The organism is Actinocorallia populi, from assembly GCF_002995495.1.
GTDB classification, from domain to species: Bacteria; Actinomycetota; Actinomycetes; order Streptosporangiales; family Streptosporangiaceae; genus Actinocorallia; species Actinocorallia populi.
Genome location: NZ_PVZV01000015.1, coordinates 1 through 53,949, shown reverse-complemented (window position 1 = coordinate 53,949; position 53,949 = coordinate 1). Strand labels below are relative to the sequence as shown.

Annotated in this window: 56 protein-coding genes (1 of these 56 only partly in view); 18 read left to right on the top strand and 38 right to left on the bottom strand. The window is 71.9% G+C overall.

Features of this window, described 5'->3' with window-relative positions; all coding sequences use genetic code 11:
* The 15 genes from C2865_RS38285 to hsaA all read right to left on the bottom strand — a co-directional run.
* Window positions 1-727 carry the 5' portion of a nickel-dependent hydrogenase large subunit gene (locus C2865_RS38285; RefSeq protein ID WP_106403685.1) on the bottom strand. Its footprint begins 1,070 nt before the window's first position, so only the first 727 of its 1,797 coding nucleotides appear in the window; the start codon lies at window positions 725-727; its stop codon lies beyond the left edge, outside the window.
* 19 nt (window positions 728-746) lie between these two features.
* On the bottom strand, window positions 747-1,814 hold the full coding sequence (locus C2865_RS38280; RefSeq protein ID WP_106403684.1) for an NADH-quinone oxidoreductase subunit B family protein: 1,068 nt from the start codon (window positions 1,812-1,814) through the stop codon (window positions 747-749).
* 14 nt (window positions 1,815-1,828) lie between these two features.
* A complete protein-coding gene (locus tag C2865_RS38275; RefSeq protein WP_106403720.1) occupies window positions 1,829-2,185 on the bottom strand; it encodes a hydrogenase/urease maturation nickel metallochaperone HypA in 357 nt (118 codons plus the stop codon).
* Window positions 2,178-2,711 carry a hydrogenase maturation protease gene (locus tag C2865_RS38270; protein ID WP_106403683.1) on the bottom strand — a complete coding sequence of 178 codons (534 nt, stop codon included), beginning with the start codon at window positions 2,709-2,711 and terminating at the stop codon, window positions 2,178-2,180. The genes C2865_RS38275 and C2865_RS38270 overlap by 8 nt, the downstream gene beginning before the upstream one ends.
* On the bottom strand, window positions 2,708-4,090 hold the full coding sequence (locus C2865_RS38265) for a hypothetical protein (RefSeq protein WP_106403682.1): 1,383 nt from the start codon (window positions 4,088-4,090) through the stop codon (window positions 2,708-2,710). The genes C2865_RS38270 and C2865_RS38265 overlap by 4 nt, the downstream gene beginning before the upstream one ends.
* 179 nt (window positions 4,091-4,269) lie before the next feature.
* On the bottom strand, window positions 4,270-4,665 hold the full coding sequence (locus C2865_RS38260; RefSeq protein ID WP_106403681.1) for a hypothetical protein: 396 nt from the start codon (window positions 4,663-4,665) through the stop codon (window positions 4,270-4,272).
* An 86-nt stretch (window positions 4,666-4,751) separates the two neighbouring features.
* On the bottom strand, window positions 4,752-5,315 hold the full coding sequence (locus C2865_RS38255; RefSeq protein ID WP_106403680.1) for an RICIN domain-containing protein: 564 nt from the start codon (window positions 5,313-5,315) through the stop codon (window positions 4,752-4,754).
* 190 nt (window positions 5,316-5,505) lie between these two features.
* Entirely contained in the window at window positions 5,506-6,261 is a 756-nt protein-coding gene (locus C2865_RS38250; RefSeq protein WP_106403679.1) for an SDR family NAD(P)-dependent oxidoreductase, read from the bottom strand.
* A 9-nt stretch (window positions 6,262-6,270) separates the two neighbouring features.
* Window positions 6,271-7,248 carry a ferredoxin--NADP reductase gene (locus C2865_RS38245; protein WP_106403678.1) on the bottom strand — a complete coding sequence of 326 codons (978 nt, stop codon included), beginning with the start codon at window positions 7,246-7,248 and terminating at the stop codon, window positions 6,271-6,273.
* The gene (locus C2865_RS38240; RefSeq protein ID WP_198653890.1) at window positions 7,241-7,429 is read right to left on the bottom strand and encodes a hypothetical protein; all 189 of its coding nucleotides are present in this window, start codon (window positions 7,427-7,429) and stop codon (window positions 7,241-7,243) included. Before C2865_RS38240 ends, C2865_RS38245 begins: the two co-directional genes overlap by 8 nt.
* A 44-nt stretch (window positions 7,430-7,473) precedes the next feature.
* Window positions 7,474-8,637, bottom strand: coding sequence for a 3-ketosteroid-9-alpha-monooxygenase, oxygenase component (locus C2865_RS38235; protein WP_106403676.1), 1,164 nt, complete (start codon window positions 8,635-8,637; stop codon window positions 7,474-7,476).
* The gene (locus C2865_RS38230; RefSeq protein WP_106403675.1) at window positions 8,634-10,295 is read right to left on the bottom strand and encodes an FAD-dependent oxidoreductase; all 1,662 of its coding nucleotides are present in this window, start codon (window positions 10,293-10,295) and stop codon (window positions 8,634-8,636) included. Before C2865_RS38230 ends, C2865_RS38235 begins: the two co-directional genes overlap by 4 nt.
* Before the next feature lie 30 nt (window positions 10,296-10,325).
* The gene (locus C2865_RS38225) at window positions 10,326-11,201 is read right to left on the bottom strand and encodes a VOC family protein (protein WP_106403674.1); all 876 of its coding nucleotides are present in this window, start codon (window positions 11,199-11,201) and stop codon (window positions 10,326-10,328) included.
* On the bottom strand, window positions 11,201-12,022 hold the full coding sequence (gene hsaD, locus C2865_RS38220; RefSeq protein WP_198653889.1) for a 4,5:9,10-diseco-3-hydroxy-5,9,17-trioxoandrosta-1(10),2-diene-4-oate hydrolase: 822 nt from the start codon (window positions 12,020-12,022) through the stop codon (window positions 11,201-11,203). The genes C2865_RS38225 and hsaD overlap by 1 nt, the downstream gene beginning before the upstream one ends.
* Window positions 12,019-13,185: a 3-hydroxy-9,10-secoandrosta-1,3,5(10)-triene-9,17-dione monooxygenase oxygenase subunit gene (hsaA, locus tag C2865_RS38215; protein WP_232836047.1), complete on the bottom strand. Its 1,167-nt coding sequence runs from the start codon at window positions 13,183-13,185 to the stop codon at window positions 12,019-12,021. Before hsaA ends, hsaD begins: the two co-directional genes overlap by 4 nt.
* Before the next feature lie 145 nt (window positions 13,186-13,330).
* Between hsaA and C2865_RS38210 the strand changes: the two genes are divergently transcribed.
* Complete coding sequence (locus C2865_RS38210) at window positions 13,331-14,104, top strand: IclR family transcriptional regulator (RefSeq protein ID WP_106403673.1); 774 nt, start codon at window positions 13,331-13,333, stop codon at window positions 14,102-14,104.
* Between the two features lie 55 nt (window positions 14,105-14,159).
* On the opposite strand, the gene C2865_RS38205 is transcribed toward C2865_RS38210, so the two are convergent.
* The gene (locus C2865_RS38205) at window positions 14,160-15,290 is read right to left on the bottom strand and encodes an LLM class flavin-dependent oxidoreductase (protein WP_106403672.1); all 1,131 of its coding nucleotides are present in this window, start codon (window positions 15,288-15,290) and stop codon (window positions 14,160-14,162) included.
* Window positions 15,291-15,376: 86 nt separating this feature from the next.
* Between C2865_RS38205 and C2865_RS38200 the strand changes: the two genes are divergently transcribed.
* Entirely contained in the window at window positions 15,377-15,985 is a 609-nt protein-coding gene (locus tag C2865_RS38200; protein ID WP_198653888.1) for a PadR family transcriptional regulator, read from the top strand.
* Between the two features lie 9 nt (window positions 15,986-15,994).
* Here the strand turns inward: C2865_RS38200 and C2865_RS38195 are convergent, their stop codons facing one another.
* A complete protein-coding gene (locus C2865_RS38195; protein ID WP_106403670.1) occupies window positions 15,995-16,483 on the bottom strand; it encodes a flavin reductase family protein in 489 nt (162 codons plus the stop codon).
* A 95-nt stretch (window positions 16,484-16,578) separates the two neighbouring features.
* Here C2865_RS38195 and C2865_RS38190 point away from each other — a divergent pair, with 95 nt between their 5' ends.
* Entirely contained in the window at window positions 16,579-18,033 is a 1,455-nt protein-coding gene (locus C2865_RS38190) for a FadD3 family acyl-CoA ligase (protein ID WP_198653887.1), read from the top strand.
* Here the strand turns inward: C2865_RS38190 and C2865_RS38185 are convergent.
* A complete protein-coding gene (locus tag C2865_RS38185; protein WP_106403668.1) occupies window positions 18,025-18,612 on the bottom strand; it encodes a PadR family transcriptional regulator in 588 nt (195 codons plus the stop codon). The genes C2865_RS38190 and C2865_RS38185 overlap by 9 nt on opposite strands.
* A gap of 56 nt (window positions 18,613-18,668) precedes the next feature.
* Here C2865_RS38185 and C2865_RS38180 point away from each other — a divergent pair, with 56 nt between their 5' ends.
* Both C2865_RS38180 and C2865_RS38175 read left to right on the top strand, forming a co-directional pair.
* Window positions 18,669-19,436 (top strand): glucose 1-dehydrogenase, encoded by a 768-nt coding sequence (locus tag C2865_RS38180; RefSeq protein ID WP_106403667.1) that lies wholly within the window; start codon window positions 18,669-18,671, stop codon window positions 19,434-19,436.
* Window positions 19,436-20,356: an alpha/beta hydrolase gene (locus C2865_RS38175; protein ID WP_106403666.1), complete on the top strand. Its 921-nt coding sequence runs from the start codon at window positions 19,436-19,438 to the stop codon at window positions 20,354-20,356. Before C2865_RS38180 ends, C2865_RS38175 begins: the two co-directional genes overlap by 1 nt.
* Window positions 20,357-20,377: 21 nt before the next feature.
* Here C2865_RS38175 and C2865_RS38170 read toward each other — a convergent pair whose 3' ends face one another.
* The gene (locus C2865_RS38170; RefSeq protein WP_198653886.1) at window positions 20,378-21,898 is read right to left on the bottom strand and encodes a long-chain-fatty-acid--CoA ligase; all 1,521 of its coding nucleotides are present in this window, start codon (window positions 21,896-21,898) and stop codon (window positions 20,378-20,380) included.
* Between the two features lie 52 nt (window positions 21,899-21,950).
* Window positions 21,951-22,385, bottom strand: coding sequence for a nitroreductase/quinone reductase family protein (locus C2865_RS38165; protein WP_106403665.1), 435 nt, complete (start codon window positions 22,383-22,385; stop codon window positions 21,951-21,953).
* A 114-nt stretch (window positions 22,386-22,499) separates the two neighbouring features.
* Between C2865_RS38165 and C2865_RS38160 the strand changes: the two genes are divergently transcribed.
* On the top strand, window positions 22,500-23,180 hold the full coding sequence (locus C2865_RS38160; RefSeq protein WP_106403664.1) for a TetR/AcrR family transcriptional regulator: 681 nt from the start codon (window positions 22,500-22,502) through the stop codon (window positions 23,178-23,180).
* Between the two features lie 10 nt (window positions 23,181-23,190).
* On the opposite strand, the gene C2865_RS38155 is transcribed toward C2865_RS38160, so the two are convergent.
* On the bottom strand, window positions 23,191-23,985 hold the full coding sequence (locus C2865_RS38155) for an ABC transporter ATP-binding protein (protein ID WP_106403663.1): 795 nt from the start codon (window positions 23,983-23,985) through the stop codon (window positions 23,191-23,193).
* A gap of 95 nt (window positions 23,986-24,080) precedes the next feature.
* Here C2865_RS38155 and C2865_RS38150 point away from each other — a divergent pair, with 95 nt between their 5' ends.
* Both C2865_RS38150 and C2865_RS38145 read left to right on the top strand, forming a co-directional pair.
* A complete protein-coding gene (locus C2865_RS38150) occupies window positions 24,081-24,764 on the top strand; it encodes a (2Fe-2S)-binding protein (protein WP_106403662.1) in 684 nt (227 codons plus the stop codon).
* Window positions 24,765-24,879: 115 nt separating this feature from the next.
* Window positions 24,880-26,436, top strand: coding sequence for a coiled-coil domain-containing protein (locus C2865_RS38145; protein WP_106403661.1), 1,557 nt, complete (start codon window positions 24,880-24,882; stop codon window positions 26,434-26,436).
* On the opposite strand, the gene C2865_RS38140 is transcribed toward C2865_RS38145, so the two are convergent.
* From C2865_RS38140 to C2865_RS38110, 7 genes are all read right to left on the bottom strand, one after another.
* Window positions 26,424-26,882 (bottom strand): peroxiredoxin, encoded by a 459-nt coding sequence (locus tag C2865_RS38140; RefSeq protein WP_106403660.1) that lies wholly within the window; start codon window positions 26,880-26,882, stop codon window positions 26,424-26,426. The genes C2865_RS38145 and C2865_RS38140 overlap by 13 nt on opposite strands.
* Before the next feature lie 53 nt (window positions 26,883-26,935).
* On the bottom strand, window positions 26,936-28,417 hold the full coding sequence (locus C2865_RS38135; protein ID WP_106403659.1) for a MutS-related protein: 1,482 nt from the start codon (window positions 28,415-28,417) through the stop codon (window positions 26,936-26,938).
* Window positions 28,414-29,949 (bottom strand): MutS-related protein, encoded by a 1,536-nt coding sequence (locus C2865_RS38130; protein WP_106403658.1) that lies wholly within the window; start codon window positions 29,947-29,949, stop codon window positions 28,414-28,416. Before C2865_RS38130 ends, C2865_RS38135 begins: the two co-directional genes overlap by 4 nt.
* A gap of 54 nt (window positions 29,950-30,003) precedes the next feature.
* Window positions 30,004-30,624: a TetR/AcrR family transcriptional regulator gene (locus C2865_RS38125; RefSeq protein WP_106403657.1), complete on the bottom strand. Its 621-nt coding sequence runs from the start codon at window positions 30,622-30,624 to the stop codon at window positions 30,004-30,006.
* 71 nt (window positions 30,625-30,695) lie between these two features.
* Window positions 30,696-31,466, bottom strand: coding sequence for an SDR family NAD(P)-dependent oxidoreductase (locus C2865_RS38120; RefSeq protein ID WP_106403656.1), 771 nt, complete (start codon window positions 31,464-31,466; stop codon window positions 30,696-30,698).
* Window positions 31,467-31,544: 78 nt separating this feature from the next.
* Complete coding sequence (locus tag C2865_RS38115) at window positions 31,545-32,276, bottom strand: SIR2 family NAD-dependent protein deacylase (RefSeq protein ID WP_106403655.1); 732 nt, start codon at window positions 32,274-32,276, stop codon at window positions 31,545-31,547.
* A gap of 40 nt (window positions 32,277-32,316) precedes the next feature.
* Window positions 32,317-32,919, bottom strand: a complete 603-nt coding sequence (locus tag C2865_RS38110; protein WP_106403654.1) for a TetR/AcrR family transcriptional regulator — start codon at window positions 32,917-32,919, stop codon at window positions 32,317-32,319.
* A gap of 616 nt (window positions 32,920-33,535) precedes the next feature.
* Here C2865_RS38110 and C2865_RS38105 point away from each other — a divergent pair.
* From C2865_RS38105 to C2865_RS38065, 9 genes are read left to right on the top strand one after another with little or no spacing between them, the layout of a single operon-like run.
* Window positions 33,536-34,360 carry an MlaE family ABC transporter permease gene (locus C2865_RS38105; RefSeq protein WP_106403653.1) on the top strand — a complete coding sequence of 275 codons (825 nt, stop codon included), beginning with the start codon at window positions 33,536-33,538 and terminating at the stop codon, window positions 34,358-34,360.
* Window positions 34,360-35,223, top strand: a complete 864-nt coding sequence (locus C2865_RS38100) for an ABC transporter permease (protein ID WP_106403652.1) — start codon at window positions 34,360-34,362, stop codon at window positions 35,221-35,223. Before C2865_RS38105 ends, C2865_RS38100 begins: the two co-directional genes overlap by 1 nt.
* Complete coding sequence (locus C2865_RS38095; RefSeq protein ID WP_106403651.1) at window positions 35,220-36,233, top strand: MlaD family protein; 1,014 nt, start codon at window positions 35,220-35,222, stop codon at window positions 36,231-36,233. The genes C2865_RS38100 and C2865_RS38095 overlap by 4 nt, the downstream gene beginning before the upstream one ends.
* A 1-nt stretch (window position 36,234) precedes the next feature.
* On the top strand, window positions 36,235-37,299 hold the full coding sequence (locus C2865_RS38090; protein WP_106403650.1) for an MCE family protein: 1,065 nt from the start codon (window positions 36,235-36,237) through the stop codon (window positions 37,297-37,299).
* Window positions 37,299-38,324 carry an MCE family protein gene (locus tag C2865_RS38085; RefSeq protein WP_106403649.1) on the top strand — a complete coding sequence of 342 codons (1,026 nt, stop codon included), beginning with the start codon at window positions 37,299-37,301 and terminating at the stop codon, window positions 38,322-38,324. Before C2865_RS38090 ends, C2865_RS38085 begins: the two co-directional genes overlap by 1 nt.
* Entirely contained in the window at window positions 38,321-39,367 is a 1,047-nt protein-coding gene (locus C2865_RS38080; RefSeq protein WP_106403648.1) for an MCE family protein, read from the top strand. The genes C2865_RS38085 and C2865_RS38080 overlap by 4 nt, the downstream gene beginning before the upstream one ends.
* Window positions 39,364-40,356, top strand: coding sequence for an MCE family protein (locus tag C2865_RS38075; RefSeq protein WP_106403647.1), 993 nt, complete (start codon window positions 39,364-39,366; stop codon window positions 40,354-40,356). The genes C2865_RS38080 and C2865_RS38075 overlap by 4 nt, the downstream gene beginning before the upstream one ends.
* A 10-nt stretch (window positions 40,357-40,366) precedes the next feature.
* On the top strand, window positions 40,367-41,677 hold the full coding sequence (locus C2865_RS38070) for an MCE family protein (RefSeq protein WP_106403646.1): 1,311 nt from the start codon (window positions 40,367-40,369) through the stop codon (window positions 41,675-41,677).
* The gene (locus tag C2865_RS38065) at window positions 41,674-42,435 is read left to right on the top strand and encodes a hypothetical protein (RefSeq protein ID WP_106403645.1); all 762 of its coding nucleotides are present in this window, start codon (window positions 41,674-41,676) and stop codon (window positions 42,433-42,435) included. Before C2865_RS38070 ends, C2865_RS38065 begins: the two co-directional genes overlap by 4 nt.
* A 48-nt stretch (window positions 42,436-42,483) precedes the next feature.
* Here the strand turns inward: C2865_RS38065 and C2865_RS38060 are convergent, their stop codons facing one another.
* From C2865_RS38060 to C2865_RS38025, 8 genes are all read right to left on the bottom strand, one after another.
* Window positions 42,484-43,581: an XdhC family protein gene (locus C2865_RS38060; protein ID WP_106403644.1), complete on the bottom strand. Its 1,098-nt coding sequence runs from the start codon at window positions 43,579-43,581 to the stop codon at window positions 42,484-42,486.
* 20 nt (window positions 43,582-43,601) lie between these two features.
* Window positions 43,602-44,795, bottom strand: a complete 1,194-nt coding sequence (locus tag C2865_RS38055; RefSeq protein WP_106403643.1) for a cytochrome P450 — start codon at window positions 44,793-44,795, stop codon at window positions 43,602-43,604.
* Between the two features lie 17 nt (window positions 44,796-44,812).
* Window positions 44,813-45,649 carry a mycofactocin-coupled SDR family oxidoreductase gene (locus C2865_RS38050; RefSeq protein ID WP_106403642.1) on the bottom strand — a complete coding sequence of 279 codons (837 nt, stop codon included), beginning with the start codon at window positions 45,647-45,649 and terminating at the stop codon, window positions 44,813-44,815.
* Between the two features lie 8 nt (window positions 45,650-45,657).
* A complete protein-coding gene (locus tag C2865_RS38045) occupies window positions 45,658-46,332 on the bottom strand; it encodes an SRPBCC family protein (RefSeq protein WP_106403641.1) in 675 nt (224 codons plus the stop codon).
* The gene (locus C2865_RS38040) at window positions 46,329-46,820 is read right to left on the bottom strand and encodes a (2Fe-2S)-binding protein (protein WP_106403640.1); all 492 of its coding nucleotides are present in this window, start codon (window positions 46,818-46,820) and stop codon (window positions 46,329-46,331) included. The genes C2865_RS38045 and C2865_RS38040 overlap by 4 nt, the downstream gene beginning before the upstream one ends.
* Window positions 46,813-47,688 (bottom strand): FAD binding domain-containing protein, encoded by an 876-nt coding sequence (locus C2865_RS38035; RefSeq protein WP_106403639.1) that lies wholly within the window; start codon window positions 47,686-47,688, stop codon window positions 46,813-46,815. The genes C2865_RS38040 and C2865_RS38035 overlap by 8 nt, the downstream gene beginning before the upstream one ends.
* The gene (locus tag C2865_RS38030) at window positions 47,685-50,030 is read right to left on the bottom strand and encodes a xanthine dehydrogenase family protein molybdopterin-binding subunit (protein ID WP_106403638.1); all 2,346 of its coding nucleotides are present in this window, start codon (window positions 50,028-50,030) and stop codon (window positions 47,685-47,687) included. Before C2865_RS38030 ends, C2865_RS38035 begins: the two co-directional genes overlap by 4 nt.
* A gap of 199 nt (window positions 50,031-50,229) precedes the next feature.
* Window positions 50,230-51,786, bottom strand: a complete 1,557-nt coding sequence (locus tag C2865_RS38025; protein ID WP_106403637.1) for a GMC oxidoreductase — start codon at window positions 51,784-51,786, stop codon at window positions 50,230-50,232.
* A 135-nt stretch (window positions 51,787-51,921) separates the two neighbouring features.
* On the opposite strand from C2865_RS38025, the gene C2865_RS38020 reads away from it, so the two are divergent.
* Window positions 51,922-52,503: a TetR/AcrR family transcriptional regulator gene (locus C2865_RS38020; protein ID WP_232836046.1), complete on the top strand. Its 582-nt coding sequence runs from the start codon at window positions 51,922-51,924 to the stop codon at window positions 52,501-52,503.
* Window positions 52,504-52,536: 33 nt separating this feature from the next.
* Here C2865_RS38020 and C2865_RS38015 read toward each other — a convergent pair whose 3' ends face one another.
* Window positions 52,537-53,004 (bottom strand): hypothetical protein, encoded by a 468-nt coding sequence (locus C2865_RS38015; RefSeq protein WP_106403636.1) that lies wholly within the window; start codon window positions 53,002-53,004, stop codon window positions 52,537-52,539.
* Window positions 53,001-53,609: a TetR/AcrR family transcriptional regulator gene (locus C2865_RS38010; protein ID WP_106403635.1), complete on the bottom strand. Its 609-nt coding sequence runs from the start codon at window positions 53,607-53,609 to the stop codon at window positions 53,001-53,003. Before C2865_RS38010 ends, C2865_RS38015 begins: the two co-directional genes overlap by 4 nt.
* Window positions 53,610-53,949: the final 340 nt, after the last annotated feature.

Below are 53,949 nucleotides of genomic sequence, written 5' to 3'. Positions count from 1 at the left end.
CGTTCATGGCGACGGCCTTCTTCACGAAGTCCACGACCTTCAGCAACCGGGTCAGGTAGTCGGTGAAGACCGTCGGGGTCGGCACCGTCCCCACGCCGCCCGGGTAGACGGTGGAGGGGTGCACGTGCCGCCCCTCCATCAGGCAGAACATCTCGCGGGTGATGCGGCTGATCCGCAGCGCCTCCTTGTAGACGGTGCCCTCGAACGGGTTGTACGCCTCCATGATGTCGGCGATCGTGCGGTACCCGTGGACGCCGGAGTTCGGCGCGAGGGTCTCGCGGGCGCGCCGCAGGACGCCGGGGTTGGTGTCCTTGACCATGGCCTCGCAGTAGTCGACGAAGACCAGGTTGTCCTGGAAGATCGTGTGGTCGAACAGGTACTCGGCGGCCTCGCCGAGGTTGATGATCCACTCGCCCAGCGGCGGGGTCTTGATCCCGTACGCCATGTTCTGCGCGTACACCGAGCAGGTGGTGTGGTTGTCGCCGCAGATGCCGCAGATGCGGCTGGTGATGAACCCGGCGTCGCGCGGGTCCTTGCCCTTCATGAACACCGAGTAGCCGCGGAACATCGACGATGTCACGTGGCACTCGGCGACCCGCCGGTTCGCGAAGTCGATCTTCGTGTAGACGCCCAGGTTCCCGATGATGCGGGTGATCGGATCCCACGACATCTCGACCAGCTGTCCGGGCGTCCCGGTCTCCGCCGTGCGTGGATCGGTGATGGCCATCGTCCGCGGTCCTCCCCCGCTATCTGCGAGCTCGCTTGTGCGGCCGGTAGCCGCTGGTCAGCACGTCACGGTTGTGGTGCCACCTGGGCTCCTTGTCCACCGTGCCGCTGGTGATGCCGCGCATCCGCCGGATGAACGCCCCGTAGGGCTTGATGAGCGTGGACGACAGCCGCGCCCCCGGCGGCTCGTCCATGAACGGCATGAACTTGTCCGGGAAACCCGGCATCGTGCAGGCGATGCAGATGCCTCCGACGTTCGGGCAGCCGCCGAGACCGCCCATCCAGCCCCGCTTGGGCACGTTGCACTTGACGACCGGGCCCCAGCACCCGATCTTCACCAGGCACTGCTGGGAGTTGTAGGTGTCGGCGAAGACCGCCTGCTCGTAGGAGGCCGCGCGGTCGCATCCGTCGTGCACGGTGTTGCCGAACAGCCACGTCGGGCGCAGCATCTCGTCCAGCGGGGGCGGCGGCGCGGTCCCGGCCGCGTGGTAGAGCAGCCAGGTGAGGGTCTCCATGAAGTTGTCGGGCTGGACGGGGCAGCCGGGGACGTTGACGATGGGCAGCCCGCCCCGGGAGGTGAAGTCCCAGCCCAGGTAGTCGGCGAGCCCCATCGACCCGGTCGGGTTGCCCTCCATGGCGTGGATGCCGCCGTAGGCGGCGCAGGTGCCCGCGGCGACCACGGCCCACGCCCTGGCCGACAGCGCGTCGATCCACGTGTTCAGCGTCAGCGGCTCGCCGGTCGTCAGGTCGTTGCCGAACGACGTCCAGTAGCCCTCGCCGTTGATCTTCTCGTTGGGGACCGAGCCCTCCAGCACGAAGACGAACGGCTCCAGCTCCCCGGCCGCCGCGGCCCGGAAGGGGGCGAGGAACTCCTCCCCGCCCAGTGTCGGCGAGAGCACCTTGTTGTGCAGGTGCACCTTCGGCAGGCCCGGTATCAGGCCGTTGACCACGTCCTCGATGGCGGGCCGGGAGGCGGCCGTGACCGAGACGGTGTCGCCGTCGCAGCTCATCCCCTCGGAGATCCACAGGACGTGGATCTCCTCGAACCCGGTTCCCGCGCCTCCGGCGCGTCCGGTCGTGGAAGTCATCGCCGTTCCCTCCTTCAGCCGCTCGTCTCCGCGGGCTCGTCGACGGTGATGGACTCCAGTACCGCACCGCTCCCCGCCGCGACCTCGACGTCCAGGCCGCCGCAGCGCGGGCAGGCGACCAGGTGCACGGCGTCGTCGGCCGGAGCGCCGCCGCCGCAGGCACGGCAGCGCACCGTGCCCGGTTCCTGCACCACCTCCAGCAGGGCGTCCGCGGCCGGTGTGCCCGCCGCGGCCAGCCGGTACCCCTGGTCGATCACCTCCGGGTCCACGGGATGGCCGCTGATCCGCACCCGTACGCCGCGTACGCGACGGCCGCCGGCCCGCTTCAGCACCGCCTCGGCGATGGCGTCGCACAGTCCCATCTCATGCATCGGCACGCTCCCTCATGTCCGGTTCATCGCCTGGGGCCGCCAGGGCCTCGGCGCGGGCCAGTTCCGTGACCAGGCGGACCGCCTCGGGCACGGCGGCGGCCACCGGCCCCGTCAGCCCCATGCCCTCCTCGACCGAGGCGGGGCGGCAGCCCGCGACCAGCACGCGGCCCGCCTCGCCGCCGAGCCTGCGCAGCAGCAGCAGCACGGCCAGCGGGTGCAGGCCGTGCGCGTCGACGGGGACGGCGCCGCCCGCCGCGTCGAGGTCCCGGCCGCCGACCTCCAGCACGGCCAGCGTCCCCGGCGGGCCCTCCAGCGGGACGGCGTCCACCATGATCAGCGTGTCGGGGGCGCGGTCGAGCAGCTCGTAGGCCAGGTGGACGCCGCGGATGCCGTAGTCGGCGACCCGGACGCCGCCGGGAAGGCTCCCGGTGTCGATCCGGCGGACGACCTCGACGCCGAAGCCGTCGTCGCTCAGGAACACGTTGCCGATCCCCGCCACGAGGACCCGGCGCGGCGCCCCGCTCATCCGGGCTCTCCGGTCAGGGGCTCGACCTCGTCGGCGCCGAAGTAGCGGTAGCGCCCGTACCAGCGGTCCAGCTCCGCGGCGGGGTCGTCCTCGACGGTGACGGCCAGGTGCACCGCGTCGTCGACGTCGACCAGCACCTTCTCCACCAGGGCGGTGCGGCCCGCCAGGAAGCGGTCCTGCGGGTCGGTGCCGCGCGGCCGCGGGCGCAGCCTGACCCGGCTGCCCGGACCCAGCCGCACCCCGGCCACGACGGTCTCCACCGGTCCGCCCGCGCCACCGTCGCCGTCGCCGTCGCCGTCGCCGTCGCCGGGGACGGTCCCGTCCGGCGGGCGCAACACCCCGTGCAGCCGCTCGAACACCTCGGGCGGCATGCCGTCGACCCGGTCCAGGATCGCCGCGGCACGCGCGTCGGTGGCGCGCGCCTCCCGCTTCTCGGCATCGGTCAGGGTGAGGGCGCGCAACGAGAGGATCTCGTCGATCTCGCCGGAGTCGTGCAGGTCGCCGGGGCTCTCGGGTGCCACGCGCGGGTGGTCGTACAGCAGGATCGGCGACGACAGGAGCAGTTCATGGCCGTCCGCTCCGCCCGCGAGGACCGGGAAGGTGTGGACGTTCTCGCAGGAGCGGACCGCGGCGCGCGCCCAGTCGGGCGGGTCGAGCAGCGAGACGAAGGAGGATCCCCGTACGGCCAGCAGGAGGTGGCAGGCCAGCGGGGAGAACCGCAGCGCCTCGTCCCGGCTCGCGCTCGCCGGGACACCGCGGCCGGTGTTCTCCACCTGGACCCGCAGCCTGGTGAGCGGCCCCGCGGGGCCCCTGCCGACGGGCTCCGCCGAGACGCGCACCGTCACCGACAGCGGCCAGCGCTCCCGCATGATCCGTCCGGCGGGCCTGCCGTCCGGGTCCCGGACCACCTCGGCGTCCAGGCCGCTGCCCGCCTCGAGGGGGAGCACCGCGTCCTCGCCGGGGCGCAGGGGCAGCCGGAGGGCGAACTCCCTGGGGACCGCCTCGTCGAAGCCGATCTCCCTGCGGTCGCCGAGGTCGAGGACCTCCACCGGACGGTACCGGCCGCCGTCGTACCGCTCCACGGTCCTGCGCTGGAGCTGGAGGAACCGGACCTCGCACACCGCCGACCCGGCGGTGCCGTGCAGCAGGCACTCGGTCCGCTGCCACCACCCCTCGGCCGAGCCGGCGACCCCCGTGTCCGCCGGTCCGCGGGCGCGCGTCCACTCCGGGGGCGTGAGCACCCCGAACTGCCAGCGCACCCGGTTCTTCGCCGACGAACGCCGGTACGGGTACAGGAGGTAGCCCTCGTACAGGATCGCGTCGGCCACCGCCCGCACCGGGGCGAAGACGTCCTCAGAGCCGGCCGGCCTCGTCCCCATGCGTCCCGCCCTTCACGAAAACGGCGCCGCGCCGCGCTCACGTTGCGCAGCGGACATCTCTCCAGGAGTAACCGTTTTCGTTCTATCAGCAGGCATCGGACCCGGTAAGTGGGCTCGTCACCTACGTGACGCGGGCACCCATCCGGCCGATGGATGCCCGTACGCGACCCGTCGTCGGGTCAGCGGTGGAAATAGGTGTGGTCGGTGATGTGGAAGCCCCCGCCGCCCTGGGCGTACCACTTGGACCTCTCGTCGCGGACCAGCCTGCCGTCCACGTAGACGCGGAGGCGGTGCGGCCTGACGGCGACGGTGTTGATCCACACCCCGTGCCCGCGGCGCACCTTCATCTTCTGCGCGTACCTGGCGACCCTGTGGGTGCCGTCCTTGGCCGAAGGGTCGCAGCGGTTCTTCTTCAGGCAGTACGAGAAGTGGTGCTCCAGGTAGATGCGCTTGCCGCTCAGGCTGGTCGCCACCATCCTGACGGTCTCGGTCGGCGCGGCCAGGACGGGGGAGGCGGTGCCGAGACCGAGGGCGAGGACCGCCGCGAACACGATCGTACGGGAGAGGGGTCGCATGCCCCGATCCTGCGGTCCCGCCCGCCCCGCCCTCCAGGGACCGCGGTCCCGTCCGGGCCGGACCCGCGGGTCCGGCCCGGACCGCGTCACCGGCCGGTCAACCGCAGCAGCCAGCGGCGCGACGTGTCGTCGTCGCAGGTGTACTGGAGGGCCTCGACGTTGTTCTCGGTGCTGCGCCCGCCGGCGATCGTCAGGCACTTGCCCGTCTGGCGGTTGCGGATCTGGTACTGGCCGTTGGACGCCACCTGGCGGATCGTCCAGGTGCGCGACCGGTCGCGGTCGCAGTTGTACTGCACGGCCCGGACGTTGTTCTCGGTGCTGCGCCCGCCGGCGATCGTCAGGCACTTGCGGGTCTGCAGGTTCCTGATCTGGTAGTTCTGGCCGCGGCCCGTCCGGTTCAGCACCCAGCGGCGGGAGCGGTCGGTGTCGCAGTCGAACTGCACGGCCCGGACGTTGTTCTCGGTGCTGCGCCCGCCGGCGATCGTCAGGCACTTGCCGGTCTGGGCGTTGACGAGCATCACCGCGTTGGACGTCGGCACCGCCGCGGCGGACCGCCCGTGCGCCGCGTACGCGGGGGTGAGCGTGGCCAGCAGCGCCGAGCCCGCGAGAAGCGGCAGGACGAGCCGGCGGCCCCGTTTGCGAGTAGCCATGACTCCTCTTTCTCCAGAAGGGACGAAGTCAGTTCTCCCGACCTCCTGCCCGCACCCTCGGCAGATTAATGTCAATCGACATTTCCAAAGAACAAAGCATGCTTGACTATCGCCATCGCAATAAATTCAGATAATTCTCTATTTTCCATCCCAATTCTCTCCGCCGGTCGCGGCGGGACGCACCCGGGCGTCAGTAGCCCGGCCCGCTGAGGAGGCCGCCGTCGACGAGCACCTCGGTGCCGGTGCAGTAGGCGGACTCGTCGGAGGCGAGGTAGACGGCGGCTCCGGCGACGTCCTGGGGCAGGCCCCACCGGCCCAGGGGGATGGCCTTGAAGAACGCCTCGGGGTCGATGCCCGTGGCATCGGCGTTGGACGGGTCCAGGGCGAGCTCGGTGGCGACGCCGCCCGGATGCAGGGAGTTGACGCGGATGCCGTGGGCGCCCAGCTCGCGGGCGGCGGCCTTGGTGATGCCGCGCACCCCGAACTTGGAGGCCGCGTACGCCGACAGGCCCGCCGCCGCGGCGTAGCCCTCCACCGAGGAGGTGTTGATGATGGAGCCGCCGCCCGCCCGCCTCATCGGCTCAATGACGGCCTTCATGCCGAGCCAGGGGCCGATCAGGTTGACGTCGAGGACGCGGCGGAGCTCCTCCTCCGCCATGTCGGCGACCGTGCGGAAGCGGAGGATGCCCGCGTTGTTGACGAGGACGTTCAGTTTCCCGTGGGCCGAGACCGTCGCGTCGACGGCCGCCGCCCAGTCCGCGGAGCTGGTGACGTCCATGCGGACGAAGACCGCGCCGAGTTCGGCGGCCAGCGCCGAGCCCCGGTCGTCGAGGAGGTCGCCGATCACGACCTGGGCGCCCTCGGCGGCGAACGCGCGGGCGTGCGCCTCGCCGATGCCGCGGGCGCCGCCGGTGATCAGGGCGACCTTGCCGTCAAGCCGTGCCATGGGGGTACCTCATTCGGAGTAGGTGATCTTCACATGGCCGGTGAGCGGGAGCGCCTGGCAGGCCAGCACCCAGCCGTCGGCCAGGTCCGCCTCGTCGAGCACCTCGTTGGCGAGCATCTCGACCTCGCCGTCGACGACACGGCAGGCGCAGGCGCTGCACGCGCCCTCCCGGCAGGAGTAGGGCGCGTCGACTCCCCCGGCGAGCAGGACGTCCAGCAGGGGTGTCCCCTCCGGCCAGGTGTGAGAGGTGACGGAGCCGTCGAGGTCCACCTCCACGGTTCCTCCGGTGCCCTCGAGGGGCTCCGGCGCCGCGAACGGATCACCGCTGAGGGAGACGAACCGCTCGACCTTGGGCTTCGCGGCGTCCAGGCTCGCCAGCGCCTCGCAGCAGGCGTCCATGAACCCGCCTGGCCCGCAGACGAACGCCTCGTACGCCCGGTAGGGACGCAGCAGCGACGCGAGCCGCGGCGCCGCGGGGAGGCCCTGCACCGTCTCCAGCCAGTGGACGACGGTCAGCCGGCCGGGGTGGGCGGTCTCCAGCTCACGCAGGGCCGCCGCGAAGATGACGGATTCCTCGTCCCGGTTGGCATAGAGAAGGACGATCTGTCCTTGTCCCCGGGCCAGCGCCGTCTTGAGGATCGACAACACCGGGGTGATCCCGCTGCCGCCCGCCAGCAGGAGGAAGTCCCCGTCCGGGGTGCGCGGGGTGAACACCCCGGACGGCGGCAGCGCCTCCAGGACCGAACCGGCGGTCACGTTGTCGCAGATCCAGTTGGAGGCGTGCCCTCCGGCGACCCGCTTGACGGTGACCATCAGCCGTTCTCCCGGACCGCAGCACAGCGAATAGCACCGCGCTGTGCCGTCGGGCAGCCGCAGCGTCAGGAACTGCCCGGGAGAGAAGGGTGATACGGCGTCGAACACCAGGGTGTGCGCGTCGGCCGTCTCGCGGACGACCTCGGCGACGGTGAGACGTAGGGATTCAGTCATCGGAGGAAACTTTCACGAGGCCTTCGCGCACCGCCTGCTCGATCGACGCGCGCAGCGCACCGCAGTGGGTGACGCATGCCGCGTGTTCACCGCCCGCCACCCGCGAGGAGATCTCCTCGCAGGTGGCGGCGGCGTCGGTCGTCCACTGGACGCTGGTGTGCGGAAGGCTGTTCTTCTTCACCAGGACGCGGGTTCCACACGTCCGGCAGCCGACCTCTTGCATTCCTAGCCCCGCGTCGTCTCGCGCATCGACTTCGGGATCATGGAGAAGGAGACTCCGTTCGCGACGTTCTCCGCGACCTCCTTCTTCCACTCCTCGACGGCCCGCTCGGTGTCGATCTCGAACTCGAACCGGTTGACCATCTCGGGCGTCACGTCCTCGACGTCCACGTAGAACTGCTCGTACCAGCGGCGCAACTGGTAGACGGGGCCGTCCTGGTCGCACAGCAGCGGGTTGTCGATGGCCGCCTTGTTGCGCCAGATCTCGATGTCCTGCATGAACCCGAGCCCGATGCCGTCGCCGACCTGCTTGGCCATGGCGTCGGCCTCCTCGTCGGACATGCCCGGGAACTTCTTGACGAGCACACCCCACTGGAGCATGAAGCTGTCGCTGGAGATCGGGTAGTGGCAGTTGATCAGCACGCTCTCGACCGTGCTGCCCGAGGCCTCGTTCCAGAGGTAGTCGATCATGTAGGAGGGGCCGTGGTAGGCGGCCTCCGACCGCTGCCTGATCTGCTCCGTCTCCGCGCCCGGGACCAGTCCGAGGTTGGCGTCGTCGCGCGAGTACCCGTCGTAGTACTGCGTGGCGATGTGCCCTTCGAAGACGTTCTTGAAGTACGTCGGGAGCGCGAAGTGCACGTAGTAGAAGTGCGCCATGTCCACGACGTTGTCGACGATCTCCCGGCAGTGGGAGCCGTCCACCCGCAGCCGGTTCCAGGTCCACGACGACCACTCGTCGCTGTAGGCGCCCTCGATCCGGGGGATCGTGACCTCCGGCGGCGGCGGGTTGCCCTGCGGGTCGTTGTAGACGAACAGCTGCTGGTTGGTCTCGAGGGTGCGCCACGCCTTGGTGCGCGCGGCGCGGGGGACGCGGGTGGCGTAGGGGATGCCGGCGCACCTGCCGTCGCCTCCCCAGCGCCAGTCGTGGAAGGGGCAGGCGACGGCGTCGCCCTTGACGGTGCCCTGGGTGAGGTCGCCGCCCATGTGGGGGCAGTAGGCGTTGAGCACCTTCAGCTCACCGTCCGCACCCTGGAAGACGACGAGCTTGGTGCCGAACGCCTCCACGGCGTGCGGCTTGCCGTCCTTGAAGGGCTCGGCGAGGCCGAGGCAGTGCCAGCCCCGGGCGAAGCGGGCGGGCGGCGGAGCGGATTCGATGACGCGGTGGTTCATGCGGTGACTCCCTGTGCAGCGATGTGGGTGGCGGCGACATAGCCGAAGGTCATCGCCGGGCCGAGCGTGGCGCCCGGTCCGGGGTAGGTCTCGCCGGTGACGGCGGCCGAGCAGTTGCCGGTGGCGTACAGGCCCTCGATCACCGAGCCGTCGTGCCGCAGCACGCGCGCCTCGGTGTCGGTGACCAGCCCGCCCTTGGTGCCGATGTCTCCGGGAACGACGGGCACCGCGTAGAACGGGCCCTTCATCGGGCGGAGGTTGGGGTTGGGCAGCGTCGGGTCGCCGTAGTAGTTGTCGTAGGCGCTGTCCCCGCGGCCGAAGTCCTCGTCCTTGGCGCCTGCGGCCATGGCGTTGAAGCGCTCGATGGTCGCCTTCAGCCTGTCCGCGGGGACGCCGATCTGCGCCGCCAGCTCCTCGGCGGTCTCACCGCTCTTGAGGAACCCGGTGGACTTCCACTCCTTCGGGAACGGCTGTCCGGGGAACAGCCCGACCCACACGTACTTCCTGTGCGCCCACTCGTCGATGATCATCCACGAGGCCATGGCCTTCTCCCCGTGCTCGTACATCCGGTCGAGGAACTCGTGGTAGGGCAGGGTCTCCCTGACGTACCGCTCGCCCTCGGCGTCGACGATGACCATCGAGGGGACGGCGCGGTCGGCGACGAGGAAGAACAGCCTCCCGTCGGGCGTCGGCACCGAGGGCGCGCCCCACACCTTGTCCATCAGGTCGACCGCGGCGCCCGCGGCCAGGCCCGCCCGCAGCGTGTCGCCGGTCTGGCCCTCGGAGGCATGGGTCCAGGCGGTCTTCGTCGGCTTCGGCAGGTAGCGCTCGCGCAGTTCCTGGTCGTGGGAGAAGCCGCCGGCGGCCAGGACGACTCCCCCGCGCGCCCGGACGGCGGTCTCCCTGCCGTCGCGGAGCACCTTGATGCCGGTGACCCGTCCGTCCTCCACGACGAGGTCCTGGAAGGAGGTGGAAAGCCACAGCTCTCCCCCGGCCTCGCGAAGCGCCAGCCGTAGCCGCGCCACCAGCGCCTCACCGAGCGACAGCGGCTTCTGCCCGGTGAGCAGCGCCTTCACCGCCCGCAGGCCGACGAGCAGGGCGGTCTGCCTGCCCTTCCAGGTCCGCATGACCATGTTGAGCTTGCCGAACTCGCCGGACGTCATCGTCAGGCCGTATGTCGGCAGCCCCGCCCGGCGCAGGTTCCCGAACTCCGGTCCGAGCTTCTTTCCGTCGATGATGCACGGCTCGACTGAGCGCCCCTGCGGCCTCCCGCCCGGAGCCTCCGGGTAGTAGTCGGAGTAGCCGGGCGTGTACATGAAGCGCACATACGAGCTCTCGCGGTCGAAGAACTCGACCATCTCCGGACCGCGCGTCAGGTACGCCTCCTTGCGGTCGGCGGGCACCCGGTCGCCCACGGTCGCGTCCATGTACGTACGGGCGTTCTCCAGGGTGTCGCGCTCGCCCGCGCGCTGCAGGTACACGTTGTTCGGCACCCAGATCGCCCCGCCGGACAGGGCGCTGGACCCGCCGTACTTGTCGGTCTTCTCCACCACCAGAGCGGACAGCCCCCGGCGGCCGGCGGTGGCCGCGGCGGCCAGGCCGCCCGCCCCCGAGCCGACGACGACCACGTCGTACTCGTGATCCCAGGTCGTGCCCATGTCAGTTCTCCCGGAAGGATGCGCGGCGGATCACTGGTGGCCCCAGTAGGCGTCCTCGGTGATCTCCTTGACGGTCCAGGTCGCGTCGTCGACGAGGACCGCGTCGTAGCCGTACTCGACCTGGAACGGGCCCGGGGTGGCGGCGTAGAAGGAGACCATCTTGTCGTTGGTGTGCCTGCCGAGGGACTGCTGGACGGCGTAGCCCGCCTTGTGGAAGCGGTCGAGGCCGCGGCCCACCTCGTCCAGGCTGGAGAGCTCCAGCATGAAGTGGAAGATCATGGCGGGCAGCGGCGCCTCGCACAGTCCCAGGCTGTGGTGGCGCGGGTTGGCGCCGAGGAAGCGCACCCAGTTCATCCGGCCCTCCGGCCCGCCGAACGTGGCGGCGGGGAAGCGCAGGGAGTCGCGGTGGCGGAACCCGAGCAGTTCGGTGTAGAAGGCGAAGGACGCCTCGATGTCCGGCGCCGACAGCACGATGTGGCCGAGTCCGAGGCCTCCCGCCACGAACCTGTTCCCGTACGGGTTCACCTGCGGCGCGTGGTTCATCGCCGGGGAGTGGTAGATCTCCAGGTGGTTGCCGTTGGGGTCGTCGACGTGCACCAGCGCCTCGACGCGGCGGTCGGCCGCCTCCTCGGCGGTGCCGGGGGTGACGGTGCGGCCCGCCTTCTCCAGCCGCTCGACGGTCTCGGCCAGGGCGCGGGCGTTGGCGACCTCCCAGCCCGCGGCCAGCAGCCGGTCCGCCTCGCCCGGGAGGAAGGTGAAGCGGTTGGCGTACTCGTCGTGCCGGAAGTACAGGGCGTTCTCGTCGGGCCCGGTGACGGCCTCCAGGCCGAGGACCTCGGAGCCGAAGGTGCGCCACGCGCCGAGGTCGGCGGTCTCGAAACGCAGGTAGCCGAGGGAAGTGATCATCAGGACTCCAGGAAGCTGAGGGTGACGCGGTTGAACTCGTCGAAGCGCTCGGTCTGCGCCCAGTGGCCGCAGTGCGGGAAGACGTGCAGCCGCGCGTTCGGGATGGTCTTGAGGGCCACGAGCGCGCCGTCGAGGGGGTTGGCGCGGTCCTCGCGGCCCCAGGTCAGCAGGGTCTCGTGGCGGATCCGGTACGCCTCGCGCCAGAGCATGCCGTCCTCGAGCATGGCCGGGTCGGCGAAGGTCGCGGCCATCGCGGCGTTGCCGCGCACGGTCTCGGGGTCGGTAGCCGAGGCGAGGCGATCGGCGATCAGCTCCTCGGTGACCAGCGACGGGTCGTGGGCCAGGGCGGTGAGGAAGGCGACGAGGCGTTCTCGGGAAGGGGCGGCCGAGAACTCGAAGAGCCGCTTGATGCCCTCGGTCGGGTCGGCGGCCAGCACGTTCAGGCTGACGCCGCCCGGACCCATGAGCACCAGCTTCGCGACACGGTCGGGGTGGTCGATGGCCATCCGCGCCGCGGTGCCGCCGCCGAGGGAGTTGCCGAGCACGTGCGCCCGCTCGATGCCCAGGTCGTCCATGAGCCCGACGACCGCGTCGGCGGAGGCGGTGAAGAACTGCTTCTCGAAGCGCTCGGGCTTCACCGACCGCCCGTAGCCGGGCTGGTCGACCAGCAGGGTGCGAAAGCGCTCGGCGAACACCGGCAGGTTGGCGCCGAAGTTGCTCGTCCCCGACGCTCCGGGGCCGCCGCCGTGCAGCATGACCAGCGGGTGCCCGTCGCCGGCCTCGGTGTAGAACAGGCCGTTCTTCGTGGTCCCCTCGATCACATCATCACATCCGTCACCTCGATGCCGAGGGCGCCCTGGCCGTACATGACGAGCGCGCGCTCGGGGTCGTTGGCGGCGTGGACGCGGCCGGCGTGGGCGTCGCGCCAGGCCCGCTGGACGGCGTTGCCCGCGGCCAGCGCGCGCCCGCCGGCGTTCTCGAACAGCAGGTCCACCGCCTTGATCGCGCGCTGGGTCGCCATCACCTGGTCGCGGCGGGTGGCCAGGCGCAGCTTCAGCGACGGGGCCTCGCCCGCCTGCGCGCACCGCATCTGCTCGGAGATGTTGCGGGTGAGCTGGAGCCACGCGGCGTCGATCTCGCCGGCGGCGGTGGCGATGCGGACCTGGGCGTGCGGGTCCTCGGCCACCTTCTGGTTGCCGTAGGAGACGCGGAAGCGCTCACGGGTGACCTTGATGTAGGAGTCCAGGGCGCTCTGGGCGATGCCGACGATCGGGGTGGAGATCGTGGTGGTGAACACGGCGGCGAACGGGAGCCGGTAGAGGGGGGAGGTGTTGACCGCGTTGCCGGGGCAGTCCAGGACGCTCGTGCTCGCGAAGCTCAGCGTGCGGTGGTCGGGGACGAAGGCGTCCTCGACCACGATGTCGTTGCTGCCGGTGCCGCGCAGGCCGACGGTGTCCCAGACGTCGTCGATCCGGTAGTCGGAGCGCGGCAGCAGGAAGGTCCGCATGTCGATCGGCACGCCGTCGGGACCGGGGACCATGCCGCCGAGGAAGACCCACCCGGCGTGGTCGCAGCCGGAGGAGAAGCTCCAGCGGCCGCTGACCCGGAAGCCGCCCTCGACCGGGGTGATCTTCCCGGTGGGCGCGTAGGAGGAGGAGATGCGGGCTTCGGGGTCCTGGCCCCACACCTCGTGCTGCGCCTCGTCGGGGAACAGGGCGAGCTGCCACTGGTGCACGCCCAGGACCGAGGCGACCCAGCCGGTCGAGCCGCAGGCCGCGGCGATCTCCTTGACGGCGGTGTAGAAGAGGACCGGGTCGGCCTCGTACCCGCCGTGGCGCCGGGGCTGCAGCAGCCGGAAGAACCCGGTGCCGGCCAGTTCCCCGATCGTGGCCTCGGGCACGCGCCGTGCCTCCTCGGCCTCGGCTGCCCGTTCGCGGAGGGTCGGGACGAGGGCGCGTACGGCCTCGAGAACCTGCTCGCTCAATTCACGCTCCTTGCTCGTCGTCCTGTGAGCTGGCTCACGGACGGATTGCGTGTACGTTAGGCGAGATGTTCCAATTAGAAATAGTGGTTTTCCCGGTAACCGGGAAAACCGAGGTTCCCTCCCGGAACGATTCAGGAGCTTCCCCATGGCCGTCCCCGTCGCCGCCGCCCACCCCGGACTCGAGTCGTCGATGCTCGCGCGGGCCGCGCGGATCATGTACTGCTTCACCGCCTCCGCGCCCGAGCTGACGCTGACCGACGTGGCGCGCCGCACCGGGCTGCCGCGCTCCTCGGTGCACCGCATCCTCGACCAGCTCGTCCAGCTCAGGGCACTGGAGCGGACGGACTCCCGCTACCGGCTGGGCCTCGGCCTGATCGAGCTGGGGGCGCTGGCGGCCCAGCAGAACCGGCTCCGCGAGACCGCGTTCCCCCACCTGCACCGCCTGCACACCGCCACGCGCGCGCTCGTGCACCTCGCGGTCCCGGACGGCCACGAGATCGTCTACCTGGAGAAGGTCGGCGGCGCGCCGGCCGGGGGCGCCCCCACGCGGATGGGCGGCCGCCAGCCCGCCTACTGCACCGGCGCGGGCAAGGCGATGCTCGCCTTCGCCGACGAGGAGGACGTGGCCAGGGTGCTCGGGGCGGGACTGGCCCCGCGCACGCCCGCCACGATCACCGACCCGCGGGCGTTCCGGCGGGAGCTGGCGGGCATCCGCGAGCGCGGCGTCGCCCTCGACCGCGAGGAGAACCACCGCGGCGTCGTCTGCGTCGCGACGCCGCTGCGGGACGGCCTGGGCCGCCCCGTCGCGGCGATCTCGTTGTGCGGCCCGCCGAGCAGGCTGAACCCGCAGGCGCTGACCCCGTCGCTGCTGATGGCGGCCCGCGAGGTGCGGCGCGCCCTGGCCGCGGACCGCAGGTGAGAACGCGAGAGGACGCGGCGCCGCCGGCACCGCGTCCTCTCGCGCTCCCCCGCCGTCAGCCCGCGGCGAGGCCCTCCCTGAAGTGCGGGATGACCGTCTCGCCCCAGTGCCGGATGGTCTCCATGCACGCCTCCTGGGGGACGGTGCCCATCTGGATGAGGCACATGACCTCGTCCACGCCGATGTCGGCGAGCCGCTGAACGTACTCGATGGCCCGCTGCGGCGTGCCGTAGGCGTGCTCGGCGTTGAACGCGCCGGTGTCCTGGGGGCGGGCGGGGATATCGGCCTCGTTCAGCCTGGCGACGAGGTCCTCCTTGTCCTTGGCGAGGGCGGCGAGGTTGTCGTCGTCCTCGGTGTCCTCCTCGGGCACGGGGCCGTGGCCGTACCAGTGGGCGATGGACTCGGCGAAGAAGCGCTGGCCGCGCGCGCCGATCTTCAGCGCCTTCGCCCCGTCGTCCAGGACGATGGTCGGGCAGAGCGCGACGAACTTGTCGTTGACCTCGGTGGAGACGAGCTTCTCGCCGGTGCGGGACCTGATGGTGGCGTGGTAGAGGTCGTACATCTCCTTGACCTCCTCGGGACCGGCGAAGCCCATCACCAGCGCGCCGACGCCGAGTTCGGCGGCCAGGACCACGGTGTCCCTCTTGCTGCACGCCATGTACAGCGGCGGGTGCGGAGTCTGCACGGGGCGCGGCAGGATCTTGGCGGGGCCGACGTCGAGCAGGTCGGTGTGCCAGTCGACCTGCTCCTTCTGCCAGGCCCCGGCCAGGAACCTCAGCCCCTCGACCAGCTGCGGATAGGTGTCGGAGGGGTTCACGCCGCACATCCCCATCTCCATGCGGGTGGAGCCGCGGCCGCCGCCGACGTCCAGCCGGCCGCCGGACAGCGCGTCGAGCATGCCGACCCGCTCGGCGACGCGCACCGGGTGGTTGTAGTTGAACGGCATGCAGACCACGCCGTGGCCGATGCGGATCGTGGAGGTCTTCGCCGCCACCCAGGTCAGGAAGACCTCGGACGCCGACATGTGCGCGTACCGCTCCAGACCGTGGTGCTCGACCGCCCAGACCCGGTCGAAACCCATCTCCTCGCCGTAGACGGCCTGCTCGACGCAGTCGTGGAGCAACCGCCTCTCGCGCTCGGGCGTCGGGTGGGCGAGCTGGGCCTCGAAGATCATCGAGAACTGCACGGGAACCTCCAGGTATTTCGATTAGGAATATTACTAACAGACATATAGCACGGGGACAACATCGCGGTTCGGATACGCTGCCGGGTGTGACACAGGAGCCGCCGAACCTGCCCCCGACGAGCTGGGCCGTGCTCGGCCTGCTGTCCTTCGGGCAGGAGCTGTCGGGATACGACCTGAAGAAGTGGGCCGACTGGAGCCTGAAGTTCTTCTACTGGAGCCCCTCCTACAGCCAGATCTACGGCGAGTTGAAGCGGCTGGAGAAGGCCGGGTACGCCCTCTCACGGGTGGAGCTGACCGAGAGCACCCGGGGCAAGCGCGTCTACACGATCACCGACGCGGGCCGGGAGGCGGTGCGGCACTGGGCGAGGGACGCCCCCGTCGAGCCCCCCGTCCTCAAGCACGGCGTGATGCTCCGCGTCTGGCTCGGCCACCTGCTGGAGCCCGAGCGGCTGCGCGAGATCATCGCGCAGCACCGCGACTACGCCGAGAAGATGAGCCGGCTCGCCCTGGCCGACGCCGAGGGGGCCTCCGAGATCGCCGCCTGGGCGTATCCCGAGATGGTGCTGCGCTGGTCGCAGCGGTACTACGAGGCCGAACGCGATCTGGCGCAGCAGATGCTGGAGGACCTCGAGGAGCTCGCCGCCCGGCCGCGGCCGAAGCCGGAGCCGGGCGCCTACGCCCGCTTCCGGAAGTAGGCACCGCCCTCAGGCGGTGACCAGGCTCCCGAAGGAGCTGCGGAAGAACAGGAGCGGCGCGGCGTCCCGCTCGGCGGCCAGCGCGGTGACCGCGCCGATGACGATGCTGTGGTCGCCGCCGGGCAGCTCCGCGGACAGGTCCGCCTCGATCCACGCCAGCGCGCCCGGCAGGAGGGGCGCGCCGTTGGCGCCCTCCCGCCAGGCGACGCCCTCGAACTTGCGCGGTCCGGCGAGCGCCATGCAGAGGTCCTCCTGGTCGGCGGCCAGGACGTTGACCGCGAACCCGCCCGCCCGCCGGATCTTCGGCCAGCTCGTCGAGCCGTTCCCGGGGCAGAACGTCACCAGCGGCGGCTCCAGCGACAACGAGGAGAACGACTGGCAGACCATGCCGACCGGTTCTCCGTCCAGGACCGCGGTCACCGCGACGACTCCGCTGGCGAAGGTTCCGAGCACGCGCCGCATCTCGGCGGGGTGCACCTGGGGGGTCGTGGCCGTCATGGGTTTCCTCCGAGTCTCCGATATTTCACTTAGGAATATTCCGATTAGAAGCATCGGTGTGGTTCCATGTCAAGGCAACCGAAAGAGGAGGGACCTTGGACACGATCCCGACGCTCGTCGAGCACGCCGCCGCCACCCACGGTGATCGCGAGGCCCTGGTGGACGGCGAGGTCCGCTGGACCTTCGCCCACCTGGCCGAGCAGGTGCGCGAGGCCGCCCGCGCCGCCGTCGCGCTCGGCATCCGGCCCCGGGACCGCGTCGGGATCTGGGCGCCCAACAGCCGGCACTGGATCGTCCAGGCACTCGGGCTGAGCAGCGCGGGAGCGGTGCTGGTACCGCTGAACACGCGCTACAGGGGGGCCGAGGCCGCCGACATCCTGCGCCGCAGCGGGGCGGTCGCGCTCTACACCGTGGACGGCTTCCTCGGCGTCGACTACCCCGCGATGCTGGAGGGCGAGGACCTCCCCGACCTCGCCCGGACGGTGCTGATCGACCGCGTGCCGCCCGGTCCGGAGACGGACCTGCCGGAGGTCTCCGCGCAGGACGTCTCCGACATCGTCTTCACCTCCGGCACCACCGGCAGACCCAAGGGCGTCCTCACCACGCACGGGCAGAACCTCCGGGTCTTCGCCGAATGGTCGAAGGTCGTGACGCTCCGCCCCGGCGACCGCTACCTGCTGATCAACCCGTTCTTCCACACCTTCGGGTACAAGGCCGGGATCCTCGCCTGCCTGCTCAACGGCGTCACGATGGTCCCGGAGCCGGTCTTCGACGTGCGCCGCACGGCCGAGCGCCTGGCCGACGAGCGCATCAGCGTGCTCATGGGGCCGCCGACCGTCTTCTTCTCCCTGCTGGAGGCGCGGGACCGGCCCGCCCACCGGGTGCGCCTGGCCGGGACGGGCGCGGCCAACGTCCCGGTCGACCTCATCCGGCGGATCCGCGAGGAACTGGGCGTCCCCTCGGTCTTCACCGCCTACGGGCTCAGCGAGTCCTGCGGCGTCGTCTCGATCTGCCCCGTCGACGCCGACGCCGCCACCGTGGCCACCACGACCGGGCCCGCCCTGCCCGGCACCGAGGTCCGCATCGACGAGCGGACCGGCGAGATCCTGGTGCGCGGCCACAACGTCATGCGGGGCTACCTCGACGACCCGCGGGCCACCGCCGAGGCGATCGACGCCGACGGCTGGCTGCACACCGGCGACGTCGGCACCCTGGACGAGCGCGGCTACCTGACGGTCACCGACCGGCTCAAGGACATGTTCGTCGTCGGCGGGTTCAACGCCTATCCCGCCGAGATCGAGAACGTCCTGGTCACCCATCCGGCGGTCGCCGACGCCTCGGTCATCGGCGTGCCCGACGAGCGGCTCGGCGAGGTCGGCGCCGCCTTCCTCGTCCTACGCTCCCCCGCAGGTCCGGACGAGCTCACCGCCTGGCTGCGCGAACGCCTGGCCAACTTCAAGGTGCCGCGCCACTACCACTTCGTCGACTCCCTGCCGCGCAACCCCGGCGGCAAGGTCCTCAAGCACCGGCTCCGGGAGGCGTCATGCTGACTCCTCCCGCTCCCCGCCGTCCGCCGCCTCCGCCAGGTCGGCGAGCATCCGGTCGGCGAGATCGCGCTGCACCGCGTAGTAGCGGGTCGCCCAGCGGATGGTCAGCTCGGGGTACGCCCACTCGGGGAACCGGGCGGCGACCTCCCGCGAGTACTCGGCCTCCGCCAGCTCCCTCTCCGTGTCCGCCCGGTACTCCATGAGCTGCTCGCGCAGCCGCTCGGGCGTCGAGAGGTGGCCGAGCCAGGCGCGCAGCATCGGGCCGTGCTTGAGCACCGGCGGTTCGACGGGGGCGCGCCCGGCCCACTCGGCCAGCGCGGCCTCACCGGACGCGGTGATCGCGTACACCCGCTTGCTGCGGCCGTCGTCGGAGACCGCCGACCGGGAGACCGCGTAGCCGACCTTCTCCAGCCGCTTCAGCTCGGAGTAGATCTGGCTCATCGCCGGGCTCCAGTAGAAGTGCCGGAGCACGTGGTCGGCCCACTGCCTGACCTCGTATCCGGTCAGCTCCTCGCCGAAGGCGAGGATCCCCAGCACCGCCCAGGCGGTCGGGGGCAGCTTCGTCGGATCCGGGCGCTCCATGGAATCAGCTTAGACCGCACCATCACCACCATTGATCGATCAGCAAGGAGACCAGGATGTCCGGATTGCAGGACAAGGTAGTCATCGTCACCGGCGGGGCGCGCGGGATCGGCGCGTCCACCGCCGCCGCGCTGGCCGCGGGCGGCGCGCGGGTCGTGCTCGCCGACCTGCTCGAGGAGGAGGGCCGCAGGACCGCCGCCGAGGTCGGCGGGGTCTTCGTCCGGCACGACGTGACCAGCGAGGCCGGCTGGGCCGAGGTCGTCGACCTGGCCGTCACCTCCTACGGCAGGCTCGACGGCCTGGTCAACAACGCGGGGATCGCCTCGAACCTCCTCATCGAGAAGGAGACCCTTGCGTACTTCGAGAAGGTGCTCCAGGTGAACCTGACCGGGGTGTTCCTCGGCATGAAGGCGGTCCTGGAGCCGATGCGCGCCGCGGGCGGCGGCTCGATCGTCAACATCTCCTCGGCCGCCGGGCTGACCGCCCTTCCGGGGACCTCCGGGTACGGGGCGGCCAAGTGGGGCGTCCGCGGGCTCACCAAGATCGCGGCGGTGGAGTTCGGGCCGTCCGCCATCCGCGTCAACTCCGTCCACCCCGGGATGACGTACACGCCGATGACCGCGCGGCACGGCGCCGTGCCCGGTGCGGGCATGTTCCCCCTGTCGGCGCTCGGCCGCGTCGGCGGCCCCGAGGAGATCGGCGCCGCCGTCGCCTTCCTGATCTCCGACGCCGCCTCCTACGTGACCGGTGCCGAGCTGGCGGTCGACGGCGGCTGGACCGCCGGCGAGGTCGTCATGCTCGACCAGGTCGCGGGTCAGAGCTGATGGACGCGCGCACCCGGCGGATCCGCGACGCGATGAGCGCGGGCTTCCCCGCCGTCGGCGACACCGTCTTCGACGCCGCCGAGGCCCGCGCCGTCCTGGCCGCCGCCCCCGCCCCCGACCTCCCGCGGCCCCCCGTCGGCCGGGTGGAGGACCACGACGCGGACGGCGTCCCCGTCCGCGTCTACCGGCCGCTCGGCACAGGCTCCGGCGGGGCCGCTCCCCCGGTCGTGGTGTTCTTCCACGGCGGCGGGTTCGTGCTCTGCGGGCTCGACAGCCATGACGGGCTCGTACGCGAGCTGTGCGCGGGAAGCGGAGCGATCGTGGTGTCGGTGGACTACCGGCTGGCGCCCGAGCACCGGTATCCCGTGGCCGAGGACGACGCCTACACCGCGCTGGTCTGGGTCCGCGACCACGCCGCCTCGTTCGGCGGGGACCCGGAGCGGATCGCGGTGGCCGGGGACAGCGCCGGGGGGAACCTCGCCGCCCGCGCGGCGCTGCGGGCGCGGGACGCGGGCGGCCCCGCCGTCCGGCACCAGCTGCTGGTCTATCCGGTCACCGACGCGGCGATGGACACCGCGTCCTACGCCGAGCACGCCGAGGACGGGTTCCTGACGGCCAAGGCGATGGCCTGGTACTGGGAGCAGTACCTCGGCGGGGAGCCAGGACGCTCCGCCTCTCCGCTGCGCGCCGCGGACCTGGCGCGGCTGCCCTCCGCCTGCGTGATCACCGCGGAGTACGACCCGCTCCGCGACGAGGGCGAGGCGTACGCCGCCGAGCTGGAGGCGGCCGGCGTCCCGGTCGAGGCGCACCGCTTCGACGGGGCGTTCCACGGCTTCATCACCCTCACGCACGTCCTCCCTGCCGCGCGCGAGGCCGTCGCGCTCGCCTGCTCCGTCCTGAGGAGGGAGCTCTTGCGGTGAGAGGGCACCTGCCGCACGCGGTCAGCCGATGGCGCGGCCTTCGGCCTCCCAGTAGGGGGCGCGCAGGTCGCGCTTCAGCACCTTGCCGCCGGGGTTGCGGGGCAGCTCGTCCCGGAACACCACCGAACGGGGGCGCTTGAACCCGGCGAGGTGGCGCCTGCCGTACTCCAGGACGTCGGCCTCGTCCGGCTCGCCGCGGGGCACCACGACGGCAAGGACGCTCTCGCCCCAGCGCGGGTCGGGCACGCCGATGACCGCCACGTCGGCGATGCCGGGGTGCCGGGCCAGCACCTCCTCGACCTCGACCGGGTACACGTTCTCCCCGCCGGTGACGATCATGTCCTTGATGCGGTCGGTGAGGAAGAGGTGGCCCTCGGGGCCGAGGTGGCCGGCGTCGCCGGTGCGCAGCCAGCCGTCCGGGGTGAGCAGCCGCGCGGTCTCCTCCGGGCGGTTCCAGTAGCCGCGCGTGTTCTGGTCCGAGCGCACCCACACCTCGCCGGTCTCGCCCCGCGGCAGCTCCCGTCCGGTGTCCGGGTCGGCGACCTTCAGCTCCACCCAGGGGAAGGGGCGGCCCGCCGAGCGCAGCAGCTCCTCCCGCTCGTGGTCGGCGGGGTCGAGCTGCACCATCGTGCCGGTCGTCTCGGTCATGCCGTACACCTGGTAGAGCGGGGCGCCGATGACCTCCTTCACCCGCCGCAGCAGGCCGGTGGTGATGGGGGCGGCCCCGTAGCCGATGGCGCGGACCGCCGAGTAGTCGTGCCGCCCCGGCAGGTCGCACAGCGCCTGGAGGACCGCGGGGACGACGAAGCCGTTGGTGATGCGGTGGCGTTCGAACAGCTCCGCCAGCTCGGCGGCGCGCACGTCCCGCACCAGGACGTGGTGGCATCCGGCGTGCAGGCCGGTGAGCGCCCAGCCCGTCCCGCCGACGTGGAAGACCGGCGAGGCCACCAGGTTCACCGAGTGCTCGTCCAGCAGCCAGTGGGAGCCGCGCCGCTCCCCCACGGAGAAGTTCCGGTTGCTCAGCGGCACGCCCTTGGGGACGCCGGTCGTGCCGGACGTGTAGAGCTGGGCCACGATGTCGTCGGGCGCGCCCGTGAAACCGGGGTCGGCGGCCTCGTGCGCGGCCAGCCATGCCTCGAACTCCGGGCCGGTGCGCAGCAGCCGTCCGGGGGCGGGGAAGGGGCCCGCCTCGCGGTCCGCCACGGTGACGGCCGCGCCCGCGTCCTCGAGGATCGCCTCGACCTCCCGGCCGGTCAGCCGCCAGTTCACCGGGACGGCGACCGCGCCGAGCTTGGCCGCGCCGAAGAGGAGGTCGAAGTACTCGGGGGCGTTCTTGCCGACGTAGGCGACCCTGTCTCCGGCCCGGACGCCCTCGGCGAGCAGCGCCTGCGCGACCCGGCTGGAGCGGGCGTCCAGCTCGCCGTAGGAGACCGTCCGTCCGTCGCCCGTCAGCGCGGGCGCCTCCGGACGCTCCCGGCCGTGCCGCCGCACCACCGAGACCACCCTGAACTCCGCCGCGCCTGCCATGCCCTCAGTGACCACGACGGGCATCATGCCGCAGCGGCCGCCGTCCGGGCTCCCGCCGTCCCATCCATCAGGAGATCCGGAAGACGGGGTACCCCGGCGCGACGCGCAGCAGCTCCTCGTCCGAGGAGTTGTGGTCGAGCCCGTCGAAGAACACGCCCACCTCGAACTTCCAGCGCTTGAGGTAGGCGCGCAGGATGTCCGGCTTCGCGGCGTCCGGCAGCTCGACGGCGTTGAACGGCTTGGCCTTCCGGCCCAGGCGCAGTTCCCCGCGGCCGCCGGCGGCGCGCAGGTTGCGCACCCAGTGGGCGTGCCCGCGCGGGGCGACGAGGTAGCGCTCGCCCTCCACGGTGAGGGGGTTGACGGGGTTGGTGCGCCACTCGCCGCTCTTGCGGCCGCGGACGGCCACCAGGTGGGCGCCCCAGAGGCTCACGCCCCTGGCGGTCAGCCAGCCGACGAAACCGTTGAAGAGGGCGGCGGTCCGGCCTGCCTCGACGTAACGCATGCGATGTTCTCCTTTGTGAGCAGTGCTCTCGCTTGAGAACATTGAACACCATGTGCCGGACAGAAGCAAGAGCACTGCTCTCGTTCTGGCTTGGCGCTCTGGCAGACTGGTGGGATGAACGCGATCCGCACCGCCCGCGAGAGGGCCCGCGCCGAACTGACGCACGAGATCAAGCGGGAGGCCGGAAGGCAGCTCAGCGAGGTGGGCGCCGCCCAGCTGTCGCTGCGGTCGGTGGCCCGCGCACTGGGCATGGCGTCCTCGGCCATCTACCGCTACTTCCCCAGCCGGGACGAGCTGCTGACCGCGCTCATCCTGGACGCCTACAACGCGCTGGGAGACGCCGCGACGGGCGCGGACCGGCCGGAGGCCGCGCCGCGGGAGCGCTGGATGCTGGTGTGCTCGGCGGTGCGGGAATGGGCCGTGGCCCACCCGCACGAGTACGCGCTGCTCTACGGCACGCCCGTCCCCGGATACCGGGCGCCGGCCGAGACCCTCGAGGCCGGGACCAGGGTCGTCCTGCGGTGCGCCGAGATCCTCCTTGCCGGGCGGCCGCTGGCCCCGGCCTGCCCCGCTCCGCTGGAGGGCGGGCTCGACGCGCAGATGCGGGCGGTCGCGGACGCCGCGAACCTGGACCTCGCCCCCGAGGAGGTCACCCGGCTGCTCATGGTGTGGTCGCAGCTGTTCGGCCTGATCACCTTCGAGGTGTTCGGCCAGTTCGCGGGCAGCGCCGATCCCGCGGGCCCGTTCTTCCGGCACGCCGTCGCACGGATGGCCGACTTCGCCGGGCTGCGCTGAGGAGCGCCGCTCAGCGCAGGCGGCTGAGCGGGATCACCAGCGGGGTGCCCGCGGACGGGTCGGTGATGATCTGGGCGTCGAGGGAGAAGACCTCGCGGACCAGCTCGGCGGTGAGCACCTCGCCGGGGGCTCCCTGCGCCGCCACCTTCCCGTCGCGCATGGCCACGAGGTGGTCGCAGTAGCGGGCGGCGAGGTTCAGGTCGTGCAGGACCATGACGACGGTGTGGCCGTCGCCGTTGAGCTCGCGCACCAGGTCGAGCACGTCGATCTGGTGGGCGAGGTCCAGGTAGGTGGTGGGCTCGTCGAGCAGCAGGAGGTCGGTGCCCTGCGCCAGCACCATCGCGATCCACGCCCGCTGGCGCTGGCCGCCGGACAGCTCCTCCACCGGGCGGTCGCGCAGCTCCAGCAGGGCGGTGCGGGTGAGGGCGGCGGTGACCGCCGCCTCGTCCTGCTCCGACCAGGGGCGGTACCAGCTCTGGTGGGGGTGGCGGCCCCGCGCCGCCAGCTCGCCGACGGTCAGCCCGCCCGGCGCCACCGGGGACTGCGGGAGCACGCCCAGGGCCCGGGCCACCTCCTTCGTCGGCAGCTTCTCGATCCGCCGCCCGTCCAGCAGCACCGCGCCCTCGCTGGGGCGCAGCAACCGGCCGAGCGCGCGCAGCGTGGTGGACTTGCCGCACCCGTTCGGGCCGATGACCGCGGTGACCTTCCCGTCCGGCACGGACAGGTCGAGACCGTCGACGACGACCCTGCCGTCATAGGCCAGCCGCAGCCCCTCGGCGCTCAACCGGGTGGCGGTCTTCATCATGTGCGGCCTTCCTGGGGGTCGGGTGTGGCTTGACAAGAGCCTGGGCAATAAATTAGGGAAGGCTTACCTAATTTGCAAGCCCGAGGGGGAACCGCATGACCGCCGTCGATCTCCGCCCGCACTCCCCCGCCGACGCGGACTCCAGCCTACTGCCGCTGCTGGCCCTGATCGAGGAGTCGGGGGGCCTGGAGGGCACCGCGCCCGGACTGCGGCTCGCCGAGGGCATGACCGTCGCCGAACTGGCGGAGGCCCCCTACACCTTGCTCGGCGAGATGGTCGAGGAGCACGCCGCCCGCTGGAACGCCCCGCGCCATGTGGCGGCCACCCTGTGGTGGAAGGGCTTCGCGTACTGGTCGACCGTCCCCGTCGCCCTCGGCTGGGCGCTGAACGGACGGGTCCCGGCGCTGACCGCGGACAACACCCTCGTGCAGCGGCTGCCGGACGAGCCGCACATGCGCCTGGGCATGCGCGAACCCGCCACCACCACCGACGTGCGCGCCGTCCTGCTGGACCTGCACACCCCGCTCATCGACGCGCTCGCCAAGCTCGCTCGGGCCGGGCGGCGCAACCTGTGGGGATCGGTCGCCGAGTCCCTCACCCGCCCGCTGTCGGCCTACGCCCCGCTGCTGCCGGGCACGCCCGACGCCGCCGGGCTCCTGGAGCAGGCGGGAGCGCCGGTCTCCGGGCTGATGGAGCTGGATCCGGCGCGCCGCCGCACCTGCTGCCTGTGGGTCACCCTGCCCGGCGCCGAGGCGTGCGCGACCTGCTGCCTCAACTGAACGGGCACGCTTCGGCCCGTTCACGAGGTAGATCTTTTAGCTTGTCCGAAAGACAGTACCCCGGGGGGCTTCCAGGGCTTATCGTCAGGGAAACGTAAAAACCCTGAGGAGTGCCATGACGGTGGTGTTGGTCGTCGCATGCCTGGCGGTCGCCGGGGCCGAGCTCTACCTGGCCTTCGGCCGGACGAGACGCGACGCGGCCGCACTCTCCGATCTGCGCGCCTCCGGGGCCGACCTCGCCGAGCGGCTCGAGGCCGCGCTCTCCGAACTGCACGAGCTGCGCGCCGATCTCGCCGAGCGGCCCGAGGCCGCTGATCTGGCCCGGCTCACCAAGCGCACCGCCGAGCTGGGCCAGGGGCAGGACGAGCTGACCGCCACACTGCGCCGCTACGACGAGCTCGCCGGCTACGTCAGCCGGGTGGAGGAGCGGTCCGGCAGGCTGGAGGGCTCCATCACCGAGCTGCGCCGCTCCCGCGACACCCAGCTCACCCACCTGGAGGCGGCGGTCAGCGCGCTGCGCCGGGAGCGGGAGGAGCAGAGCGGCCGGACCGAGGCGCTCGTCGCCGAACTGCGCGCCGAGCACCGCGAGCAGGCGCTCCGCCACGAGGCGGTGCTGAACGCGCTGGAGGAGCGCAGCGGGCGGCACGAGGACGTCCTGGCCGAGATCCGGCACGACCACCACGAGCAGAACGAGCGCTTCGAACGCGCCCTCGCCGAGCTGCAGCGCTCCCGCGAGGAGCACGAGGCGCTCTTCACCGCCGCCTCCTCCGACCTGCGGCGCGAGCGGGAGGAGCAGGACAGCCGGTTCTCCGAGGCGCTGGCGGAGCTGCGGCAGGGCCGCGAGGAGCACTCCGCGCGGCTGGCCGACGCGTTGGAGGAGCTGCGCCGGGTCAGGGAGGAGCAGACCCAGCGGGTGGACTCGGCGCTGGCCGAGCTGCGCGCCTCCGGGGAGGCCCGCCCCGCGGAGCGGCGCGAGGCGCTGTCCGGGCGGATCGACCAGCTGGGCGACCCCACGGCGCCGGAGCTGATCCGCGCCGAGCTGGTGGCGCTGCGCGCGCAGACCGACCTGGCGCTGGACCGGCTGGACGAGCTGGACGCCGAGCGCGACCGCGACCTGGAGCGCTACCGCGACCTGGCACAGGCGCTCGACGCGGTCGAGGACCAGCTCGCCGGGCAGCGCGCCGCCGACCCCGAGCCCACGACCGTGCGGGGCGGGCTGGTCGGCGCGACCCCGGCCTCGCACGAGGTGCTGAGCAAGGCCTACGAGAACTTCACGGACGCGCTCGACCTGCGGGTGCGCATGCAGGTGCCGGCCGGCTCCTCGCCCTGGCACATCCAGTACTACCTGGCGGGCAAGAACACCGCACGGCTGCGCCGCGACTTCCTCGCCCTGCTCGGCGAGCTGCGGGCGCCCGGGACCGACCCGCGCCGCGACGCCCTGCACGCCCTGGCGGTGGAGCTTCAGGCGTGCGAGCAGGCCTTCGCCCAGATCGGCCCGCTGGTCATGGTGCGGGTGCCCGGCGCCCTGCTGTGCGGGGTCCTCACCATGGCCGAGACCCGCCGCTTCGACACCGAGCGCTTCCTCAGCGACCCGACCGCCGCCGCGACGGGCCTGCGGCTGCTGCCCGAGCCGCGCTTCCGCGACCTCAGCAGCTGGCCTCAGACGGCCTGACGGCGGCGCAGCGCCTCCAGGGCCCGGTCCGCGTGCACGTTCATGCGGATCTCGCTCTTGACGACCTCGAGCACCCGCCGGTCGGTGTCGATCACGTACGTGACGCGCTTGGTGGGGGCGAAGGCGAGCCCGCGCGTGACGCCCAACCGCCTGCGCACGGCGCCGTCGGGGTCGGCCAGCAGCGGGTACCCCAGGGAGTACTTGCCGCTGAACTCGGCCTGCCGCTCCACGGTGTCGCCGCTGATCCCGACGGGCTGAGCGCCCAGCTCGCGGAACTCGCCGACGATGTCGCGGAAGTGGCACGCCTCGGCGGTGCAGCCGGGCGTGAACGCCGCGGGGTAGAAGAACAGCACCACGGGCCCGTCGGCCAGCAGTTCACTCAGCTTGCGCACCGCGCCGGTCTCGTCCGGCAGTGCGAAGTCCTCGACGATGTCTCCAGGTTTCATGGCCCCAACCTAGCCGTTGGACTGCCCGTCCAGTAACGGGCCGGAGGCGCGGATCAGTCCCGCGACCCGAAGACCCGGGCGTACAGCTCCGAGGCGTGGGCGGTGGGCGAGGGGACGCCCGGACGGAGGCGGAAACCGCCCTCCCGCCCGGCAGTGAGGAACAGGCGGCCGTCCGGCGGTTCCGCCCTCGCCCGGCGGGCGAACTCGTGCAGGTGCGTCACGAGGACCACGCGGACGCCGAGTCCGGTCAGCGCTCCGACGATCTCGTCCGCGATGTCCGAACCCTCCCGTTCGTTGGTGGACATGAAGGACTCGTTGCACAACACCAGCGAGCCGGGGCGCAGGCGGTCGACGATGCCGCTCATCCGGGCGAGCTCCTCGTCGAGCTTGCCGCTGGTCATCGAGCGGTCCTCCTCCCGCTTGAAGTGGGTGAAGACGCCTTCGGCGGCCGCCGCCGAGAAGCTCCGCGCCGGGACGAACATGCCGCACTGCGCCATCAGGTGCGCCGCTCCGACACTGCGCAGGAAGGTGGACTTGCCGCCGCGGTTCGCGCCGGTGACCACGATCAGGCCGATGCCGTCGGCGCCGACGTCGTTGCCCGTGACCGGACCGTCCAGGCGCAGCGCCAGGCACGGGTCGTACAGCTCGTGCGCGGTGAAGACGCCCGTGCCGGGCGGGCGGACCTCGGGCAGGCAGAACGGAAGGCCGCGCCGGGAGAGGGTCTCGGCGAGGTTGAGGCAGCCGACGTAGAAACCCAGCTCGGTCCGGAGGGCGCGGAAGAAGTCGCGGATGTGGTCGGCGGATTCCGAGACGGCACCGGCGACGCCGCCCAGGAGACGGCTCCGGAAGGCGTTCAGAGCCCGCCACCCCTCCTCGTACTTGCCGGGGAGGGTGTAGGTGAGGCCCGACTTCTTCAGGCGCCGGTGGAGCGCCGACGGGCGTCCTTTCCCCGGTGGTTCGTGCAGCCGGAAGACGATGCCTTTGTTGCCCTCCCCCAGGCGCGCTCCGGCGATGATGCCGTGCTCGAAGTCGAACCGCCGCAGGAACGTCTCCACCGAGCGGAGGTACTCCTCGTCCAGCTCGGTGCGGATGACGGTGAGCAGGCGGGTGAAGGCGGCCGATCGGAAGCCGTGCGTGTGCGGGGCGACCAGCCGCCCCAGCTCGCGCAGGTGACCGCAGAACAATTCCAGCACGCGCACCGAGCGGTTCAGAAGGCCCTCGGAGCTTCCGGCGGGGCCACGGATGATCTTCTCTTCGGCGGTGGCCGCCGCGTCGGCCACCGCGTGGAGCGCCCGGACGGCCGCGGCGTTGCGCAGGCAGTCGTCCAGCGCCTCCTGCCGGTAGGCGATGGCGGCGGGGTCCCTCAGCGGGGTCAGGGTCGCGGCCCGCGCCAGGGCGAACAGCCTGCCGTCTCCGCGCGCCATGCCCGCCCACAACGTCTCGAGGTGCAGGTCGGCCACCAGGTCGGCGGCGAGGGCGGGCTCGGGCGTCCGGAGGTCGAAGTCGCCGTCGGCGAACATCAGGCGGGGCCTCACCGGCCGATCCGCTCGGTGATGCGGGCCCGGGTCAGGCCGTGCCGTTCGGCGATCGCGAGCGCGTGGGCACGGCCGTCCGGAGGCCGGCGCACCACCTTGTAGGTGCGGGTCGTACCGTCCTCGGCGACCGCGCCGACCATGCTCACCGCCTTGGGGTCCAGGCCGGACAGCTCGTCGAGGAAGCTCACCCACAGGCAGGGCGCGTCGAGCCGGGAGAGCCCGGCGAGGACCGTCGCGCTGAGCTCCCGGGCGTCGTCCCAGGTCGTCGAGGTGAAGATCTCGTTCAGGATGATGACGCTGTCCGGGGTCGCCAGCGCGAGGATGTCGCGCATCCGCAGCAGCTCGTCCTCCAGCTTGCTCGCGAGCGCTTCGGGATGCTCCGCGCGCTCGTAGTGGGTGAGGATCCGGTCGGGCAGGAAGACGCGTGCCCGGCTGCCGGGGACGGGGCAGCCGAGGGCCGCCAGGTGGTGCAGCTGGCCGAAGGTCCGGGAGAGGGTCGTCTTGCCGCCCTGGTTGGGTCCGGAGACCACCAGGACGCGTTCGTCGCCGTCGAGGCTCAGGTCGTTGCCCACCACCCGTTCGCCCCGTTCCGCCAGTACGGCGGCGAGCGCCAGGTCGAAGGCGTCGTGAGCGAGGAGTGTCTTGTCGGTGGCGGAGACGGCCGGATGGCAGAACGGCAGGCCCGCCTCCCGCAGCGGCGCGAGGTAGGCCAGGTAGCCGAGATAGAAGCGCAGTTCGCGCTCTAGACCGATGAGGCCGGCCGGTATGAAGCCGCGATGGGCCTCGGAGAACGCCGCAAGGTCGCGGAACACGTCGGGGAACAGCTCGACCACGAGGTCCAGAACGCCCGCCTCGACCTGGTCCAGCCCCATGTCCCCGGGGCGTTCCGGAGGCCGTCCCCCGGGATCCGGGCGGAACCTCGCGAACATCGCCAGCACCTGCTCGGCGTAGTCGAACCGCTCCGCCGGATCATGGTGCGCCACGGTGATCCTGTCGCCCCGCAGGAGGATGTCGTAGCGGACTTCTCCCAGCCGGTCGTGCAGTGCGCGTGCCTGTTCGCGGAGGCGAAGGAACGACGCCTCCCGTACGTGCTCTGTCATGTCGTCGCGCAGTGCCCGCAGGCCGGGGGCGGTGAGCTCGATCCCCTCCAGGGCTCCGGCGAACGCCGTCACCGCGTCGGCGTGCTCCAGAACGAGATCGAGATGCCAGCGGTGCGCCTGCGGGGGGTGCTTCATCCTCCCGATCAGCTCCAGCCTGCGCCGGGTCCGTGCCATCGCCGCCGCGAACCGCTCCGCGACCTCCCGTACGCCCGGCTCCTCCAGATCCCGGAAGACCTGCTGCCGGAAGGCGACGAGTCGGGTGTCCCTGGTGGGAAGGCGGAACAGGGCCGCCACGCCCGGCTCCTTTCCCGCTTCGGCCACTCCCGCGGCGATCCGGTCGAGGTTCAGGTCGCGGAAGTACTCCGGCTCCGCCACCTCTCCCGGCACGGGAAAGGACTCGCCCGCACCGAAAAGGATGCTCCGTATGGCCATGCTTCCCCTCTCGTCCGGATCACCGGGCTGCTCGGGCGGGGTCGGGGGCCTTGATCAGAACAGGCCGCCGTAGAGGAGGTCGAGGTACTGGTCGGCGACGGTCTCGAGGCTCAGCTGGCCGCCTGGGCGGTACCAGTGGACGGCGGACCAGACGGCGTCGCGGATGAAGAGGTAGGCGACCTTCACGTCCAGGTCGGGGCGTACCACGCCTGCTTCCTGGCCCGCGGTCAGGACGCGGAGCCAGATCTGCTCGCTGCGGGCTCCGTAGTCGCCCACGTAGGCGAACGCCTCCTGGCGTTTCAGGTTCGCGGACTCGTTCTGGTAGACCGCGACGGCGTGCGGCGAATCGTGGATGCAGGAGAAGGAGATGCGGATGAGTTCGCTGAGCGTCTCCTGCGGGTCGGCGTTCTTCCGCTCGGCCGCCGAGAAGCGCTCGTGGAGGTCGACGAGGAAGCCCCGCAGGAACTCGTCGAGCATGGCCTCCTTGGAGCTGAAGTGGTGGTAGATGCTCCCCGCCAGGATTCCCGTCGCGTCCGCGATGTCACGCATCGTCGTCTCGGCGTATCCCTTGGTCGCGAAGAGCCCGGCGGCGACTTCCAGGAGCTGGTCGCGCCTGCCGCGCCTGGCGCCGGGCTCACGTCCCGTAGTCGCCTCACCCGACCTCGCCACCCCCATAAGGGCCTTCCCTTCCTTCGAAATCGCGCCGGGCTGAAGCGTACAGGTCACGAACGCACGTCATGTCCCGATCAGTGGTGGGCGCCTCCGTCGACGCGGATCTCGGTGCCGGTGATGAAGGCGCCGTCATCCGAGGCGACCATCGCCACCACGCCCGCGATGTGCTCGGGAGAGCCCGCGCCCTTGCCGAGGGCGGCGCCGAACTTGCCGAACAGGTTCCAGTCGACGTCCTCGGGGACGAGGCTGAAGACGTTGTCGGTGATGCCGCTGCTGATGCCGCCGGGCATGATGTTCACCGCCCGCAGGCCCTGCTTGGCGTACTCCTGGGCGATGGAGTGGGTGAACGACAGGATGCCGCCCTTGCTGGCGGAGTAGGCCGCCATGTACGGGTGGCCGAACTGCGCGGAGGTGGAGCTGAAGTTCACCACCACTCCCCTGCCGGACTCCAGCAGCGCGGGCAGCGCCGCCCTGGTCATCAGGAACGTCCCGGTCAGGTTGATGCGGATGACCTGCTCCCACAACGCCAGCTCGCACTCGTGGGTGTGCGCGCCGCGCAGCATCCCTGCGGCGTTGACCAGGACCTCCAGCCCGCCCAGTCCGGCGACGGCCGCGGCCACGCCCGCGTTCACCGACTCCTCGCCGGAGATGTCGATCGCCTCGGTGACCAGGCGCTTGCCCGCCCCGGCCTCCTCGGCCAGCCGGGCGGTCTCCGCCAGGCCCTCCTCGGCGACGTCCGCGGCGACGACCCGTCCGCCCTCGGCGAGCAGCCGCAGCACCACGGCCCGCCCGATGCCCGAGGCCGCACCCGTCACCAGTGCCCGCCGGTCGGCATACCGTTCCATGTCTTCCCCTCGTCCGCCTCGATTCAACTGCAGGGGAAGCATAAAACCAAGCGTTTGTTCGTGTTTTCTCGCCCCTCCTCAAGCCGACAGGGCGGCGCAGATCCGCGGAACGGCGGTGCCGATGGGCTCGCGGACCAGCTCGGTGGCGAGCGCGTCGTACGGCGTGGGGTCGCGGTTGACGATGACGAGGCGGGCGCCGTACTCGACGGCGAGCGCGCACAGCCCGGCGGCCGGCTCCACCTGCAGGGACGACCCGACCGCCAGGAACAGCTCGGACGCCGCCGCGATCCGGCGCGCCTGCGACAGGACGTCGGAGTCCAGGTACTCCCCGAACATGACCACGGACGGCTTGAGCAGCCCGCCGCACGCGCAGACCGGCTCGTCGGGCAGCCGGGCGATCGCCTCGTCCGAGGGGATGCGCTCCCCGCAGTCCAGGCAGGTCGCGGTCGCGAGCGACCCGTGCAGCTCCACCACCTTGCGCGGGCTCGAACCCGCCTTCTGGTGCAGCCCGTCCACGTTCTGCGTGATGACCCGCAGCGCCCTGCCGCCCGCCTCGAGTTCCGCGAGCGCCCGGTGCGCGGCGTTCGGTTCCACGTTCCCCCGCCGCCCCGCGAACACCTGCCAGAACCGGAGCCTCACCTCGGCGTCCGCCAGGAAGTTGTCATAGGTGAACAGGTCCGCCAGGGCGGGATCCCTGGTCCAGATGCCCTGCGGCCCCCGGTAGTCCGGCACGCCCGAGTCGGTGGAGATCCCCGCCCCGGTGAAGACCGTCACCCGCCGCACGCCCTCGGCCCACCACAGCTCGTCCATGCCGTCACGGTAGGCGGTGGATCACCGCGCGCACCAGCGGTTATCCGGCCGACCGGAGGGACGGGGGGCCTTCCAGGGCGCGGATGTGGTGTTCGACCAGGGCCAGGGCCTCGGCGTGGCCGGTGGTCACGCCGAGCGCCTCCTCCAGCATGACCACGCGGGAGACGCTCGTCAGGAGGACGACCAGGGCCGCGGGCGAGGGCGCGTCGGCGGAGATCTCGTAGCGGTCCAGGATCTCCGTCAGCGCCTCGATCTGGGCGGCGCGGAACCGCTCCGAGTAGTCGGCGACCTCCGCGCGGATCGTCTCGCTCTGGCCGGCCAGCCCGGTGAACGCCATCGCCATCGCGATGCCCCGCGGGTCGACGCTGAACCGCCACAGGGCCCACAGCGGCTGGTCCGACTCCAGTGCCTTGGCCTGCTGCTCGAGGCCCTCTTCGGCACGCCGCCGGAACACGGCGAGGAACAGGTCCTCCATCGTGCGGAAGTAGTAGTGCACCAGCTGCGGCTTGAGACCGGCCCGCGCCGCCACCCGCCGCGAGCTCACCGCGGTGTGCCCCTCCTCCAGGAGGAGCCGCTCCGCCGCGTCGATGAGGACCGCGCGGTTCTTCGCGTCCGGCGCACCGATCCGGCGCGGCGATGCCATGTCATGACCTCCTGAGCTCTGCAGCCGCATCTTCCGGCGCTGCCCGACATCGTAGCGCCGCCCCTGTTGGATCTTGCCCTCGGGAGAGGAGGTGGCGCCGCCTGGTGAGACCCTCGACACCCATGGTTGAGAACATTATTCTCACCATTGAGATTTCGCTTTCGTCACGGGCGCCGTCACCGGACCCGCCGCTCTCGTCATGACGATCCGCAAGGAGGCGAACGCTTGGTGCTCCACGGCAGGGCCGCCGCGAGCCCGCTGCGGCACGCCCCCCTCCTGGCAGAAGCCCCTCCGCCGCGTCGGCGAGAACCGCACGGCCCTTCACATCCGGCGCACCGGTCCGGCACGGCGACGCCGTGCCGCGGCCTCCAGAGAACCCGCAGACCGCACCAGCCGGAGCCGTCCGGCACCACGACGCCGCCACCCCTGTGACCTTGACCACAACAATTCCTCCATGCTAAGCATGTGCCCAGCAATGCTGAGCATACGCCCAGCAACGCTGGGCGGCCGCCTGGCAGTGCTCAGCGGACGCTCCGCGTCGGAGAGCGGGCGGGTCCCCCGCGGACCCCCACCGCGATCGGGTACGGCAGCGGCTCAACGATCCGAGGAGGCGACCATGAGCGTTTTCTCCAGCCCGTCGTCCCCCTACCGCTCCCTCGCCGGCCGGCTGCCCCTGCGCCGCGCGCACCGCGGCGCCGTCTCCCTCGGCGAGCTGTTCGCCGTCGGCCTGGAGGGCCTGCGCCGCACCTGGGACGTGCGCGCCTGGTTCTGGGAGTTCATCGAGCAGTTCGCCTTCCTGGCGCGGGTGACCACCCTCCCGGTGATCCTGGTGGCGCTGCCGCTGGGCGCCACGGTGGCCCTGCAGGTCGGCGACCTGGCCGGGCAGCTCGGCGCCCAGTCGGCCACCGGCGGCGCGGTCATCGTCGGCCTGGTGCGCGAGGTCGCCCCGATGGCCGCGGCCCTCATCATCGCCGGGGCCGGCGGCTCGGCGATGACCGCCGACATGGGGGCGCGCAACATCCGCGACGAGCTGTCGGCCATGGAGGTGATGGGGGTCAACCCCGTCCACCGCCTGGTCACCCCGCGCATGTGGGCGGCGAGCATCGTGTCCATGATGCTCGCCTCGCTGGTGATCATGTCGGGGGCCGTCGGCGGGTTCGTCTTCAACGTCCTGCTCCAGGGCGTCACGCCCGGCGCCTACTTCGACGGCGCCCTCGGCATGCTGCGGGTGTCCGACCTGTTCGTCACCCTGCTCAAGGCGTGGCTGTTCGGCCTGATCGCCGCGCTGGTCGCCTGCCACAAGGGCATGAACTGCGCGCTGAGCCCGATCGGGGTGGGACGGGCGGTCAACCAGGCGACGGTCGTGGCCTTCATGCTCGTCTTCGCCTTCAACTACATCATCACGACCATCTACTACCTCGCCTACCCGCCGGAGGTCTGATGCTCATCGACGTCCCCCGCAGTACGGCGGTGCGGCTCCTGCGGGTCTCGTCCACGGCCGCGGACCGCACGGCCGCCCTCGCCGAATGGCCGCTGTTCTTCCTCAGGGTGGTCTTCCACTCGCTCCGGGACATCGTCTTTCGGCTCAAGTACGCCAAGACCGTCGCCCTCCAGGTCAGCGACATCGTCATCGGCGTCGGCGCGACCGTCGTCGGCGGCGGAATGATCTTCGTCATCTTCATCATGTCGCTGTTCCTGGGCACCGAGGTCGGCCTGCAGGCCTACACCGGCCTCCAGGTCATCGGCGCCGAGTCGTTCATGGGCCTGATCGGGGCGTTCATGAACGTCCGGGAGACCACCCCGATCATCGCCGCGATCGCCCTCGCCGCCCAGTGCGGCAGCGCGTTCACCGCCGAGCTCGGCGCGATGCGCATCTCCGAGGAGATCGACGCCCTCGAGGTGATGGGCATCAACTCGTTCGTCTACCTCGTGTGCACCCGCGTCGTCGCCGCGCTCATCGCGCTGGTGCCGCTCTACCTCATCGCCCTGTTCGCCAGCTTCTTCGCCACCCGGTTCATCAGCACGTCGTTCTTCACCCTGGCTCCGGGCGTCTACGACTACTACTTCTACATGTACCTTCCTCCCCTCGACCTGTTCTACAGCGCGGTCAAGGTAGGGGTCTTCGCCTTCGCCGTCATCACGATCCACTGCTACTACGGCTACTACGCCAGCGGCGGCCCCGTCGGCGTCGGCCGCGCCGCGGGCCAGGCGATCCGCCTGTCGATCATCACGATCGTGACGCTGAACCTGCTGCTGTCGTACGTGTTCTGGGGCCAGGGCGGAACAGTGAGGCTCGCCGGATGAACCAGAACCTCTCCCGCGGCCGGCGCATCACGCTCGTCGGTGCCACCGCGCTGACCGTCGCCCTGGCCGTGTACCTCATGGTCGCCAAGCCGTTCGCCGCCGAGGGGACCCTGCTGACCGCCGACTTCGGCGGCGCCGGGCAGGGGCTCACCACCTCCTCCCCGGTCAAGGTGCGCGGGGTCACCGTCGGCCGGGTCGACCGGATCGAGCCGGCCCCCGACGGCGGCGCCCGGCTGACGCTGCGCATCGACGAAGGGATCCGGGTCCCGGACACCGCGCTGGCCTCCCTGGAGCCCGAGTCGGTGTTCGGCCCCAAGTTCATCGACCTCGTCCCCGGCGGCCACGAGACCTCCGGGCCGTTCCTGCGCGACGGCGACCGCGTCGCCCGCACCTCCGACAGCCTCGACCTCACCTCGATGCTCGGCGACGCCGACGCCGTCGTGTCCGCCGTCGATCCGCAGGACATGGTGACGATCATGGACGCGCTCGGCCAGGGGCTGCGCGGCACGGGCCCCGACATCGCCGGGGTGCTGCGGAGCACCGCGACCCTGGTGGACGTCGCGCACCGCCGGCGCGAGGAGGCCCGGGTGTTCCTCGCCGACCTCGCCCGGCTCGCCGAGATACGCGGCGTGGGCGAGGACCTGAACACCCTCGTCGCCTCCACCGACCCGCTGGCGGACGCCCTCCTGTCGGGGCAGGACCGCGGGCTGCGCCTCGCCCGGGGCATCACGGAGATGGCCTCCGCGGTCACCCGGGGCCTGGGCGCGCACGAGAACGACCTGAGGCAGCTGTTCCGGTCCATGGAGAGGTCCTCGGCCTTCCTCTCCTCGCTGCTCCACATCGCCGGGGACGGCGTGCGCACGACCATCGAGCTGATGCCCGTCTACAGGGCGCTGGGCTGGACCCCGGGTCCGGGAGACAGGCACCTGATCGGAGCCCAGGTCCTCCTGCCGACCGACCCGTGCGAGCTGATCCTCGGCATCTGCCCCGGCCCCGGGAAAGGCCGCTGACATGCCGAGACCACGTTTCAAGGACGCCAGGACCCGGCAGCGCGGGTCCTCGGTGGTCCAGGTGATCGCGTTCCTGCTCCTCACCGGGCTGCTCACCTTCTTCATCACCGTCCAGATCGCGCGGCTCGGTTTCGGCGACACCTACCGGGTCACCGCGGTCTTCACCGACGCCAGCGGGCTCATGGAGGGCGACAAGGTGAAGATCGCCGGGACGCCGGTCGGCCGGGTCGGCGCGATCCGGATCCGCCAGGGCAAGGCCGAGGTCGAGCTGGAGATCGGGGTCGGGCACCGGGTGCCCGAGGACAGCGAGGCGGCGATCCGCTGGCGCGACGCCATCGGCCAGCGGGTGGTGTACCTGATGCCCGGCACCGGGGCGGCCATGCTGCGCGACGGCGACCGGGTGGCCCGCACCCGGTCGGTCGTCGACCTCAGCGACCTGATCAACCGGCTCGAGCCGCTGGCCCGCGGGCTCGAGCCCGAGCAGCTCAACACCATCCTCCTGGCCATCTACACCGCCATGGACGGCACCGAGGACGACGCCTCGCGGCTGCTGGCCAACGTCGACCGGTTGTCGTCGACCATCGCCGGACGCAAGCAGACGCTGCGGAAGATGCTGGACGACTTCTCCACCGTCACGGGCGTCCTGGCCCGGCGCGACCAGCAGATCGCCCGCACCGCCGACGACCTGGCCACGCTGACCGAGGCGTTCGGCGAGAACCGCGCCCTCGTGGACACCGCCATCGAGCAGTTGTCCGAGACCCTGCGCACCACCGACAGGGTCGCCGGCGACAACGCCGACGACCTGGACGAGATGGTCGAACGGCTCTCGTTCGTGATGGACGGCACCGACCGCAACCTGGGCCTGCTCAAGAAGATGCTGCCCGTCACCTGGCCCAAGTTCCAGCACCTGTTCGAGCTCTCCAGGCGCGGGGGGTTCCTCGTCGGCGCCGCCCCCTGCATCTTCCTGACGCCCAGCCCGTGCCCCGACGACATGCGGCTCACCGAGATCCCCGAGGGCCCCATGACCGCCCGTTCCCTGAGCGAACTCGTCGTGGGGGGCAACTGATGGCGCTCAAGTCCTTCCGCGACCGCGACCCGGCGGTGCTCGGCGTCTCCTCGCTGCTGGTCCTCGTCCTGGGGCTCGTCTCCGTGTTCCTCGTCGGCAGCACCGGCCTGCTCCAGAACCGCTACACCATGACCGGCGTGTTCGCCGGGACGGGCGGCCTGCACTCGGGCAACGAGGTGCGGGTCGCCGGGATCAAGGCCGGCGAGGTGACCGCGGTCGAGCCCGACTTCACCCGCGGCACCGTCCTCGTCACCTGGAAGGTCGACCGGGACGTCGACCTCGGCCGCCAGACCCGCGCCGAGATCAGCACCTCCAACATCCTGGGCGGCCGCTACCTGCGGCTCAGCGGCCCCGTCACCGAGCCCTACCTGGCCGGCCTGCCCGACGAGCAGCGCCGCGTCCCCCTGGAGCGCACCCGCCTTCCCGTCACCGCCAACGACCTGGTCGCCACCGGCACCCGCACGTTCGCGCAGCTGGACACCAAGCTGATCGGCGATGTCATCGACCAGCTCGGCGGGGTCTCCCCCGCGACCCGCGAGCGCCTCACCGAGGCGCTGCACGACCTGGCGCGGCTGGCCGACGCCCTGGAGAAGGCGAGCCCGCAGCTGCGCGAGCTCATCTCCAGCAGCGACCGCCTCCTGGGCATGGTCCGGGCCAAGGACGCCCAGCTCGCCCGGCTCGCCCGCGGCGTCCAGGGGCTGCTCGACCAGCTGCGCGACCGGCAGGCCGAGCTGTCGGTCCTGCTCGGCAGCGGCAGCAGGGCGGTCACCCGGCTCTCCGAGCTCATCGACGACCAGCAGCACAGGCTGATCGACCTGATGGAGGACATGGGCGGCACCGTCGGCGGCCTCCAGCCGGAGCTCGACGACATCAACACCCTGCTGGCCTGGCTCGGTCCCGCCATGTCCGGCTTCGCCACCGCCAACTCCTACGGCTCCTTCCTCGACGCCGCCATCACCCAGCTCGGCCCGATCGCCCCCGAGGACCTGTCCAAGCTCACCGCCCAGTCCGGGAGGAAGCAATGAGACCCCCGCGGATCCTCACCGCCGCCCTGCTCGCCGCCGGGCTGACCGTCACCGCCGGAGGGTGCTCCGTCCTCGGCGGATCCGACGGCTACCGGATCTCCGTGTACTTCACCAAGGCGCCGTCGCTGTACGAGAAGTCGCGCGTGAAGATCATGGGAGCGAACGCCGGCGTCGTGGAGGGAGTCCACATCGACGGGCAGCGGGTCCGGATCGACCTGCGCGTCGACGGCCACGTGCCCGTACCCGCCGACGCGCGCGCCACGATCACCGCGGACAGCGCGATCGGCGAGCGGAGCGTGATCCTGTATCCGGCGTGGAAACCGGGGATGGGGCGGGCAGGGCCCGGCGCGGTGATCCCCGCCGAGCGCACCGACCCGCCGGTCGAGATCGACGAGGCGCTCGGCTCCTTCACCGCCCTGGCCGACTCCCTCGATCCCGACAGGCTGCGCGGGCTGGTGCGCACCGGGGCCGAGCTCCTGGACGGCCGCGGCGAGGGCATGAACGACGCGCTGGGCGACACCGCGGCGCTGGCCCAGACCCTGGCCTCGCAGGACGAGCAGATCGTGTCCGTGGCGACCGGGCTGCGCGACCTGGCCGCCTCGCTGAACCGGCGCGACACCCAGCTGAGGTCGCTCATCGACGCGTTCAGCGCCACCGGCAGGCAGCTCGCCGACGAGCGGACCCGGCTGAAGAACCTGCTCGTCGGCCTCGAGGCCCTCATCCGCAAGGGACAGCTGATCGTCGTCTCCTACCGCGAGACGCTGCCGCCCACCCTCGCGCAGGCCTCGTCCCTGCTGATGACCATGAAGGCCAACAGCGCCGAACTCGGCCGGGCCATGACCGGCATGGCCGGGATGACCGACGCGATCGCCGACGCCTGGGACCGGGACAAGCACGTCTTCGTCATCCGCGCCCAGCTCAGCCCGACCCTGCGCATCTGGCTCCAGCCGATCTTCACCGCCATGGGCTGGGGCCGGGTGCCCTGCCTGGACGGCCCGGTCGGCGACTGCCCCACCGAGATCGAAAGGAAGGGGCGGCCATGAGGCGCGTCCTCGCGCTGCTGGTGGCCCTCTCCTCGGTGGCGGGCTGCTCCCTGCAGACCCTCGGCGCGCCCAAGGGCGACCTCACCCTGTACGCGGTCTTCGACGACGTGCAGAACCTGGTGTCGGGCCACGGCGTGCAGATGTACGACGTGCGGATCGGCTCGGTCGTCGGCATCCGGCTCCAGGGCTACCGCAGCAGGGTGACGCTCTCGCTGGTGGACGGCACGCGGATCCCGGTGGGGACGACCGCGACCATCGCCCAGACCAGCCTGCTCGGCGAGAACTACGTGCGGCTGACCCCGCCCGACGGCGCCGTGCCGCGGGTCGCGCCCGCGATGGCCGACGGAGCCCTGATCGCGAAGACCGCCGTCCAGCCCGACCTGGAGCGGATCACCGACCGGGTCGGGCCGGTGCTGGGCGCGCTCGGCGGGGAGAACCTCGCGGACATCGTCTCCGAGCTCTCCACCGGACTCGACGGCGCCGGGCCGCGGCTGCGGAAGATCATCGAGCGGGCCTCGGACATCTCCGAGAGCTACGCGGACGCGGGCCGCGACCTGCGCACGCTGATCGACGGCCTGGGACGGCTGGGCGACTCCCTCGCCGAGGCCTCCCCTGCCCTGGACCGGCTGCCCGGCTCCCTGCTGGAGATGACCGAGCGGGTCGAGAAGGACCGGACCGAGCTCAAGAGGACGCTGACCGGTCTCACCGACCTCGCCGAGGAGGCCAACAGCGTGATCAAGGAGCGGCACGGCGAGCGGCTGCGGACCACGCTGCTGAGGTTGAACGCCGTCCTTCGCGCGATGACCCGAGGCAAGGACCAGCTCAAGACCGTCCTCGACGACATCACGAACAAGCTCATGCTGGCACCGCGCATCTCGAACGACGGGCAGGTCCTCGCCGTCGCCTGGCTGGCCGGCTTCCTGCCCGGCGAGAAGAAGCCGAAGCCCGGCCTCGACAAGAGCCTCAAGACCCTGCTGGCACCGAAGTGAGAGGACCGCGATGAGACCGCGCATCCTGCTGAACCTCGCCGTCTTCGCCGCGGTCGCCGTCCTCATGTTCGCCTGGGCGGCGCTGACGCTGCTGCCGATCCGGTTCGGTGCCGACCTCATCGAGGTGAAGGCCGAGTTCGCCGCCTCCCCCGGCCTGCGCTCCGGCCTGGAGGTCGACTACCTGGGCGTGCCGATCGGCAGCGTCGAGTCGGTCGAGCTGCGTCCCGGCCGGGTGACGGTCACCCTGCTCATGGAGCGGGGCAAGGAGGTGCCGAACACCGTGACCGCCCAGGTCCTGCGCAAGTCCGCGGTCGGCGAACCCTATGTGGAGCTCTCCCCGCCCCCGTCGGGCGCCACCGCAACGGCGCTGAAGGACGGCGACGTCATCCCCGTGGAGCGCACCGACTCCACGGTCCGGTATCAGAAGCTGTTCGACAGCGCCGGACGGATGCTGCGCTCGATCGACCCCGCCGACCTGAAGACCCTCACGAGTGAACTGGCGGCCGGGCTGGACGGCCGCGGCCAGCAGCTGCACGACACCCTCGCCGACCTCGACCGGCTCACCGGGACCATCGCCGACCAGGCGGGCGTGCTCGACGCCCTCTCGGTGCAGCTGACCTCCCTGGCCGGGACCCTCTCGGACAAGAGGACGCAGCTCGCCTCCGGGATGAACGACCTGGCGCTCTTCACCTCCGCGCTGAGCGGGACCAGCAAGCAGATCGACGGCCTGCTCGACAACGGGCCGAACCTCATGCAGCAGGTGAACGCGCTGCTCGGGGAGGCGCGGCCCGGCCTGCGGTGCGTGCTCACCGCGGCGGGGACCCCCGCCCCCTCGGTGTTCGACGACACGAACAAGAAGGCCGTCCAGCACGCCCTGAAGAACCTCCGCGACGTCTTCCCCGGGATGGTCGCGGACGTCCTGGAGAAGCCTGGGAACGGCGGCTCCTATGTTCGGGCCACCGCCGTCATCAGCGTCGCAGGACCGGTGCCGAACCCGCCGGAGTACCCGCGGATGCTGCCCGTCCCCGAGGAGCCGCCGATCTACCACTGCCGCGACGCGCCCGCCGAAGGCGACGCCGTGGAGGACGCCGGCCGGCGGGAGCAGCAGCCTGAGGAGGCGGCGCGACCCGCGGGGACCGCCCCCGAGGACGTCTTCCGGACCGTCGCGCCCCGGCCCGTCGCCGCGCCCGGGGACGAGAGCCTGACGGACGCCTGGCTGCCGCGGCTCCCGATGGCGGTCGCCGCCCTGGTCCTGCTGGGCACCGCAGCCCACACCGTACGCCGGATACGTTCCGTGTCCGGGCCGAGGAGGAGATCATGACCACGAAGACCACGGAAGAGCTCCCGGCGGACGGAATCCCGGAGGACTCCTCGGAGGTGCCTGCGGCCGAGGAGACCGAAGTCGCGGACACCGAGGCCGCGGTCGAGAAGACGCCGGAGAAGGCCGAGCCGGAGAGCTCCGCCGCGAAACCGAGGCCGCGGCGGACGCCCCGCCTGTCCGCGGGGCTCTCGAGACGGCTGATCGTGGCCGCGCTGGCGCTGGTCTTCCTCACCGCCGTGGTGACCGCCGGCATCCAGTGGCGCGAGGCCGACCGCCTGGCCGACCAGAACGGCACCGAGCAGCAGGTGCGCGACCGTTCCGCGGACTTCGCGCGGGCGCTGCTCGCCTACCGGCACACCGAGCTGGACGCCACGCAGAAGCGCATCCGCGACCTGACGTCCGCGGACTTCGGCAACTCCTACCAGTCGGCCTTCGACGGCCTGTCCGAGGTCATCACCAAGTACAAGGCGGACGCCACCGCCACCGTGCGCGACGTCTACCTCAACGGCCTCGACGGCGGACGGGCCAAGACCCTCGTCACCCTCGACAGCGAGGTGCGCAGCACCATCGGGGTGCGCCAGGTCCTGGGCACGAAGCTCCTGCTGGAGCTGGTCCTGGAGAAGGGGTCCTGGCGCGTCGACGCGATGTCGACGCTTCCGGCCGACGACGAGACGCTCACCAAGCCCGACGGCACCGTCGAGGACCCTTCACAGAAGAAGGACGACACCGCCGAGACGACGGATCCGCAGCAGCCCTGATCGGATCCGCGGCGGGCCCCGCCCTCATCGGGGCCCGCCGCGGAGTCCTCATCCGCCCCCGGCGGCGCGGTCGGGGGCGGCGCCTTGGACGTGGTCGTGGTGGATGGGCCCGCCGGTGCGCGCCAGCGGCAGGGCGGTGCCCCCGCGGCGTACCGCCACGAGCTCCGCGACGATCGCCACCGCGGTCTCCTCGGGGGTGCGCGCGCCCAGGTCCAGCCCGATCGGTGAGCGCAACCGCGCCAGCTCGGCCTCGGTGAGCCCGGCCTCGCGCAGCCGCTCCAGCCGCTCGGCGTGGGTGCGACGCGACCCCATGGCGCCGACGTAGCCCACCGGCAGCCGCAGCGCGACCTCCAGGAGCGGCACGTCGAACTTGGCGTCGTGGGTGAGGACCACCACGGCCGTCCGGGAGTCGACCTGCGCGGCGGCCAGGTAGCGGTGCGGCCAGTCGACGACGACCTCGTCGGCGTCGGGGAACCGCGCCTGGGTGGCGAACACCGGCCGGGCGTCGCAGACCGTCACGTGGTAGCCCAGGAACCGGCCGAGGGACGCCACCGCCCCCGCGTAGTCGATCGCCCCGAAGACCAGCAGCCGCGGCTTCGTCGCGTGGGAGGAGACGAAGACCTCCAGCCCCGGGCGGCAGCGGACCGCAAAGACCCCGGTCACGCCGCTCTCCAGCATGGCCCTGGCCTCCGCCACCACCACCGCGTCCACATCGTCCGTCCCGCTGGTGCCGTGGTGCCCCTGCGGCCAGACGGCCACAGTGGCGCCGGAGGCGTTCAGGACGTGTGCCACGGCCACCGGCGAACCGGCCGAGACCGCCTCGACCACGTGCGGGCAGGGCGAGGGCTGCACGAACACCTCGACGGTTCCGCCGCAGGTCAGGCCGACCGCGAAAGCGGTGTCGCCGGAGTAGCCGAAGCTCTCCCGGACCGCGACACCGCTTTCGAGGACCTGGCGGCACAGCTCGTAGACGGCGCCTTCGACGCACCCGCCGGACACGCTGCCCACCGCCTCGCCGTCCTCGGCCACGGCCATGGCCGCGCCGGGCCGGCGGGGCGCGCTGCCGCCCACCCCGATGACGGTGGCCAGCGCGTACCGGATACCGGCCTGGTGCCAGTCCCGGAGCCTCCCGGCGATCTCACGCATGCGCCCGCTCCCGCCCGGACTCAGCCGAGGACGAGCGGGAGCGTCTCCCAGCCGCGGACCGTCGACGTCTGCGCCAGCTTCGCATGGTCCCAGTCCACCTCCCAGTGCTGGAAGCGCTTCAGGATCTCCTCCATCGCGATCCTTCCCTCCAGCCGGGCCAGCGCTGCGCCCAGGCAGTAATGACCGCCCAAACCGAAGGTCAGCTGCTGGCTGATCTTTCGGTGGATGTCGAACTCCTCGCCGTCGGGGTAGCGGCGGTGGTCGCGGTTGGCGGCGCCCACGATGAAGAGCATGGCGCTGCCGGCCGGCACGGTCGTGCCGTGGAACTCCACGTCCCGGCCCACGTACCGGGCGACGGAGTGGCCGGTCGGCTCGAAGCGCAGGATCTCCTCGATGGCGCCGGGGATCAGGGACGGGTCGTCCACGAGCTCGCGCCGCTGGTCGGGGTACTGGGCCAGCAGGGACCCGATCCAGCCGATGAGCCGTCCCGTCGTCTCGTTCCCGGCGCCCGCGACGACGGTCACGTAGGTCAGGATCTCGTCGCGGGTGAGGGTGCGCGTCCTGCCCTGCTCGTCCTCGAACTCGGCGTTCAGCAGGTCGGTCATGAGGTCGTTCGACGGGTTCTTCATGCGCCAGTCGATGTACTCGCCGAAGGCCTCGTTGCTCAGGACCGCGCCCCCCTCGAAGTCCATCTGCCCGCCGTCCTCGGTGCGCAGGATCTCGTCCGTGCGGTCGCGGATGGCCGGCTGGTCGGCCTCGGGGATGCCCAGGAGCATGCCGATCACGCGCATCGGCATCTCGGTGCCGAGGGCGGCCATGAGGTCGAAGCGGTCGCGGTCGGCGACGGCCTCGAGGGCGTTGGTGCAGAACATGCGCACCTGCGGCTCCAGCATGCTGATCCGCCGGGGGGTGAAGACGCGGGAGAGCAGGCGGCGGTGGATGTCGTGGACGGGCGGGTCCTCGAAGATGAGGGTGCCGGGCGGGATCTCGAGGCCCGACTTGATCAGTTCGAGGATGTTCCCCTTGGAGGAGGGGAACGTCCGCCAGTCCGGCAGGCCGCGCTCGCAGTCGTCGAAGCGGGTGACCGCGTAGAAGTCGTACTTCTCGTTGTGGTAGAGCGGCGCCTCCTCGCGGAGCCGGCGGTAGATCGGGTAGGGGTCGTTCGCGAGCTCGGCGTCGTAGGGGTCCCAGTAGACCTCTCCGTCGGCTGCCACCTCTGCGCCTCCAGAATTCACTTGAGCATGGATCCGGCGTCGATCGGGAGCGTCACACCGGTGATGTAACGCCCCTCGTCGGAGGACAGGAAGAGCACCGCGTTGCTGATGTCCACGGCCTCCACCCACGGGATCGGCAGCGCGTTCATCATCTGGGAGATCGGCGCCATGTCCTCGGCGGTCGGGTTCTCCAGGTCGGGGCGGAACATCCGGTAGGTCATGTCGTTCAGCAGCATCGGCGTGCTCACCTGGGTGGGGTGGACGGAGTTGACGCGGATGCTGTACTGCGCGAGCTCCACCGCCATGGTGCGCATCAGCCCGACCACGCCGTGCTTGGCCGAGACGTAGTTGCCGACGTGCGGGTGGGCCTTCAGGCCGCCCACGGAGCTGGTCAGCACGACGGAGCCGCCGCGCCCGCCCTCGATGAGGTGCGGGACCGAGGCCTTGGCGGTGTGCCAGACGCCGGTCAGGTTGACGTCGATGGAGTCCTGCCAGAGCTCCTTCTCCATCTTGTGGATCTCGTTGCCGGAGGCGGCGAGACCGGCGTTGGCCACGACGATGTCCAGCCTGCCCAGCCGGCTCACCCCGTCGTCGACGGCGGCCTTCAGCCCGTCGAAGTCGCGCACGTCCACCTGGGTGGCGACGATGCGGCGGCCCAGCTTCTCCACCTGGCGGACGGTCTCGTCCAGATCCTCGGGGGTGGACATGGGGATGGGCACCGTGTCGATCTGCTTGCAGACGTCGATCGCGATGATGTCGGCCCCTTCCTCCGCCAGCCGCACGGCGTGGCTGCGGCCCTGACCGCGGGCCGCGCCGGTGATGAAAGCGACCTTGCCTTCGACTCTTCCGGGCATCTCTTGCCTCATTTCTCGGTGTTCGAGGAGCCGCCGCCGGTCTGGCGGCGGCGAAGGAGGGCGAGCAGGAGGACCAGCAGGACCGACGCGACCGCGAGGGGGCCGGCGTACCGGAGGAGTCCCCCGCCGACCGGCCCGAGGAGGTCCACCGGCTCGGCGGGGAGCCCCGGTGCCGGCCGGGCCTCGGGCTCCGCGGCGGGCTCCGCCTGCCCTGCCGTGGCCGCCGCGGGAGCGGCGGGGCCGCCGGCGAGGTCGGCGGCCAGGTTGGCGGCGAACTGGTCGATGAGGGCGGCGGCGACGTCGGCGAGCGTGCTGCGGCCGAACTGCGCGGGCCTGCCGGTGATGGTGAGGTCGGTCTCGACGAGGACTCCGGTGGTGTCCCCGCGGTCGGTGAGCGAGCACGTGATGACCGCCTTGGCGGTCCCGCCGCCGCGGGTCTCCCGGCCGCCGGCCTCCATGACCACGGTCCTGGCCGCCTCGTCGCGGGAGAGGAAGGTGACGGTGCCGCTGTAGGTGAGGCCGATCGGCCCGAGCTTGACCTTGACCTTGCCGCCGAAGCGGTCGCCCTCGTGCGAGGTCAGGGTCGCTCCGGGCACGCAGGGGGCGATCCGCTCGATGTCCAGCAGGACCTTCCACGCCTCCTCGGCTGGGACGGGGATGTCGAGGGTGTTCTGGAGCTTCATCCGGTCTCCTCCGCGGCGGCCGGTCCGCCGGCCGCCGCCCTGACGGCCTTGAGGATGCCCTGGTAGCCGGTGCAGCGGCACAGGTTCCCCGACAGGCAGTCGCGGATCTCCTCGTCGGTGGGGTCGGGGTTGTCGCGCAGGAACGCGGTGGCCGTGACGACCAGCCCGGGTGTGCAGAAACCGCACTGCAGCCCGTGGTGGTCGCGGAAGGCCGACTGCACCGGGGAGAGCTCGCCGTCCGGCGCGGCGACGCCCTCGACGGTGGTGATCTCGGCGCCGTCGGCCTGCACCGCGAACACCAGGCAGGCGCGGACGGCCTCCCCGTCCATCAGGACGGTGCAGGACCCGCACACGCCGTGCTCGCAGCCCACGTGGGTGCCGGTGAGCCGGCAGTGCTCGCGCAGGTAGTCGGCGAGGGTGAGGCGGGGCGGCACGGTCGCGCGCCGCGCCCTGCCGTTGACCTTCATCCGGATCTCGATGTCAGGCATCGCCCGCCTCCTTGACGGCTCGGCGCCAGGCGCGCGCCACCATGACGGCCCCGACGTGTCTGCGGTAGTCGGCGGAGCCGTGCAGGTCGGCGGGCACCGACCGCAGCTCCGCGACGGCGGTGCTCCCGACCTCTTCGGCCGAGACGGAGTCGGTGCCGCGGCCCGCCAGCGCCGCCTCCGCGGCGACGGCGCGCAGCGGCACCGGGCCGAGGCCGAACAGGCCGATGGCGCACCGCCGGATCTGCGCGTCGCCGTCGAGCTCGACGGCGACGGCGGCTCCGGCGAGGGCGAAGTCGCCGCTGCGGCGGGCGAACTCCTCGACGGCGAACCCGCTGCGGGGGGCCCGGACGGGGAAGGTGATCCCGGTCAGCAGCTCGTCCTCGGCCAGGCCGGTGCTCCACATGCCGGTGAAGAACCCGGCGGCGGGGAGGGTGCGGCTGCCGCGCGGCGACAGCGTCTCCAGCCGCGCGTCGAGTGTCAGGGCGATCGCCGGGTATTCGGCGGCGGCGTCGGCGTGCGCGACCGACCCGCCGATGGTGCCGCGGTTGCGGATCTGGAAGTGCCCGATCAGCGGGGTGGCGCGGGACAGCAGGGGCACGTCCCGCGCGACCTGCTCGGAGCGCCCGATCTCGGCCTGGGTGGTGGCGGCGCCGATCCACACGGCGTCGCCCCGCCGTTCGATTCCGCGCAGCCCCGCCACATGGCGCAGGTCGACGAGGTGGTCGAAGACGGCCAGCCGCAGGGCGAGCATGGGCACCAGGCTCTGCCCGCCGGCGATGAGCTTGGCCTCCTCCCCCAGTTCGGCGAGCAGGCCGACGGTCTCGGCCGCGTCCCGGGGCGCGTGGTAGGTGAACGGTGCGGGCTTCATCCGGCGGCCTCCTCACGGACCCGGGCCGCGCGGACCAGGGCGACGATCGACTCCGGGGTCACCGGCAGCCGGGTGATCTTCACGCCGAACGGGGCGAGCGCGTCGGCCACCGCGTTCACGACGGCGGGGGGAGCGCCGATCGCGCCGCCCTCTCCGACGCCCTTGTAGCCGCCGGGGCCCGGCCCCGGGGTCTCGACGTGGCCGTACTCGATGACCGGAACCTCGGTGGCCGTGGGCAGGAGGTAGTCCATGAAGGTGGTGGAGACGGGGTTGCCGTCCTCGTCGTAGGCGAGGTGCTCGTACAGCGCGCCGCCGATCCCCTGCACGGCGCCGCCCGCGATCTGTCCCTCCACCACGCTGGGGTTGATCATCGGGCCGCAGTCCTCGCTGACGATGAAGCGCAGCAGCTTCACCGCGCCCGTCTCGACGTCCACCTCGCAGGTGCACAGGTGCGTCGCGTTGGCCCAGATCACCGGGCTCTGCGCCCGGTAGCGGCCGCTGGCCTCCAGGCCCGGCGGCACCCCCGGCGGCAGTGTCTCCGGCTGGAAGTAGGCGATGGAGGCGATCTCGGCCAGCGGTATGCCGGTCTCGGGCTTGCCGCGGACCGCGGCCTGCCCGCCGGCCACCTCGACGTCGTCCACCGACACCTCCAGGCGGTGCGCGGCGATCTCGGCGATCCGCTCCCGCAGGATGGAGGCGGTCACCTCGACGGCGCCCGCGGTCATCGAGCCCGACCGGCTGCCGCCCGTGCCGCCGCCGAACGGCGTGACCGCCGTGTCGCCCTGGACGGTGTTGACGTCGGCGATGTCCACGCCCAGCGCGTCGGCGGTGAGCTGGACGACGGTGGTCTCGAGGCTGTTGCCGCTCGAACCTCCGCCGACGTACACGTTCACCTTGCCGGAGGGCTCGATCCGGATCGTCGCGCCCTCGGTGGCGTGCAGCGACAACGAGTCCGTGGTCGGCTCGACGTAGGTGCAGGTGCCCACGCCCAGGAAGCGCCCTTCGGTCCTGGCCCGCGCCTGCTCCGCGCGGAAGGCCTCGTAGTCCAGCATCTCCAGGGCCTGCTCGAACGTGTCCAGGGGGGTGACGTCGCTGTAGGGCATGCCGTTGTGGTTGGTGTAGGGGAACTCGTCGCGCCGCAGCAGGTTGCGGCGCCGCAGTTCGGCGGGGTCCATGCCCATCTCGCGCGCCGCGATGTCCAGGAGCACCTCGCGCGCCACCGACTCGAACTGCCACGGCCCGCGGTAGGCGGTGCGGCCCACGGTGTTGGAGAAGACCCCCGTGGTGGCGAACGTGCCCTGCGGGACCCGGTAGGGGCCGGGGAACAGGATGCCGACGACGGCGCAGGTGTTCATCGGCGCGGGGATCGGGTAGGCGCCCACGTCCTGCACGTAGTCGATCGCGGTGGCCAGCATCGTGCCGTCGGCGTCGAAGGCGATCCGCGCGTCGGCGTGCTCGTGGCGGGCCTGTCCGGCCGACAGCAGGTTCTCGCGCCGGTCCTCGATCCACTTCAGCGGGCCGGGCACCTTCAGCGAGGCCAGCATGATGCAGATCTCCTCGCGCATCGGGAGGACCTTCTGCCCGAAGCCCCCGCCGGTGTCGCGCATCACGACCCGCACCCGGTGCTCGTCGATCCCGAGCAGCCGGGCGCAGAACAGGCGCATCTCGTGCGGCGACTGGGTCGACGCCCAGATCGCCATCTCGCCGGTGACCGCCGACCACTCCGCGACGATCCCGCGCGTCTCGATGGGCACCGCCGCGTACGCCTGCTGGCGGATGGTCTCGCGCACCGTGAACGCCGCCTCCTCGAAGACGGGGAAGTCCTCGACGGGCAGACCCGCGAGCTCGCACGCGATGTTCCGCGGGTAGTCGGCGTGGACCAGTTCGCCGGAGTCCCGTGCCGTGGCGTAGTCGACGACCGGGGGCAGCGGCTCGTAGTCGACGACGACGAGCTCCGCGGCGTCCTCGGCGATGTAGCGGTCGTCGGCGACCACCAGCGCCACCGGGTCCCCGACGAAGCGCACCTCGCCTTCGGCCAGCTGCGGCCGCGGCGTGTCCGGTACGTCGCGGCCGATCAGGGTGTACCACTGCTCGTGCACGCCCGGGTTGAGGTCCTCCGCGGTGAACACGGCGTGCACCCCCTCGAGGGCGAGCGCCTCCGAGGCGTCGACGCTCCCGATCGAGGCGCGGGCCAGGGGGCTGCGCACGAAGCACGCGTGGAGCGTGCCGGGCCGCGCCACGTCGTCCACGTAGGTGCCGTGACCGGTCAGCAGCCGCGGGTCCTCCACCCGGGGCACCCGGGTGCCGGCGTAGCGCGCCCCGTTCGTCGTCTCGTCGTTCATGCGGCCACCGGCCTCGCCGGACCGAAGTCACTCACTCAGGGCTCCTCTGACCGTGGGCACGGACCGATGCCGTGCGTCAAGGCGAGCATTCGGGAAGCCGCCTGCGCTCCCCGCACTGTTGAGCAGTTGCCCAGCAGTGCTGAGCACATGACTAGCATCGGGAAAATGCACCGTCAAGACCCCGCGGGATCGCCCCTGTTCAGAAGACCTTTCCCAGGTCCTCGCGCACGATGGCCGCCATGCTGTGCTCGGCGAGCGCCGCGATCGTCATGGCCGGATTGCAGGCGCCGGCGGAACCGGGGATGCGCGCCCCGTCCAGCACGTACAGGCCCTGGTGGCCCAGGACGCGGCCGCGGCGGTCCACCGCCTCCCCCATGGGGACCCCGCCCAGGGCGTGCCACGTGGCGGGCTCCGGAGCTCCGGCGTCGACCACGATCCCGCCGCCGGCCTCCGCGAAGGCGTCCATGCGGCCGTCGAGGACCTCCCGGAGAGCCGCGTCGGCCGACTTCGGCCACATCAGGCGCGCGTCGTCCTCGGCCGCGTCATAGGTCCATCTCCCCGCGGGCTCCACGATCCCGAACCCGGCCATGAGCATCATCCTGGCGGGCCCCGGCAGCAGCAGGGGCGAGCCGGCGTGGATGAGCGTGTAGGGGACCGGGCTCGCGGCGTCCCGGCCCCCCACGCAGGCCGGACCGCCCTGCGTGCGGCCGGGGTCGCCGTCCATCTGGACCCAGGCGTAGACGCGGTCGCCGTTGTTGCCCCACCGGGTGCCGACGGCGTCGGGCAGGTCGGGCACCAGCCCCTTGGCGCGCGCCTTGACCAGCAGCCGCGTGGTGCCGGGCGACCCGGCGTTGAGGAAGACCGCGTCCGCGGTGATCCTCTTGCGCTCCAGCAGGGCGCCTTCGGCGTCGATGCGGTCGACGTGCAGGACCCAGCGCCCGCGGGCGTCCATGGCGAGGTCGCGCACCACGTGCAGGGTCTCGATCCGGACCCTGCCGGTGGCCTCGGCCGCGGCCAGGTACGTGACGTCGACGGAGTGCTTGCCGCCGTTGTTGGCGCCGAAGGTCAGGTCGCCGACGGTGTAGGCCGGCAGGTAGCGGCCCTCCAGCTCGCCCCGCACGAAGCTCCAGTCGATGCTCAGCGGCACCTTGAAGGTCTCCAGGCCCGCCTTGGCGGCGACCTCGAGGAAGAGCCGGGAGGACCTGTAGGGCTCGGCGGCCAGGATGTCGTCGGGGATGGTGGAGAGCCTCAGCATGCGGGCGACCGCGGGGTAGGCCCACCGGTCCAGGTCCCCGTAGTCCCCCGCCATCACCGGCATGGACCGCGCGAAGTGCTCCTCGGCCGGCTGCAGGATCATGCCGTAGTGCACCAGCGACCCGCCGCCCACCCCGGCGCCGCAGTTGATCGTGATGCCCTTCTCCCGAAGGGTCTCCACCAGCCCGGTGTAGGGCTTCCAGCTCTGGCGGACGCCGGGGGTCATGCTCCGGTCGGTCAGCCAGTGCGCGCGGCGGTCGAGGTCGGGCATGCGGGGGAAGGAGGTGGCGTCGGGCCCGGTCGGCCAGCGCAGGCCGCGCTCGAGGACGAGCGCCCGCACGCCCGCCTCCGCCAGCCGCAGGGCCGTCACTCCCCCGCCGAAGCCCGTGCCGACGACGACGGCGCGCTCGTGGTGCTCGGTGACGGGGGCGCGGCGCGTCGGGGAGGGGGCCGCGGCGGGCCGCGAAGAAGCGGGGTCGAGGTCGAACATGCTGGATCCCATGCCGTTCTCTCGGGGGTCTGCCCTGCCGCGACCCGCCCGACATTAGCCGATCGGCTAATTCGCATCCAGCCGATCGGCTGAGAAGAATCCAGCCGAACGGCTGGGTCGCGCCGGGGAGGTTGGTAGGGTTCGCGGGTGGTTCACAGGACGCGGCACCCGGAAGCGGCCCGGGAGCGCCTGCTGGCCGTCGCCCTGGAGCTGTTCGCCCGGCACGGCGTCAGCGGCACCTCGCTGCAGATGATCGCCGACGAGCTCGGGGTGGCCAAGGCCTCGGTCTACTACCGGTTCCAGACCAAGGACGACATCGTCTGGGCGGTGATCACCCCGGCCCTCGAGCGGCTCGCCGGGGTGACCGGCAGGGCCGAGGGCCTGCGGCGCCGCGCCGAACGGGCCGAGGCCCTCCTCTCGGGCCTGGTGGACCTCGTCGTGGAGCACCGCAGCCTGATGTCCGTCCTGCAGTCCGACCCCACCGTCCTGCACCTCGTCCGCGGCCGCCCCGCCATGCAGGAGCTGGAGCGGCGCATCACCGGGCTGCTCGCCGGCCCCGACCCCGACCCCGAGATCCTCGTCGGGACCGTCATGGTCAGCGGCGGCCTGATGACCGTCGGCACCGACCCCCGCCTGGCCGGCCTGGACGACGAGACCCTCCGCCGCCACCTGCTGGGCACGGCGCGCCGCCTCCTCCGCCTCCGGACGCCCTCCCCGCCGGCCTCCTGACCCCGGGCGGACGGCGGAAGGCTCCGCGGCCCGTCAGGCGCCGAACGTGCCGAGCGGCCGGAACGTCTCGGTGCAGCCCGTCTCGCCGGGCTCCAGGGCCAGCGCGCTCAGGGCCTGGACCTTGAACGCCCGCGCCGCCGCGCTCAGCCGGTACCGCACCACGCCCGCCCCGTCGTCCAACACCTCGGACGCGGACCAGAACCTGCAGTCGGACGCGCCGCGGCCGACCGCCGCGCGCACCATGCGCCGGACCCTCGGGTCGGAGTCGTAGAGCTCCAGTTCGACCGCGAGCGCGGCCGGCGGGTGTTCCCGCACCGGCGCCTCCAGCGCGCTCTCCAGGTCCCGGCGGTCCGCCCCGAGGATCCGCATGGGCAGGTCGGCGCCGCCCGCGGTGAGCACCCGCACCTCCCAGCCGGTGAACGCCCGGTCGACCATCCAGCCGCCGGCCCGCCGCACGATGTCGGCGGGATCGCGCGCGACCACCGTCAGCCGGTACCTCATGGCCCGTCCGAGGGTGGCGCGAGCTGCCGGGAGAGCGATGCGATGTACTCCTTGAACACCGCGTTCACCGGTGTCGATGGGTCGATGAGCCATGATGTCTCTATCCCGTTGATGAAGGCGACGATCTCTTCCGCCTTGATGGACGAGTCCAGGTCGGCGCGGTACCTGCCGGTGCGCTGGCCCCGCTGGATCCCCGCGGCGACGGTGTCGACCGCGGCCCGGTGCCTGCCGTACAGCCGGGCGTACAGCGGGGCGCCGGGGTCGAGGTTCTCCATGCGGAGCACGGCGTACATGCCGACCATCTCAGGCGCCTCGGCGATCCGGTCGGCGACGTGTTCGAGCTGTTCGAGAATGTCCTGGGAGCGGTTCGCGTGGGCTTCGTCGTAGGTGTCGCGCGCCTCCAGCACCGCGTCGAGCAGGTGCTGCTTGGACCGGAAGTGGTGCAGCAGGCCCGACGGGCTGATCCCCGCCGCCTGCGCGATCTGGCCCAGCGTCGTCGCGCGCCATCCGTTCCGTGTCAGCAGGCGTTGCGAGACGGCGAGGATCAGCTGCTTCCGGTACTCGCCCTTGGCGAGGAGCGCCGCGTAGGGACGTGGGTCGGACATGGAGGCTCCCATCCGAACTACCGAAGGTACGTTAGGTCGTCCGGCCGGCCGGAGGCCGGACCCGCGGTCCGGCACGGCACCGGTGCTCCCCCCTTCCTCCGCCGACGAGGGCACCAACTTTGCGAGCACTCACTCACTTAGCCGTGAAAGGAAGGTAACCTCTCGCCCGGCCGGAGGCAACGGGGTGGCGGGAGGAATCTCGGCCGATCCGCCGGCCCGGAACGCGGCGGGGCGACACCGCGGACCCGGACCGGCGGACGGCGGCTACTTGAGCTTGGCCTTCATCTCGTCGAGCTTCACCAGGATCGGGTAGCCGCTGACGCTCAGGGCGTTGCCGTGG

Excerpts from the sequence above, each read along its gene's own strand:
- C2865_RS38280 (WP_106403684.1), bottom strand. The coding sequence starts at position 1,814 with ATGACTTCCACGACCGGACGCGCCGGAGGCGCGGGAACCGGGTTCGAG.
- C2865_RS38275 (WP_106403720.1), bottom strand. The coding sequence starts at position 2,185 with ATGCATGAGATGGGACTGTGCGACGCCATCGCCGAGGCGGTGCTGAAG.
- C2865_RS38270 (WP_106403683.1), bottom strand. The coding sequence starts at position 2,711 with ATGAGCGGGGCGCCGCGCCGGGTCCTCGTGGCGGGGATCGGCAACGTG.
- C2865_RS38265 (WP_106403682.1), bottom strand. The coding sequence starts at position 4,090 with ATGGGGACGAGGCCGGCCGGCTCTGAGGACGTCTTCGCCCCGGTGCGG.
- C2865_RS38260 (WP_106403681.1), bottom strand. The coding sequence starts at position 4,665 with ATGCGACCCCTCTCCCGTACGATCGTGTTCGCGGCGGTCCTCGCCCTC.
- C2865_RS38255 (WP_106403680.1), bottom strand. The coding sequence starts at position 5,315 with ATGGCTACTCGCAAACGGGGCCGCCGGCTCGTCCTGCCGCTTCTCGCG.
- C2865_RS38250 (WP_106403679.1), bottom strand. The coding sequence starts at position 6,261 with ATGGCACGGCTTGACGGCAAGGTCGCCCTGATCACCGGCGGCGCCCGC.
- C2865_RS38245 (WP_106403678.1), bottom strand. The coding sequence starts at position 7,248 with ATGACTGAATCCCTACGTCTCACCGTCGCCGAGGTCGTCCGCGAGACG.
- C2865_RS38235 (WP_106403676.1), bottom strand. The coding sequence starts at position 8,637 with ATGAACCACCGCGTCATCGAATCCGCTCCGCCGCCCGCCCGCTTCGCC.
- C2865_RS38230 (WP_106403675.1), bottom strand. The coding sequence starts at position 10,295 with ATGGGCACGACCTGGGATCACGAGTACGACGTGGTCGTCGTCGGCTCG.
- C2865_RS38225 (WP_106403674.1), bottom strand. The coding sequence starts at position 11,201 with ATGATCACTTCCCTCGGCTACCTGCGTTTCGAGACCGCCGACCTCGGC.
- C2865_RS38210 (WP_106403673.1), top strand. The coding sequence starts at position 13,331 with ATGGCCGTCCCCGTCGCCGCCGCCCACCCCGGACTCGAGTCGTCGATG.
- C2865_RS38195 (WP_106403670.1), bottom strand. The coding sequence starts at position 16,483 with ATGACGGCCACGACCCCCCAGGTGCACCCCGCCGAGATGCGGCGCGTG.
- C2865_RS38185 (WP_106403668.1), bottom strand. The coding sequence starts at position 18,612 with ATGGAGCGCCCGGATCCGACGAAGCTGCCCCCGACCGCCTGGGCGGTG.
- C2865_RS38180 (WP_106403667.1), top strand. The coding sequence starts at position 18,669 with ATGTCCGGATTGCAGGACAAGGTAGTCATCGTCACCGGCGGGGCGCGC.
- C2865_RS38175 (WP_106403666.1), top strand. The coding sequence starts at position 19,436 with ATGGACGCGCGCACCCGGCGGATCCGCGACGCGATGAGCGCGGGCTTC.
- C2865_RS38165 (WP_106403665.1), bottom strand. The coding sequence starts at position 22,385 with ATGCGTTACGTCGAGGCAGGCCGGACCGCCGCCCTCTTCAACGGTTTC.
- C2865_RS38160 (WP_106403664.1), top strand. The coding sequence starts at position 22,500 with ATGAACGCGATCCGCACCGCCCGCGAGAGGGCCCGCGCCGAACTGACG.
- C2865_RS38155 (WP_106403663.1), bottom strand. The coding sequence starts at position 23,985 with ATGATGAAGACCGCCACCCGGTTGAGCGCCGAGGGGCTGCGGCTGGCC.
- C2865_RS38150 (WP_106403662.1), top strand. The coding sequence starts at position 24,081 with ATGACCGCCGTCGATCTCCGCCCGCACTCCCCCGCCGACGCGGACTCC.
- C2865_RS38145 (WP_106403661.1), top strand. The coding sequence starts at position 24,880 with ATGACGGTGGTGTTGGTCGTCGCATGCCTGGCGGTCGCCGGGGCCGAG.
- C2865_RS38140 (WP_106403660.1), bottom strand. The coding sequence starts at position 26,882 with ATGAAACCTGGAGACATCGTCGAGGACTTCGCACTGCCGGACGAGACC.
- C2865_RS38130 (WP_106403658.1), bottom strand. The coding sequence starts at position 29,949 with ATGGCCATACGGAGCATCCTTTTCGGTGCGGGCGAGTCCTTTCCCGTG.
- C2865_RS38125 (WP_106403657.1), bottom strand. The coding sequence starts at position 30,624 with ATGGGGGTGGCGAGGTCGGGTGAGGCGACTACGGGACGTGAGCCCGGC.
- C2865_RS38120 (WP_106403656.1), bottom strand. The coding sequence starts at position 31,466 with ATGGAACGGTATGCCGACCGGCGGGCACTGGTGACGGGTGCGGCCTCG.
- C2865_RS38115 (WP_106403655.1), bottom strand. The coding sequence starts at position 32,276 with ATGGACGAGCTGTGGTGGGCCGAGGGCGTGCGGCGGGTGACGGTCTTC.
- C2865_RS38110 (WP_106403654.1), bottom strand. The coding sequence starts at position 32,919 with ATGGCATCGCCGCGCCGGATCGGTGCGCCGGACGCGAAGAACCGCGCG.
- C2865_RS38105 (WP_106403653.1), top strand. The coding sequence starts at position 33,536 with ATGAGCGTTTTCTCCAGCCCGTCGTCCCCCTACCGCTCCCTCGCCGGC.
- C2865_RS38100 (WP_106403652.1), top strand. The coding sequence starts at position 34,360 with ATGCTCATCGACGTCCCCCGCAGTACGGCGGTGCGGCTCCTGCGGGTC.
- C2865_RS38095 (WP_106403651.1), top strand. The coding sequence starts at position 35,220 with ATGAACCAGAACCTCTCCCGCGGCCGGCGCATCACGCTCGTCGGTGCC.
- C2865_RS38090 (WP_106403650.1), top strand. The coding sequence starts at position 36,235 with ATGCCGAGACCACGTTTCAAGGACGCCAGGACCCGGCAGCGCGGGTCC.
- C2865_RS38085 (WP_106403649.1), top strand. The coding sequence starts at position 37,299 with ATGGCGCTCAAGTCCTTCCGCGACCGCGACCCGGCGGTGCTCGGCGTC.
- C2865_RS38080 (WP_106403648.1), top strand. The coding sequence starts at position 38,321 with ATGAGACCCCCGCGGATCCTCACCGCCGCCCTGCTCGCCGCCGGGCTG.
- C2865_RS38075 (WP_106403647.1), top strand. The coding sequence starts at position 39,364 with ATGAGGCGCGTCCTCGCGCTGCTGGTGGCCCTCTCCTCGGTGGCGGGC.
- C2865_RS38070 (WP_106403646.1), top strand. The coding sequence starts at position 40,367 with ATGAGACCGCGCATCCTGCTGAACCTCGCCGTCTTCGCCGCGGTCGCC.
- C2865_RS38065 (WP_106403645.1), top strand. The coding sequence starts at position 41,674 with ATGACCACGAAGACCACGGAAGAGCTCCCGGCGGACGGAATCCCGGAG.
- C2865_RS38060 (WP_106403644.1), bottom strand. The coding sequence starts at position 43,581 with ATGCGTGAGATCGCCGGGAGGCTCCGGGACTGGCACCAGGCCGGTATC.
- C2865_RS38050 (WP_106403642.1), bottom strand. The coding sequence starts at position 45,649 with ATGCCCGGAAGAGTCGAAGGCAAGGTCGCTTTCATCACCGGCGCGGCC.
- C2865_RS38045 (WP_106403641.1), bottom strand. The coding sequence starts at position 46,332 with ATGAAGCTCCAGAACACCCTCGACATCCCCGTCCCAGCCGAGGAGGCG.
- C2865_RS38040 (WP_106403640.1), bottom strand. The coding sequence starts at position 46,820 with ATGCCTGACATCGAGATCCGGATGAAGGTCAACGGCAGGGCGCGGCGC.
- C2865_RS38035 (WP_106403639.1), bottom strand. The coding sequence starts at position 47,688 with ATGAAGCCCGCACCGTTCACCTACCACGCGCCCCGGGACGCGGCCGAG.
- C2865_RS38030 (WP_106403638.1), bottom strand. The coding sequence starts at position 50,030 with ATGAACGACGAGACGACGAACGGGGCGCGCTACGCCGGCACCCGGGTG.
- C2865_RS38025 (WP_106403637.1), bottom strand. The coding sequence starts at position 51,786 with ATGGGATCCAGCATGTTCGACCTCGACCCCGCTTCTTCGCGGCCCGCC.
- C2865_RS38015 (WP_106403636.1), bottom strand. The coding sequence starts at position 53,004 with ATGAGGTACCGGCTGACGGTGGTCGCGCGCGATCCCGCCGACATCGTG.
- C2865_RS38010 (WP_106403635.1), bottom strand. The coding sequence starts at position 53,609 with ATGTCCGACCCACGTCCCTACGCGGCGCTCCTCGCCAAGGGCGAGTAC.